We start from the raw sequence: 57,671 nt of genomic DNA, 5'->3' as shown, positions 1-57,671 counted from the left end.
ATTTACTACGGAATATTTAATGAAAAATTATGGTATTGCTTTTGTTGCTCTCGTCATTGGCACCCATTTATTTTTTCGATCTGTAACGGTCTATTTATTAAGATTATCACAAAAAAATAAGTCGCGTTATTACAGAGGAACTAGAATAATTGAAACATCTCGCTTACTGTTTCGTATAAGAGGGAATGCACGTACCTTTACAGTCATTGCATTGTTGAGTTCTGCAACGATCTGTTTCTTAGGTGCAACTTACAGTGGGTATTACAGCAACGAAAAAAGAGCTGAGGAAGTTGTTCCGTTCAGCTATTCGCATTTGTCAAAAGGTCCAGAATTTGATTCGCAGGTGGAGAGAATAATAAAAGCAGATCATCGACATCCAATAAAAGCCCAACTAGACATACCCGTCATTCAGGTAAAAGGAATACTCTCATTTCAACTGGATTATGACATAAATCCTGTGCAATTAATCTCAGAAAGTACATTTAATAAAGCAGCGAATGCTTTAAATAAGGATGAAACAGTCTTACTATCAAGAAATCAAGCAGCAGTAATCCAGCCAAGGTTTACTGAATATACGAAGTCGGTTTTTAAAGGAGAAAATATAACGATTCAATTGCCTCAAGGAAGCAGCGAACTGCCATTTGTTCATATGGTTGAAAGTAATGTGCTACCTTTCGATTATCCCGATTTCTTTCTCGTAGTCAGTAACGAAATGTTTGCTGAGATAGCCAAAAAAGAGGCTCCATTAACTTATAAAGTATATGAAGTGGAAAATGAAGTAACGGCACAAGCCACATCAAAGAAAGTAAATAAACTGGTTGGAAACGATTTTCAAGTTTCTTCATCATTTTATACGGAGTATAAGCAAGGTAAAGAAGGAAACGCAATTACTCTTTTTATTTTTGGATTTTTGGGGCTTGTATTTTTAGCGGCAAGTGGAAGTATCATTTATTTCAAACAGTTAACAGAAGCGAATGAGGCGAAAGGACAGTATGAAATCCTTAGAAAAATCGGTGTCAATAAAAAGGATATACGTAAATCAATCAAAAGGCAGTCATTATTTGTGTTTGGATTGCCACTAACCGTAGGAATATTGCACAGTTGTGTGGCATTGTACTTTACTAGCAACTTTATTTCTAATCTCATTGGAATCAATCTTATCTTCCCTATTCTAATGGCTATAGTCTTCTTTGTTATCATCTATGCAGTCTATTACGTATTAACTGTTAATACGTACAATCGCATTGTAAACAAATAAGAGCGAAACATCTCTCGAATGTTCGGTTCGGGGGGTGTTTTGTCATGTATTCCTTTGTTAAAAAAATCCTCATTACTCTGGAATCTAGACCGATTATATTATTGAAGATCAAATTGAACATCCTTAAATCTTCTAACAACCAAAAATGATAACTCCTATACAAAATGTATCGCCAATAGAAACACAATTCAGTCTGTAATATCAGAAATGATGCCATATTCTTTCATTAATTTATTTTGATTCATCACCACATTTTGTGATTTAACCCAAAAAATAAGGAAAACACTCACGAATTCCTGGCAATAATGTTAGCGTCACTTAACATAACAGGAGGTTCTAAAGTGTTTTCCGTATCACTAGATTTGCCAGAATTTGAAGTTGTTAAACAAGTGTTTCTTGAAGATTGCAATTTGTTACATGTTGAGAAAAATACTACAGAAGATCGCTGTTCTTACTGCGGTTTTTTTTCTAGTCATGTCCATGACTGGCGGACAAGAAAGGTTCGTGACTTGTCCGTATTAGGTAAGCCCCTTTTCTTATTTGTCAGAGTGTATAGATACCGTTGTCACAACTGTAATGAGGTATTTTCACAAACATTTGAATCTATCAGTCCTAATAAGCATCAGACCAATCGGTACAGAGAATATCTGTACGAAATGTGCATTGGCTCTACTATCCAAGAAGTGAGTCGAAAGGAAAAAATACCTTATACAACCGTTGAAAGAATATTTTATTCCGTTGCTAAAGAAAAAGAGAAGGAGCATTTAGAAACTCTTGAAAGTGTTTTAGAAAACAATGAATTAATCCTTAGCCTTGATGAGATCGCTGTCCGAAAGGGTCACCGATATGAAACAGTTCTTATGGATACCCAATCCGGGAGTGTGCTTGGTATGGAACATCAACGGAGTTATAGTTCAACTCAGATCTTACTTGCCAAGAAGATTCTGTCTGATAAATGCGTTCATACCGTTGTTATGGATATGTCGGATCCCTTCCATAAAGCTGTTAAATCTATATTCCCAGAGGCCTGTATCGTCATTGATAAATATCATGTGGTGCAAAAGGTGACACATGCACTTGACCAAGTTAGAAAGAAAACTCCTGGACTAAAAAAGGGACGGTTTAAACTCTTGAAAGGTCCTGAAAAGTTAACGGCTAATGAAAAACAACAATTAAACGAGATGCTCAAAGAGCATTCAGAATTGTCATATGCCTATTTTCTAAAAGAACTCTTTAGAGAAATATACCAAGTGAATGACTATGATACAGCTGATTCACTCTTAGAAGAATGGATTCAACTCGCATGGAGCAGCCCATTTCCTTCATTTCATCAAGTTGCCAAGACGATAGAAAATTGGAAGGCACAAATTTTACAATATTTTCTTACACCTTTTACGAATGGCCGGATTGAAGGTACAAACCATAAGATTAAGAACATCAAAAGACGTGCTTTTGGCTTCAGAAACCTTGAAAGATTTCGACTACGTGTATTTTTGGAATGTACAGGTAAAACTTATAAAAATCAGGTTGCTTAACCATGCCCTTCATCAGCTTTCCGCATTGTAGTGGCTAGAATGGAAGCCGTCAAGGAAAGCGCTTGACCACTTCCATTCTACCCACTTAGTGGTCTGCAAGCTGACAAAGGAGCTACTCTAGATTGAGTATCAATCTCGCTAACTTATTGCCGGAATTGTGTGAACATCACAGAATATGGTAATGAGACCATTATTTTAATTTTTTATATCATACTATAAGAGTTGATACTTCCTAAAAACCCTTTAAAATCAATGATATTGCTCTATACCTGGCACCGTGAAAGTAGAGCTATAATAAAAAATAAGCTTCCCGCTGAGCAATGTGCGGGAAGCTTGTTTTTTGTTATTGAAGCATGAATCTCTCAAGCTGAAGCGGCTCAATATACTCACCTTGCTTGTAGGCGCGCATATTTCCGCCGGAAATTTCATCAATTAATACAATTTGCCCATCCTTCAAACGGCCAAATTCAAACTTAATGTCATACAGTTCTATTTCTTTCTTCGCCAGCTCGTCCTTCACGACCCCGGCAATCGTTTGTGTTAATTCCTTTAATTCCTTGTATTCATTCTTAGAAAGAATACCCAGCATATCAAGCGCATCCTCAGAAATAGGCGGATCCTGGCGCTCGTCATCCTTCAGTGTAACCTCCACGAAAGCATCAAGCGGCTGCCCTTCTTCCGCATACTTGCCATAACGGCGCAGGAAACTGCCTACAGCACGGTAACGACAAATAACCTCTACCCCTTCACCAAATACCTCTGCCGGCTTCACCGTCATAGTTGCTTCTTCGATGTCTGCATCCACGTAATGAGTCGGAATATTAGCTTCCTTCAGCTTCTCAAAGAAAAATTTCGTTAATTTAAGACCGGCGCGGCCCGCTCCTTCAATCGTTAATCCAACCGTATTAGCTCCCGGGTCAAAGACGCCGTCTTCCCCTGTCACATCATCTTTGAATTTCAATAAATAATTTCCATCTTCTAGCTCATATACATTTTTTGTTTTGCCCGTGTAAATAAGTTTCATCTGAATCAGTCCTTCAATCATTTTTTCAACTATTTTATTATGCATGATTTTTTTCGAAAAATTAATAAAAATATTATTTTTTTGTTCTCTCCATAAAAATAACAACTTGCTTTGCTTAGCAAGTTGTCTTTACTGAATTACTGTATAGGCCTTCAGCAGCTCTTTTCTCTTTGCTTCATCTATATTCTTCAGGCTTTTCACCAATTTGGTCAAAGCATGGTGGAAACCTTGCGGACTGCCATCACATATAGTTAATGCCGGCCACCCCTGTGTTTCGGCCCCTTCATTCAAGAAATGAAGCAAATGCTTGTAATCTGTGTGACAAAGAAATTGCCCGCTCTCATCACAGGCCTCACCAAGATAATGGCATTTAATGGCCCTCAATAATTCAAACTGGTCGTAATATTGTTTAAACTCCTGTTCATCAAACGCCAGCCTTGTCTCGATAAATACTTTCTTCACGTACGGATAAGTGAAGAGCATTTCGGGAGAGGCGACATCCGTCTTCTCTTCAGATACCAGCTTAAACAGAATATCAAGCTGCGGATGCGAGGAAGCATAGGATAAGAAGGAAATATCCTGCCGGTGAGGATCCTGCACTCTTGGCTTTGTAAATAGTTTATTTAACAGGACATAATTTCCCTTCATGACTGCCCCAACACCTATACTGTAAAAAACAATGTGAAGAGGCAGGTCTTGAATAAACAGCAGGTAGTCATCCCCGATATGATGCTTAGAGCCCGTCAGCCGCTCAGCCGTTTGCAAAAGCAGTCTCTCCTGATCAGTTGTTTTAACATAATAGGCTAGCAGGGCGGACGACAGAGCAAGCGACCAGGTTTTCTCGGCTGTGACTTGTACTTCCGTTCGTATGGATTCGACCGGCGCTCTTTGTGCATAGTACCGATTGCTCAGATGAGCTACAACACTCCTCGTCTGCTCAGTTACAATTTCCCTCAGTTCAATATCCCGTTCATTTTGAATGTACCGCTGCAGCCGTTTCATCTTTACCTGCGTATTCTCCATACTCTCCCGCTTGATCTTGGCCGCATGAATGACATTCTCATACAGCTCAGTAAAAAAATGATCCGCTCCCTTAGAGTCAATGATTTTGCTGGCATCCCGGTAGCTGATCAGCTCCTCCGCATAAGGAGTAAGCGGCTCGGCAAAAGCATGCCAGTACCAGGAATAGCGCCGCCCTTTAACGGACTTAATCAGCTCACGAAGAGCGGTATCCCATTCAGCAGACCACCCCGATACAATCATGCCATACTCATCAAACACACGACGCAGCAGCTGGGCAAGCGGCACCGTAAAGTTATCCAGCTCATCCGTTACATTTTTAAAGCGGGTATCCCGGTAATCTCCGTTCACCTTGAGCACCGTGCATTCCGCATGAGCAAGCGGCTTCATTCCTTCAATGTCTGTATCATGATACAGCGTCTGATACTGTACATTATGCTCGTCAAGCGAATGTTCCAAGAGACGGTCAAAGTTTGTCGTCACAATCACCTTAACATAGCCCCGCTGGACAAGCTTGGCGATCGCATGATGAGCATCCGTAGGGATTTTCTGCTTCTGTTCTGCTTCTTCAATGGTCGGTTCGAAAAACTCTTTTAATAATCCTTGACGTTCAGACGGAGTTTTCGCAAGCAAGGCAATCACCTCATTATACAGGGGAGGCTTGCCATATTTCTTCTCATACCAGCTGATCGGGTCACTTTCACTTTCCCCGTTCATCTGCATAATCCGCCGACAGAACTCCCTCAAAATGCCTCTGCCGGTAGGGATGCCTGCCGAATACGAAATACCCGATCCTAAAAGCAGCGCATACACACCTTTATTCGCTTCCATGGAAAATGCTAATGAGGTCAGCTGTTCATTCATCCTGTACCACCTTTCCAGACAAGCATCATTGTTCACTCTTTAAGCATATCAAATATCATATACCTTTTCCCCTGGCTATTCGGTTTCAATCTGCTTCTATATGTATATATATGGAACATGCTCTTCTCCCATACAGCTGGTTTTATTTTTCCATCTTCCTCCACCCTCTATGCTAAAATAAAAGCAAGATTAATAAAGGAGCTGTCTATTTATGAAGCAAACGTTAATTGACAGATTTACTTCCTATGTAAAAGTGAACACCCAATCGAATGAAAACAGCGATACAACCCCTTCAACTCCGGGACAATGGACATTACTGCGCATGCTGGAGGAAGAGTTAAACCGCATCGGCATGCAGGAGGTTACAGTTGATGAAAATGGTTATTTAATGGCGACCTTGCCGTCCAATACGGACAAGGAGGTGCCCGTTATCGGCTTCCTGGCACACGTAGATACGGCGACGGATTTCACCGGAGAAAACGTCAAACCACAGGTTGTTGAAAGCTATGACGGAAAAGATATTGTGTTGAATCAATCGCTATCAATTGCCCTGTCTCCAAATGATTTCCCTGAACTTGCGGGCTACAAGGGCCATACGCTTGTCACAACAGACGGGACGACCCTGCTTGGCGCTGATAATAAGGCAGGCATTACAGAAATCATGACCGCGATGGAATATTTAATTCAGCACCCTGAAATCAAGCACGGCACCATTCGAATCGCCTTCACCCCCGACGAAGAAATCGGCAGAGGTCCCCACAAATTCGATGTACAGGCTTTTCATGCTGCTTATGCCTATACGATTGATGGCGGTCCTCTCGGCGAACTGCAATACGAAAGCTTTAATGCAGCGGCAGCGAAGGTTACGTGCTACGGAAAAAACGTGCACCCTGGTTCAGCGAAAAACAAAATGATCCATTCTTCGAAAATCGCCATGGAGCTGCATGAAAAGCTCCCTGCTGAAGAAGCACCTGAATTCACAGAAGGATATGAAGGGTTCTATCATCTAATTTCTATGAGCGGGGACGTAGAAAAAACTGAATTGAACTACATTATAAGAGATCACGATAAGGAAAAGTTTGCCGGCCGCAAGCAGCTGCTGACTACTATTGTGAAAGAGCTTCAAGAGAAATATGGAGAAGAGCGGGTCCAGCTGGAGATGAATGATCAATACTACAATATGAGAGAGAAGATCGAGCCAGTGCGAGAGGTCGTAGATATTGCCTACGAGGCGATGAAGAAGCTTCATATTGAACCGATCGTCGAGCCGATCCGCGGCGGCACAGACGGCTCTCAGCTGTCCTACATGGGCTTGCCGACACCAAATATCTTCACAGGCGGCGAGAACTTTCACGGACGATTTGAATACATCTCTGTCGATGTGATGGAGCAGGCTGTAAAGGTCATCGTCGAAATCGCGAAGCTGTTTGAAGAAAAAGCTTCCTAAGCGGTCCTTAACTTTAGAATCCGGATCTATCACCGGTTTCTCCCTCTTCCATATTATTGTATAATGGGACAAACAATGTAAATGGGGTGCTGTTAATGACAGAATTCATTACGGTTGTCATGATCTTTTCAATCCCGCTCGTTGCGATTGTCACGTCTCACCTCCGCAAACAAATGCGGATCAAGCACGAGATCATCAAGGATGAAATCGAGCTCGAAAAGCTCAAGCAAAAAAATTATGTCCTCGAAACAGAGAAGCTTCGCCTCGAAATGAAGCAAATGGAGTTAAACATGCTGGAGCAACAGCCTAGGCACATGGAGCAAGACCTCGCTTAAAAAGCAGGCTTGCTCTTTTTTTAAAACAAAATTCTGCTTTATCTCTTAAAGGGAAATGAGGAATCACTAAGGCTAGACAACCTGAAGTTTTCATTTAGCTCCCCGCTAAATCTATAGACTTTTTTATGACTCTAACATATTATGACATCTCTATACTTATTAGTGCGCCTTCCCTCCACTACACGTCTAATTTTCCAGTGAACTTTAAGGCTTTCAATGCGAGTAAGAGATGAAAATTCTCCTCGGCATCACGCAGGCTGCATTGTAAGATGGAGGTGATTTTACTTATCCGGTAACGAAGTCCGCTAATGGATAAGCCTATGTCTTCGGAAGTCTGTTCATGGTTTCCGCCATTCAGCAGAAAAACATATAACGTCTTCAAAAGCTCTATTTTTTTCTCATCCCCTTCGCCATAGAGAGGTCCTAGTGTAGACTTGGCCAGTTTCTCTAACTCTTTTTCATGGTAATCATTGGCTAGCAAGCCGACAATACCGAGTGATTCAAAAGTAACGACCGGCAGGTTCCTAGAGGCGATTCGTGAAGCGGTCAGCGCTTCCTTATACGCTTCTGCTGATTGAATAATATTATCGCTTTTCAGACTGATTCCTACTTGAAAATCAACTTGGCCGTCAATAGATTCAAGTTTGTTCAGAAGGGCCCAACATAGATCTGTGACCGCCTGTTCCCCTTGTTCAGGCTCTGTGATTAACACAATAATACTAGAACAACGCTGGCCAATTAATGTGTCAACCTTTTCATTTCTAAAGTAAGTGGATGTCTCTTTCAACACAATGTCGTGAAAAGCAAGCTCTCTTTCTGTATTATGTTCCGGCAATTTATACTGTACGACACATATATAGTAAGGCTTCGATAAATCAAGAGAAATAAAGCCTGCGCGCTTTAATATATCTTTCTTCTCATCATATTTCTTATTTAGAATTTCCTCTAAAAAGCGCCCCTTCATTCGTTCGGCCTCTTCGAATTTAGTTTTTTCATTCAAGAGTACCAGCGAACAAACAGATGATAGTTTTTCAATGAACATAGAAACAATTTGAGAATTTATCAGCTTCCTTTCCTCAAAGAAGAAAGAACAATAGGCAACGATCTCCCCTTGCAAAGACACAGGCTTAACCAGGCGTGTCCCCGCTTTTGTCTCGATTGCTTTTGTTTTATAAATAGACTGTTTACTCCAATCCGTATCTTGCATTTCCTGCTTGAGGCGCTCCTGCGAGAGGCCTTCGTATGCGAGTGGTTCATGGTAGGAGTTTTCAATTAATACTGGTATACCTGTCTGCTCGTACATAACGCGAACAATGGAATCAAGGTGATTCCCTTTCACAATTTCCTCAGTCAGCATTTCATGGACAGCTGTTACTTTTGCAAGGTTATTCTTCTCTTCTATTAGATGCTGATGAGTATGCTCAAGCTCCTGTAATATAGGAAGTTCCTCAAAGTAGCTAAGCTGTTCATCTGCAGCATCTCCCCACTCTGATACTAACCGGCCCACCCACTGACATTCCTCTGCTCCTGCTCCTGCACATGCTGTTTCCTTAAAGATAACTGTCTCTCCGATCAGCTTTGAAATATAGCCGCTTGCATAACCAGTCAGCGTATAACAAATAGGGTGATCCGATAAGCCAAAGTTCTTTACATGCTCAACTGCTTCATAAGAGTATTTCCATGTGCCCTCCATATAAAAGTGTGTTACTTTGGAGCCTTCTTCCGTAATATCCAAGCTCCTTAATGACGCCTGAACGTGCCCCTTTAGAGAATGAACTACCGGTCCATAGCTAACCTTCTCCTTTAAGGAGCTAGACGGCTCCGGGGGTGCCTGCTCTGCATCCTGCCTTCCAAGATTCCAGCCGTAGCGAAAAAGAAAAGCTCTCATTCGTTCGATTCCTATGTTCTTAATCAAGTCTTTTCTTAGCGTACCAAAAGCCTCTGCTGGAATAAGAAGCGACCGAACCTCATCTGTGTATACCAATCCTTCCCGGCAAGTCAAATTTAGTGTTTGTACGAGAGACTGTGTTGTCTCCATCATTCTCCCACCTTTGTACTTTCTTTTTCAGCGGACTGCCACAAAACTCTACTATTTATCTTATATTTACAGAAAGCGCTTTCTATATTTTACATAATAATTGAAAATTCCAACTTTTTCACCCTGCAACCACTCTAACTGACATTTAAGGAATAACAGCCAGTCAGCCGCTCGGCATGTCACCTAGCGGCTATGGGTAAATCTATAAAATAGAGAGAACAGTTTTAAAGAGACCCTTATGGAAACTGGTATAAGGAACGCTCTAAAGAGCAATATAGAAACCAGCAGAGATAATTCTCATTATTTTAGTTGCATTATAAGAAGCTAAAGTAACATGACATAGTCTTTATTGAACAAAGGTGATCGTGACATCTTCCTCTGGGAAGGTTTTACAAGCTAGGACGATTCCGTCTCTTCGCTCCAGATCATCCAAAGCTGTTTTTGAACAGAGCCCTAGTTGAAATTTTCCACTTTCTACTTTTACTTTACACATGCCGCAGCCACCCCTTGTGCAGGCATATGAAATATTCACCTTCTGACTTAACGCCGCTTGTAGCAATGAATGACCAGGAAGTGACTGAACAGTAACTTTTTCAGCAGCAGACAATTTCATTTTTTCTCCCACCTTTTGAGGAAATTGACAAGGCAAACAGATAATCGGCCGGTTTCCCGCAAATTTATGCACCTTGTTGCTGTACTTATTTCAGCGCAATACAAATATTTTTGGCCTCGCTGAAGAACTCAAGGCTGTGATGGCCTCCTTCGCGGCCAATTCCACTTTTCTTAAAGCCTCCAAAAGGAGCTCGCAAATCACGGACGAACCAGCAGTTAACCCAGATAGTTCCCGCCCGGACATCATGTGAGACTCGATGGGCACGCTGTAAGTTATCTGTCCAAATAACACCGTTTAACCCATATTCGGTGCTGTTAGCAATCTCTAAGGCTTCTTCCTCCATATCGAATGGGATCAGCGTGACTACGGGCCCAAAGATTTCTTCTTGGCAAATACGCGCTTGAGGGTTTTCTTGGATGAAGATCGTGGGCTCCAAATAATATCCTTTGTTTAAATATTCAGGCAAATCAGGGCGTTTTCCGCCATAAACAAGTTCAGAGTCTTCCTCCTCAGCAATACCGAGATAGCTTGTTACCTTTTGATAATGCTCTTCACTTACAACAGGTCCCATGTTCGTTTGCGTATCTTGCGGATCTCCGACTTTTAATTCCGAAGCCGCCTTCTTAAAGCGCTCTACAAACTCCGAGAATATAGAACGTTGAACGAGAATTCGAGAGCCCGCCAGGCAGACTTGTCCTGAATTCATAAAAGCAGCTTGGATAGAAGTAGGTACAGCTTTATCAAGATTTGCATCTTCAAATATGATATTCGCGGCTTTGCCTCCAAGCTCGAATGATACTTTCTTCAATGAATCAGCACCATTTTTCATGATTGCCTTGCCTGTCGATGTTTCACCTGTAAACGAAATTAAATCTACTTCCGGATGTGTCGTCATGAACTCTCCTGCTGAGTTTGGCCCAAATCCTTGCACAACATTTACTACTCCGTCTGGAATACCGGCTTCTTTCGCTATTTCACCGAGAAGCGAAACAGTCAGTGGTGTGACCTCTGCAGGCTTGATCACAGCTGTGTTTCCTGTAGCAAGGCAAGGGCCCAGCTTCCATGTTGTTAGCATAAACGGCAGGTTCCAGGGTGTAATAAGAGCGGCTACACCAACAGGTTCATAACGCGTATAATTTAAATATTCTTCTCCCATCGGATACACTTCCCCGCCTTGCTGCTCCATGAAATCCGCAAAGAATTTTAAATTATGGGCAGCTCGCGGAATTTCTTTTTCTAGAGCCACCGGGTAAGGCTTTCCGACGTCCAGTGCTTCTAAACGTGCAAGTTCCTCTTTGCGTTCAATAATAATTTCTGCCATGCGGCGGATTTTACTTGACCGTTCTGCTGGAGACATTGTACGCCATGGTCCCTCTTCAAATGCGCGACGGGCCGCCCGGCAAGCCCGGTCCACGTCTTCCTTTGTGGCTTCGTGTACCTGGGCAATGACTTCTTGTGTGGCTGGGTTTTTCACTTCAAAAGTTGATCCATTGCTGGATTCTACATACTCCCCATCAATATAAAGCTTTACCTCTCTTACCTTAACTTTTGTATTCGTCATGACCTTACCCCCTTTGCTTCTTGTTCATTTCTTCTTTTTACAGACTCACCGGCAATTCCCCAATGCTCTGGCGGCATCTCATTAATCATTACTCGAACGTTTTGTACGGGGCTTTCAAGAATGTCTGCTACCTTATCTGTCACCTCACGAATAAGCCGCTCCTTTTTTTCAGGTGTTCTTCCTTCGATAATATTTATTTGGATGAAAGGCACAGCATATCACTCCTCTTCTATTCTTTAAACGAGATGTCTAATGATCCGATACCATCAAACTGTACAGAAAAATGATCGCCTGCATGTATTTCAACCGCACCGGCAAGCGCGCCAGAAAGAACCACATCTCCCGGTTTAATCGATTGGCCGCTCCTAGAAAGCTCATTCGCCATCCATGCTATGGCTCTTGCCGGATGTCCCATAACCGCAGCCCCGGTACTTGTTGATTCAATTTGACTGTTTTTCTTGAACACCATCCCCATGAGGCGCAAATCAATATCTTCCAGGCGATAAAGCTTTTCGCTCATGATATAGCGGGAAGAAGAGGAGTTATCTGCTACCACGTCTGCCAAGGTAAAATTAAAATTACGGTAGCGACTATCAATAACCTCCATAGCTGGCGCAATATAAGCGGTAGCATCAAGAATATCCGCTGTATTGATAGACGGTCCGCTGACCTCTTTATTAAAAATGAAAGCAATTTCTGGCTCGATCTTAGCGTGAATAAAAGGAGCAATAGACACTTCTTGTCCTTCCATCAACTGCATATCCTCAAGCAAAACACCATATGTAGGCTCATGTACACCCATCATCTCTTGCTTAGCTTTACTCGTGAGCCCAAGCTTGTATCCTGATCTTCTTGTCTGGTGTTTTTCCACCTTTAACTCAACTAATCTCTTCTGAATCTCATAGGCAAGCCCTAAGTCAAGCTCTGGATAAAGCTCAGTGAATTTGTCGACTTCCTTACCTTCTGCCTCTGCCTGAAACAGCTCGTAGGCAATATAATCAACCAGCTCAGTTATCACCATTTCAGTTCGCCCCTTCTCTCTATACTAGCGCTTTGTTTCTCTTAGAAATGTCCGCAGCCACCTCATAAATCAAATCTTCCTGCCCGCCGACTGCCTGCATTTTTCCAAGTTCAATTAAAATACTGCGCTCATCCACACCAAATTTCTTCGCTGCATCATGAGTATGAAGTAAAAAGCTTGAATACACGCCCGAATATCCCATAATCAGACTAGAACCCGTAATCTCTTGAGGACGAGGCATAATCTTCGCCACTACATCATTCGCAACATCCATTACTTTATATAAATCGATACCTGTTTGATAGCCGAGGCGCTCAAACACTGCAGCCATTACTTCTGTTTGCGTATTCCCGCTTCCAGCTCCTAAGCAGCGGAGGCTTCCATCAACGTAAGCGGCTCCAGCCTCTACCGCAGCGATTGTATTGGCCATAGCAAGCGACAAGTTGTTGTGTCCATGAAAACCTACCTTACATGAAAGATGATCTTTTAGTGCGGACACTCGCTCTTTCACTTCATGGGGCATTAAAGCACCAGCTGAATCGGTTACATAGACAACTTCTGCTCCATAGCTTTCAAATAACTTCGCCTGCTCGATTAGCTTGTCAACCGGTGCCATATGAGCCATCATTAAGAAACCAATTGTTTTTAAACCTAGATTTCTTCCAAGCTCTATTTGCTGGCGGGCCACATCGGCTTCCGTTACATGAGTCGCTACGCGAACCATTTTCGCCCCTGCCTTTACAGCATCCTCCAAGTCTTCTTTCACGCCAATACCTGGAAGCAACAACACGGATACTTCCGCCTGCTCACATTCGTCCACTGCTGCCTCAATCAACTTCATCTCATCCACTGCCGATAACCCGTATTGTAGAGATGACCCGCCAAGGCCGTCTCCGTGTGATACCTCAAAGTAACGAACGCCTGCTTGGTCTAGGCCTCTTGCTACCTGTCTGACCTGCTCTTCAGTAAAGGAATGTTTTACCGCATGACTGCCGTCGCGCAGTGTTACATCTAAAATGTTAAAGCTTCGTTTCCCCATTTTATCCCTCCTTATCTGGATGCTATCGCTGTTAATTGCCTCGTCATCTCATTCCCTACTTTTGCTGCTGCGGCCGTCATAATATCTAGATTGCCAGAGTAAGGCGGGAAGAAATCCCCTGCTCCTTCTACCTCAATAAAAACAGACACCTTTGTCCCATCAAACTGCGGAGCGCTGCGCAGCCGATAGCCTGGCACATAATTTTGTACTTCCTTCACCATATCTTCTATAGAAGCAAGAATTTCCGCTTCCTTTCCTTCCTCTGCTACAAGTACATGAACGGTGTCACGCATAATAATTGGAGGGTCCGCAGGATTTAAGATAATGATCGCTTTTCCTTTTTCAGCTCCCCCAACCTCTTCAATTGCTCTCGCCGTTGTCCGGGTAAATTCATCAATATTGGCTCTCGTACCCGGTCCTGCACTTTTACTGGAGACAGTTGCTACAATTTCTGCATACTTCACCGGCGCCGCGCGGTGAATAGCATGAACGATCGGGATAGTTGCCTGCCCCCCGCACGTAACCATATTGACGTTTGGCTCGGATAAATGCTGATCTAAATTAACCGGTGGCACAACAAATGGGCCGATCGCTGCTGGCGTTAAATCAATCACCTTTTTGCCAATTGCCGTCAACTGATCATGATGGTATTTGTGAGCACCTGCTGTCGTAGCATCAAACACAATATCCACAAGCTCTGGCTGCTTCATCAACCCTTCAATGCCATCTGTGATAACATGGTATCCGCGCTCTTTAGCCCGCTTTAGCCCTTCTGAAGAAGGATCGATGCCGACCATTACATTCATTTCTAACTGATCACTCCGCTCAAGCTTATACATTAAATCTGTTCCAATATTCCCTGAACCTATAATACCCGCCTTGTACTTCGTCATTTTGCCGCCTCCTATTCACCAAATGCTGCTGACACTGAGCCAATGTGAGCAAATTCTGCAGTAAATGTTTCACCAGCGGCAACAGGGACCGCCTTAGATAAAGCTCCGGAAAGTATGACTTCACCTGCATAAAGAGAAATGCCGTACCTGCTAAGCGCATTCGCAAGCCATGCTACTGCTCGCACCGGATTTCCCATTACCGCTGCCCCAGCTGCCGAATCAAAACAGACCCCATTCTTATAGACATTCATTCCTATACAGGATAGATCAAGGTTATCGAGCTTTGTTGGCTTTCCTCCAATGATTGCTCGCGCGGAGGAACCATTATCAGCTACCGTATCTTCAAAGCGGATATTCCAGTCTTTAATACGGCTGTCTATGACTTCAATAGCCGGGACTACGTAATCTGTTGCTTCAATGACCTCGAATGCCGTAACATTGGGTCCTTTGAGGTCTTTCTTTAACACAAAAGCGATTTCAAACTCTAACTTGGGCTGAAGAAATTCTTTGAGAGAAATCGTCTCGCCGTCCAAATGCATCATGCTATCTAGCAGATGTCCGTAGTCAGGTTCCTCTACATTGAACATAGCTTGCATGACTTTACTCGTTAAGCCGATTTTTTTGCCTACAATAACGGCCCCATTTCTCACCTTTTGTTGAATTTGTTCCAGCTGAATATGGTAGGCTTCATCAACAGTTATCTTCTTATAACTGTCTGTTAAAGGGGCAATCGGCTGCTTTGTTCTTTCTGCTTCTAGTAAACTAAGTGCTGATTCCTTAACATTCATTTCATATTCCCCCTACGTAAGTGCCTTAGAGAATGATTCCACCAGCTCACGACGATGATAGAAAATTCCTGTGCCAATCTTATCTTCAGTCCAAGTGATTGTAGGAAAATCAGAATAAGATACATACCCGCTCGCAAATGCCTCATTTCGATTACCAGATGGGTCAAAAAAGTAAACCGTTTGACCGCGTGTCACTCCATGGCGTGTTGGTGTCACTTCCACAGGCACCTCGTTTTTCGTTAAAATATCTGCTGCCTTCAGTACCTCATACCAGTTATCCACGTAAAACCCAGCATGATGGAACTTCGCATCCGGCCCCTTAACAAATGCCACATCGTGCGCTTTATTCGTTGCTGATAAAAAGCTGCCAATCATAACCTCTCCATCTACGGTGACGATCTTCTCTGTTTGATGAAAATCGAGAACTTCTGTAAAGAAGCGTGTAACCGCCTCAATATCATCTCCAGTCAGCAAGGTGTGATCAAGACGATGCGGTGCTATGCCTCTTAACCCATCTGGCCATGGATGCGGATTAATAATTCCTGTGCCTGTGCCGACTTGTTCAATCTCCGTATACAACTCCATTTGATGGCCGGTCGGAATTTCAAACCTTACAGCCTGTCCCTCAGCTAATCTCGTTCCGTATGGAATACGTGTAAGCTTGCAGCCAAATTGTTCGATTCTATGCTCTAGTTTCTCTAATTCGTAAATATCTCTCACTTTAAAGCCCATATGATCCATGCCAGCAGAATCAGATTTTTGCAGAATAATACTATGATGATCGTATTCGTCCCAAGCTTTTAAATATACCCGGTCTCCATCACGGCCTGTTTCTTCCAGTCCGATAATGTCTGTATAATAATTAACAGATTCTTCAAGATCCATTACCCGCAATTCCAAACGCCCGATACGCATAATTCCGCTCATTGTCCATCCCCCTCATATTAGCTAGATTGCTTTATCTGCTAAAAGGCTAAGTGCCGCTTCACAACAAGCCTGGTCCTCCTCTACTGATCCGCCGCTTACACCAATCCCGCCAGCAACCTGGCCATCACAGCGAACAGGATAACCGCCTCCGAAAACAGTCAGCCGTTTCGTATGCACAATGCCTGTTTTTAAGGAAGGCTGATCTTTGATCAAGTCATACCATTCATGGGTGGGAAGACCAAATGCAGCAGCCGTGTAAGCTTTGTCCTGAGCAATATTAATACTTAACAAAGGCGCATGATCCATACGAGAAAAAGCCACTAGGTTTCCTCCCGCATCTACAATTGCAGCATTTATGGCTATACCAAGCTCCCTTGCTTTTTCTTTCGCAGCTCTTACCATCTGTTCGGCAAGCTCACTTGAAATTGTTTTTTGTTCAATGAATGTCGTCATGTTTGTCACTCTCCTGTTTAACCAGTCGAAAGCGCTTTCTCACTTGCATAATAATACCGGCTGGACAATCCTTTAGATAGACAACGCTTCCATTCAACCGTTACGTACCTATACCGCGAAACCTCTCTTTTATTAAGGCTTGGCAAATAGATAAGGCCCGGCTCTTCCGTTACAATTACTTCTGCCTGCTTATAATCAAACCGGCTTTTTATCCTTACTTCATACACACCCGGTGCCGGCAGCAAATAGTAGGGCTCAACCTGGACAGCAGCCGTGTGCTTTTTCAATAGCATTTGCCCTTTTATAGAGTAGTACTCTCCTAGATACGTAGGGATCTTATCCATTTCCCCCGCACGGATTGTTTTTCTGATCAGCGTTGAGCTGATCTTTTCATTATCTGCTGCTATTTTTTCTATTTGTGTCACTTCAAGGAGGCCACCTGAATCTTCTTTCATCCGCTTCATATTCCCTGCGCCACGACAGCCGTAAGTAAAATCAAATCCAGCAACAGCATGTATAGCACCGAGCCCTAACAAATATTTCTGTACAAACTGTTCTGGGGAAAGAGCAGAAAAGCTCGAATTAAACTCCACAATATACGCTATATCTACGCCTAGTTCTTTGAAAATTCTCTGTTTCTCTTTGACCGGCATCAAGTAGTCGACCTGTTGCGAGCCATTGGTCAGCACCTCCTTCGGATGGGGGAAAAAGCTCATCACTGCCAGCGATACGCCCTTTTCCCTAGCTACATTCCTTGCTGCTTGAATGACCTGCTGATGCCCCTTGTGAACGCCGTCGAAAAAACCAAGGGCGATGACACACAGCCCTGCCTGCTGCTGATAACGCTGAAGGTTTTCTGGATTTAAGTAGACTGTTTTCAAGTAGGCCGCCTCCTTTAGTTAAATAGCGCTTACTTCTTCTTCCTCGAGAGACCGGTATCTTCCGCTGTAGAAAATGAGCGGATTAGCTTCTGTTAAATGAATATTTGTCACTCTGCCAATAAACAGCGTATGGTCACCCTCTACATGTTCACTTGATACTTCACACGTAATTTGTGCTGCCGCACCTTCTATTACTGGATAATCACCAAGCCTGGAGAATGGTACTTCCTTTCCCTCTTCTATTTGTCCAGCAAAAATCATTGACAATTCTTTTTGATCAGCGGCTAAAATATTCACAGCAAACTTTTGACTCTTTTTAATTCGCTCTAGCATTTGAGCTTTCTCTCCAATTGATATCACTACAAGCTTTGGATCAAGTGACACAGACATAAAAGCATTTGCTGTCATTCCGTACACTTCTTCCTCCACCTCGGTTGTAATGACCGTTACACCGGTAGCGAATTTACCCATCGCTTGACGAAATTGATAATCCTCCATCATGTCTCCTCCTCTTGAATAGATAGATTCAATTACTTTACTTCCACCTTTTCTGATGTCTCTTCCTGCCAAGCCGGATTTGTCCATCCGTGCAAGTCATAATCAGCCAGAGCGGTGTTAACAAACGATTTCAAGTTGTCTGATGCACCTACCGCATCTGCATGCTTCAGCGCCTCTAACCGAATGTTTTCGTGATTGCCTGCATAGTTTACTTCATACAATTCATGACGTCCGCCAAACTCTGTTCCAATAGCATCCCAAATCATTTTCATCAGTTTCACACGGTCTTCTGCGTTGATTCCGGACCCTCGGTAATATTTGTCTAAATATGGACGAAGATCATCATTTAGAAAATCATTCGCACTTGATGGCAGCTGGATTAACCCTCCTGCAACGACCTGTTCGAAAATGTTCTTTACACGTACCCAGGTCATCGGTGCCAGCACTCGATAAGAATTAGCGTAGAATCCATTTGGAATGGCTACACCATTTTGGCCAAACTCCGGCTCAGTAGCCATCGCGGTCGATAGTCCCCAGAACATGTTACGAAGAGCAAGCACCTCACCGATATTAGCCTGAACTCCTCTAAATTGCTTTGTACCGGCCGCCTCAGTCGCTTTTAGTAACAGGCCCGCCATAAAATCAAGCTTAACAGCAAAGCGAGTACAGCCGTGGAACGTAAAGCGGTTTACAAATCCTGTTTCCATAAGAAAACCATTTGTAATATCAGTATTTTTATAAGCAAGTACGTCTTCCCATGGAATAAATACATTATCAAGCACAATAACAGCGTCATTTTCATCAAAGCGGCTAGAAAGCGGATAATCGTAAGGGGAACCGGTTACAGACGCTTGTAACTCGTAAGACTGCCGGCTGATCATTTTTACACCAGGTGCATTCATCGGTACAAAGAAAATTAGGGCGTGGCTTTGGTCACCATCTCCTAAATCAGTCGGTCCATAGTTGGAAACGAAATTATAATGAGTGAGAGCAGCAGCAGTTCCTACCATTTTAGCTCCACTGACGATGATACCGTTATCCCGTTCATCAACTGCCCGGACGAATACGTCTTTATTTTCGTGGAGCGGTTTTGAGCGATCGACCTGAGGATTGATAATAGTGTGATTAATAAAAGGAACATCTTTCGTTGCTTTTTTGTACCAGGCTTTTGCATTTCCTTCGAAACCTTGGTAATATTCAGATAAAGCATCTAATTGTCCAGTAAAAGATGCTTTATAATCAGGGGTGCGTCCCATAAATCCATAACTCAATTTAGCCCATTGAGCGATCGCATCCCTTGATTCTAATAAGTCCCGCGCACTATTTGGAGTTCTAAAAAACTTATGTGTGCGGTCACCATACTCTGTTTCAGCCGTTAATACTTTCCCCATCTCTGGATCATGCAGCGCGTCATACATTCTTGCGATGGACCGGGCTGAGTTTCTATATGCCGGGTGCTTAGTTACGTCGTTAATTTTCTCACCGTTTAGATAGACTTCTCTTCCATCTTTTAAGCTTTCCAAGTATTGTTGACCAGTTAGCATTATCTTCACTCCTTTTTGTAAACCCTTACATTTTTGATATTAAGAACTATCAATTAAATAATTCTTAACTTTATCTTACTGACGATTTATCCACTAAACAACAACGGCAACTGTTAGAAAAAACAGAAAATTCTAACATAAAATGTTAGATTTGAGCGAAGTAAAAGATTCTTACAGAGACTACGCTTCTTCATGAATCATGTAAGAGAATGTACAGCTATCAGTACATGGTGCTGAACATTCATATCATTGTCTCAAAAAAGCTAAACGGCCTTAGCTCTCTCAAATGCAGAGCTAAGGCCGTTTCAATTATTTTTGTTATTTCTACTGTCTACTTGACGGAAGGCAGTTCACTCCTGAACGGAGGGTTTTTCATTTACTATACTTGCCTCTCCCAGTGACGATGCTCAGCAATTGCGTTAATAAAGGATGTGCCAAATGTATCCCAATCACTCTTGTCCTTGTTAATGACAATGCCAGGATCTGATCCAGCTTGAATGCCTGCCGTAATCAGCAGCTCGGCGCCTTTGCCTGCCGCACCGATTGTTTTAAAGTGCTTGAAGGCGTCCTTCAGAAACTCCACGGCTTTGTTATTCTTCTTCAGCTGCTCGACACTCTTTTCACCGCATGCTACGTACAGAGCATCGAATAAAACAGATTCAGCCGTTAAGAAGGAATGCTTCACTTCCTGCTGCTCTCCATTTACGCCTGTAATCATGCCTAAGTGACCACTGATGACTTCCGCATGAACACCCGCCTGCTTGAACGCCTGCATAATTGGTTCAATCGTGCTGTCGTCATAGCCATCAGCTGCCAAAATACCAACTTTACGGGTAGCTGCGCTTTTTATCTTGTTTTGCTCCTGGCTGACGGCTGGAGAAGATAACGTAACTGTAGACGCTTTGATATCCTTCGGCACTTCCGCTCCGATGCCGGCTGCAATGCGGGCCGCCAGCTGCTCGTCTACATTAGCAAAGACGTTCACGACCTGCTGTCTAATATTCTTGTCTTGAACCTTTCCTAATTCAAAATGGAAAGCTTCAACGATATGCTGCTTCTCTACATCCGTCATGCTGTTCCAGAAAAGCTTCGCCTGTGAATAATGATCCTTGAAGCTATCGCTGCGCTGGCGCACTTTTCTGCCTTCGACCTTCTCCTGGTAATGGGCATAGCCTCCCTGCTCCTCAGGCACAGGGTGCGGATCATTTCCTCGTAACCCGTTTTTATGGTAGCTAACCTTTCCTTTATCAATATTCATTTGGTGATAGCCATCACGCTGATGGTTACGGACAGGTGAAACAGAGCGGTTAATCGGAATTTGATGGAAGTTTGGACCGCCTAAACGGATCAGCTGTGTATCTGTGTAAGAGAACAAGCGTCCCTGTAAAAGCGGGTCATTAGAGAAGTCAATGCCCGGCACGACATGACCTGGATGAAAAGCGGCCTGCTCTGTTTCCGCAAATACATTATCCTGGTTGCGGTTCAGCGTCATCTTACCGATCAACTTCACCGGCACCATCTCTTCCGGCCAAATCTTCGTCGGATCTAAGATGTCAAAATCAAACTTGAACTCACCTTCCTCCTCAATGATTTGCACACCAAGCTCAAATTCTGGATAGTCACCCATTTCGATCGCTTCCCATAAATCACGACGATGGAAGTCAGGGTCACGGCCTGCGAGCTCATGAGCTTCATCCCATACAAAGGAATGAACACCGAGTACGGGCTTCCAGTGAAACTTCACAAAACGTGCTTTGCCCTGTTCATTGATAAAGCGGAAGGTGTGCACGCCGAAGCCCTCCATCATCCGGTAGCTTCTCGGGATCGCCCGGTCAGACATATTCCACATAATCATATGGGCAGATTCTGTGTTATTCGCAACAAAATCCCAGAATGTGTCATGGGCAGTAGACGCCTGCGGCATTTCATTGTGAGGTTCAGGTTTAAAGGAATGAACGAGATCCGGGAACTTGATCGCATCTTGAATGAAAAAAATCGGTATATTATTTCCGACGAGGTCGTATACGCCCTCTTCTGTATAAAACTTCGTCGCAAAACCGCGTACATCGCGTACGGAATCCGCTGACCCGCGGGAGCCAGCTACTGTTGAAAAACGAACGAAGACGGGTGTTTTTACAGACGGATCCTGCAAGAACTTGGCTTTTGTATACTCCGCCATCGGCTCATATACCTGAAAATAGCCGTGGGCGCCAAAGCCTCGTGCATGAACGACTCTTTCAGGGATCCGTTCATGGTCGAAATGCGTCATTTTCTCGCGGAAATGGAAGTCCTCCATTAAGGTTGGTCCGCGTTCACCGGCTTTTAAGGAGTGTTCATCCTCTGACACGGGCAACCCCTGGTTTGTGGTCAGCTTCGCTCCCTCATGCTCCACGCGGAACTGCTCCAATTGCTCGTCCTTCTTGCTTGAGAAGGTCCCCTTTTGGTTTGGATCTTTTTGCATGCAACCATCCTTTCTTTTATCAATGAGCTCTTGATGAATGTCTAATTATGTAGTAATTCTCCACTGATCTTTCTACCCTTTTAGGCATGGTTTAAACAAAATTCCTGCAATATAAAAAATGCCTGCTTTAGCCCCATAAAGAGGCCAAAGCAGGCTTCATTCTTCTATTAGTCAACTTCCCGTTGGTTCTATATGATCTCCACTCTCCTTTTTGCTTTCCTGCTGCCCTTGCCGGAGCTGAATGAACCTTACGGAGATCGCACTGATGATTCCGACAGCAACGACATACATCGTCAAGAAGAATGGGTCTCCATTATTATAATTTAAGAGTGTGGTAGCGATCATTGGTGTTAATCCGCTAGCGAAGATACCTGAGAATTGATACACAAATGACATGCCCGTGTATCTCACCTTGGCATCAAACAACTCAGCAAATAAAGCAGCTTCCGGACCATAGACGGCCGCATAGAAAATGCCAAATGGAATGATAATAGATAGCCAGATGACGGTAATGTTGCCGCCGCTTTGCGACATCAGCCAGAAAGCCGGCAAAGCAGAAAAACCAGTGATGAGGCTGCCGATCCAATAGGTACGTGTTCTTCCGATACGGTCCGATACATAGCCAAAAAATGGGATAAAGAAACACATAATGAATGCAGCAATCGACACACCAAGCAAAGCATCCGTTCGGGAAATGTTCAAATTCGCCGTCAAGTAAGTAATCGAGAAGACACCCATGACATTGAAGAATACACCGTCAATGTATCTTGCCCCCATACCGGCAAGAACGTTTTTTGTGTTGTTGTGCCACATTTCCTTGATCGGAATTTTAGACTCCTTCTTCGTCTCCTTCACTTCCTTAAACTCAGGTGATTCCGTTACGTTTAAACGGATCCACATACCTAAGAAAATTAATGCTGCACTAAGACCGAAGGCGACCCGCCATCCCCAAGCCATAAATTGCGCTTCCGTTAAAGTAAAGGAAAGGAGACCAACAACGCCGGAAGCTAACAGGAGGCCTATAGACAAACCAATTTGCGGAAAGCTGGCATAGAATCCTTTCCTTGAGGCCGGAGCATGCTCGTAAGCCATAAGAACGGCCCCACCCCATTCTCCACCTAAGCCAATGCCTTGCATGATGCGCATGAGAAGCAATAGAACAGGTGCCCAAACGCCAATCTGTTCATAACTTGGAATAAAGGCGATCAAAAATGTGCTTCCCCCCATAATGGACAGCGTTAAAATCAGCATGCTCTTCCTGCCCACTTTATCCCCGAAGTGTCCAAAGATCACTCCTCCGACCGGCCGAGCAATAAAGCCGACAGCAAATGTGGCATATGCCAGTAAGGTAGAGACAAAAGGATCATCGCTTGGAAAATATAAATGGTTAAACACAATGCCCGCGACCACTCCGTAAAGGAAAAAGTCATACCACTCAATAGTTGAACCGATCAGACTCGCACCAACGACCCGCTTCAGCATCCTTCCTTCTGCTTTGCTCATTGTCTTCCCACCTCGTTTTAGATTTGACTACTCTTCACCTTTCTCGGCCGGTTCCATTTACTCCTGTTTTAGTAAGCGCTTTCAAATTCCAAATAAAACGATTATTTCATCGTTGCTCCGACACTTTTTTCATCCACTGTCGTCAGCTTTTCGGCCAGCATATGAAAAATTACTTGGATATCATGTTCATTAGGCACCTTCCGATTTGTAAGAATCCCATTTCCGGATAAGGCATCAGCTGTAAGGGCAGGAATTTCTTCGACTAGCTGTTCCGGTTGAATATACTTTCGAGCGTCCTTCCAAATGCTAAAGGCTTCATTATATCTATCAATCCTTCGAATAGCGCTTTTCGCCAGCTCTTCTGTCGATAAGGATGAAGGCTCTCCTAAAGCAACCGCGATATCCGCATAACGTTCCTTGCACGATTCAACACCAAATCTTAAAACAAACGGAAGCAGCATCGCTACGCTTAGTCCATGAGGGATATGAAAACGGGCGCCAAGAGGTCTTCCAGCAGCATGTGCTAGGTTGGTAGATGCATTCGAAAAAGCAACCCCTGCATAGCAGCTAGCAAGTATTAATTCTTTTCGCGCTTCTTTATCCTTTCCATCCTTCATTATCTTTGGCAGGGCACGGCCTATTTCATGAATAGCTTTCAATGCAAATAGATCTGTCATTGAGGAAGCCCGGTTAGATACATAGGCTTCAATCGCATGAGTAAGGGCGTCCAGTCCAGTATAGGCGGTAAAATGGACCGGCAAGCTAAGCGTGAGATCAGGGTCCAACACTGCTGCATCAGGAATAAGATTTGGGTGGCTTGGATTCATTTTCACGTTCGTTTCCAGGTTCGTGATCACCATGATTTTTGTTGCTTCTGATCCTGTTCCCGCCGTTGTCGGGACAGCAAGCAGAGGCAGCCGGTCCAGCTTTCGCTGGCGGGCAATTTCGTCCCACTTTATCTCGTTATTTGCTCCGAATACAGCTGCTGCTTTGGCTAAGTCAATTGCACTTCCCCCGCCAATCGCTATGACACCATCCGCTTCAAACGTTTGCAGCTGCTTCACTGCCTCTTCTACGTTTCTTGTTGTTGGTTCACCGACATAATCGCTAAATAAGGTGCTTTCAATTCCGCTTTTTCGCAGGACACGAACTACCTTCTCATGTAAATTGATCGGAGGATTTGCCAGAAAAGAATCCATTACTACTAATACTCGTTTACTGCCTTGTGCAGCCATCAGCTCATCTAATTTGTTTAAAGCACCACTTTCAATGACAATATGTCTCGGCAAATCAAGAACAGGCATGATCCATCTCTCCTTTTTTTAAAATCAACCTTACATGCCATACTATATACAAGATTGGTGCCAAATTTAAAATATTGACAATTATCAGATTATTTGATAAAAACATGAGTAATGGTGTTATTTAAACACCAAATCGGTGCTGAAATAACTCCAAAGGAGAGTATGCAAATGGACACCACCTCAAGCAAGTTAATAGAACGCATACAAAGCTTAGAAGAGATGAACGAACAGCTGCGGACGATTATTAACTTCTCTTCTGACGGACTTTATGTTGTCGATCCACAAGGTGTCACACTAGAGGTAAATACAGCCTATGAAGAGATGACCGGCATTTCCCGCGAAGAAGTCGTCGGCAAGAATATTAGAGATTTAGTATTCGTTGAATACTTTGACCGTTCTGCTGCCTATATGGCTCTTCAATCCAAAAAAACAACGACGATTATGCAAAGAATTAAAAAGCGTAAATATTTCGTAGCGACCGCTACACCTGTATTGGATGATGACCAAAAAGTAAAAATGGTCGTCACCAGCGTTCGTGATTTAACCTATTTGAACCATCTTCAAAACCAGATTAAAAAGGCAGAGCAAAAAGAGACAACCCCTTCACCTATTACTTCTGCCAGCCAGCCGGAAGAGGCTCCTTTTGTATTTAATAGTGCCGAAATGAGAAGCTTAGCTGAGAAAGCCAAGCAGATTGCTGCTTTTCCTACTCCCGTTTTAATCACCGGACCATCCGGAACCGGAAAGGAAGTACTCGCGAGCTACATTCACCATCACAGCCCGCAAAACAAGCACTCCTTTGTGAAGGTCAATTGCGCCGCTATTCCAGCCGAATTGTTTGAGTCAGAGCTGTTTGGCTACAGCAACGGGGCCTTTACCGGTGCAAAAAAAGAAGGGAAGCCCGGCCTCTTTGAACAAGCGAATCATGGCACTCTTTTACTCGACGAAATAGGTGAACTCCCTTTGCCCATGCAGGCGAAATTGCTGCGCGTGCTCCAGGACCAGGCTGTTACCCGCATAGGAGATACCAAGCCTAGACAACTATCATTCCGGCTGATTTGTTCTACAAACCAAGATTTAAAAACACTCGTTCACCACAAACAATTCCGCGAAGACCTATGGTATCGGATTAATGTTATACATTTGCCGATTCAGCCGCTTTCTAAGCGAAAAGGAGATATTGCCCCGCTCATTGATTATTACATGCATCACTTTTGCCAGCAGTACGGCTTACGAAAGCACTTATCTTCCAGTGCAAAAGAAGTTCTAACTCATTACCCATGGCCTGGAAATATTCGTGAGCTAAAGAATGTCATTGAGTTTCTTGTCGTCTCTACTTCATCCGATTCCATCACATCAAGAGACCTTCCCGACCATATGAAAGACAAAAGCCAAGTCGATGCCGCCGTTTTAAGGCAGAAAGAAGCCCCTTCTGCTACGAATAATTTAAATTTGAAAGAAGCGCTCACTTTATTTGAATCACAGCAAATTTTGCGTGCTCTGCACGCCTCTACCAGCCTGCGCTCAGCCGCTAAATTGCTCGGAATTGACCATTCCAATTTAATTCGGAGGATGAAGAGGCTCGGTATGACGTACCGACGGCCGAAAGACAACTGACACTTTCTATCATTGACGTCCCAATATTGTTTCTATCTTTTTGATTTTTTCCCGTCTTTCCTTGCGTGCCTCCATCGCCTGGTCAACCGTCACAGCCGTAAACCGGCAAGTGGATTGTGGCCTTGATTGAGCGATTAGGTCTAAATCTTGGCTGATGACGGTGCCAATAGTGACAAATCCTCCTCCAGTGGTGGCATCATTATGCAAAACGATCAGTTCTTCTTCATTCGGCAGCATAATCGATCCGATCGGATAGGCGAAGTCCACTACATTCGAAAAGCTTTCTCCCGCACCGAACGGCGGACGCTGTTCGGTAAAGGATACTTTTCCGCCTGTATAGCGGTAAGCGACACGATTGGATTCAACTGATACTTTCCACTCTGAATTTAGGAATGCCTTCAACCCTTCATCGCTCACTAAGTAGCCTGTTAATCCGAGTGTTACACGCAGCTCCTGGAATGAATCAAATGACGGGGTATACTCTAAAGGAAGGGACTTTCCAGCCTGCTTTGCTGCTCCAGGGAGCGGCTCGTTAATTTCCAGGCAATCCCCTTTTTCAAGCTTCCTGCCTTGAAAACCTCCAATTTTGCTTGCTTCATAGGTAGATTTGCTTCCAAACACATCCCTTACTTGAATACCGCCTGAAACACAAAGATAGCTTTTCACTCCTTTCCGGCATTCCTGAATCGTCAAAACGTCCCCTTCCTTCACTGTAAAAGCCTCCCAAAACGGGATGGGCTGCTGATTTAAATAAGCTTTCATCGGTGCGCCCGTTAAAGCTGCGACAGTATTCTTTTTAAATTGCATGACTCCTCCTATAAGAGTCATTTCAAGCGCCGCAAATTCAACGGGATTTCCGACAAGCATATTTCCGATCATGAAAGAGTACTTGTCCGCTGCCCCCGATGGCGGAACGCCTAAGTGATACTTCCCTAATCTTCCCATATCTTGCACCGTTGTCCACAAACCCGGTTTTTTTATCTCGATCATCCGAGCCCTCCTATTAACCCATGAATATACTCTTTTCCTTTTTTAATATACTCAAGAGGCGATAAATTGACTTCCTTTATGCGGTAACGATAGGCTCCACTTTTCACCTCATCTCGAATCCTTAAATATTCTGATTCATCTATCGGTCTATACTTCCATACGTCTCCCGGCCTTGCTAAAAATAAGCTGTCTTTCAAATCGGTTAGCCGGTTCGATAAATCAAACACCGGAACAGCCGACATTCCTATAAGCTGATAGCTGCCCGGTCCCTGAACCGGATAAATCACATTAAACGCACCTCCGATTCCAACGCTCCTTTCGGGTGTATCCGTTCTCGGGCTTTTATATTTAGGTGATTGAATAATTTCACTAGGTGTCGCCCCTAACGGAAAATGCCACGCGGTTCCGGGCAAAAAGCCAACCATTGTAATTAAATAAGGTGTACTTGAATGGCTCTCAATAAAAGCTGCCTTATCTGTAAAACCGTTTAATTTCATCACATACTCAAAATTAGACAGCTCAGGCTCCTGGTGGCGGTCTTTAAAGCGCTGGGAATACTCCCTCGTAATAGGGTCATCATACCAAACAGGAATTTCCACAGCACGAATCGATAGGCTTAGCCTTGTCGGATCACTTTTGTTAAAGTCAATCTCTCTTATGTAATCAACGAGATCCTTTCCCGATATGAGCTCCGGATTATAACGAATTAGATAGGAGGCGTTGGATGACACGATGTCAATAATCCCTGGAATATTTCTCTTTCTTAACTCCGCCGTTACGGCCAAAGCTTTAAAATTACTTTCTACTTTCATATCACGGGTTATTTCCGCATAAATGTATTCGTCTCCTACATAATTGAACGTGGTTTCAGGCAGATTAAACAATCTCGTTGTCTCCTATTCCTTTAGTTTCTTCATTCTCCGGCTGATGGTCGCCGGGCTTACTCCCAGCACCTCTGACACTTTGGCAGCTGTTCCGTATTTTCTTATACCTTGCAGAATCAACTGCGTTTCCAGCTTCTCTACTGCTTCCTTTAATGGCATTAACTCGAGGGTGAATGGCGCATTCTCCCTTTTTTGTTCATCACCATAAAGACATTTAATCACGTCTTCACGGTGAATCCACTCCTCTTCACTGATTACTATGAGTCTTTCAATAATATTTTGGAGCTCGCGCACATTTCCTGGCCAATCATACGCTTCAAGCACATCAATTGCCTCAGGTGTAAAGCTTTTCTCTATCTCATATATTTGCTTAAATTTTTCCAGAAAGAAGATAGATAAAGTAAATATATCTTCCTTTCTTTCCCGGAGCGGCGGAATACAAAGAGGAATGACATTCAGCCGATAATACAAGTCCTCCCTGAACTCTCCCATTTGTACCATTCTCTTTAAATCTTTATTAGTGGCGGCAATAATTCGTACATCTACAGGAATGGTTTTTGTGCCGCCAATTCTCGTTATCTCCCGTTCTTGTAAAACACGCAGCAGTTTTACCTGCATGTTTAGAGGAAGCTCTCCCACTTCATCAAGAAAAATCGTACCGTTATGAGCTGTCTCAAAAAAACCTATTTTTCCATTCCTGTCTGCCCCGGTAAAAGCTCCTCTTTCATAGCCAAATAATTCACTTTCAATTAACTGCTCTGGGATAGCTCCGCAATTGACTCGGATGAGAGGCTGATCCTTACGCGTGCTTAGCGAATGAATTTTATGGGCAAACACTTCTTTTCCTACCCCTGATTCTCCTTCCAGAAGAACCGTTGAATTCATCTCAGCCACTCGTGCCAGCGTGCCGAGAAGACTCTCTATTTTCGGTGAGCGGTAAATAAGCTGCTGTCCTTGCAGACTCGCTGAAGCAAACCTATCCGCAATAGTTGTTTTAGAAGAATCTTTCTTATAAAGATGGCCATTCTGCTCTTCTGAAACGTCTTTTGACAAGATGACTACTTTTTCTAATTCTCCCTCGTAATAAACAGGAGTTGCCACTGACCATATTTTTCTATTTCCAGCCGATTCCTGAATGGCTTTTACCTCTTTCTTCCGCTTCACACACAGTTCAAATATGTTCGGCTGAAAAATATTTTTGCTTGTAAATTCACTTATGTACCGTCCGATAATTTTTTCAGGCTGGTCTACTCTCCAAAACTTCTTTAAAAAAAGGCCGGCTACCCTCAATATTCTTCCTTCTTTATCGATTACAAGGATTTGCTCTTGAGAGGAGGCATATACGGCCTGCAAATCGGAATATAACTGGCGGACGAATTCCAATTCCTGCACAGCGCCTTCAAATTCTTCACGCAAGAAAAACATATGCGCCAGACCTGAGACTTTCCCATCTGTTTTAATCGGGTAAAAGTTTCCGCTCATTTGCTTGAAATTAAGCCCGCTATTTACATTCATAAGGGTTTCTCCAGACATGACGCGCGCTATATCTTTATCTGCCGTCAGCAGTGTTCTGTAATTTCTATTCAGCAAAAAGGAGCTGGGCATTCCTAAAATTCTTTCTGCCGTTTCGTTCATAAATTCAATTTCATAATGAACATTTGTTTTAATAATTCCGATTCCTGATCCATGCAGCAATTGATTCATCTGCTTAAGCTGCAATTCATTAATTCGGTCCTTTGCTTCCTTCACCGTTATATATCCTGAAGCTCGTTTATGAATGTCTTCTCCTATAACGACGGAAATGTTATGCGAGAACTCTACCGAGGATAATTGAGATACTTTTAACATATCTGTTTTATAGGCGACTGGCTCGTTAAGTTTTCCCGCTTGTGCCGCCTGCTCCATTAAGGAGTAGATAGTGCAATAGCCGGAAAGCGCAGACCCCTGTTTAATAAAAGCCGTATCCGTTTTATGCTCAACTAACTGGTGAATCACTTCTTTTAAAGTACTTTCCTCGCCAACGACGACAGTGATTGGTCTAAGGATATCCTTCCAAATAATCACGCTATCCCTCCCAACACAAAATAACTGCTATAAGACGAGTATAATACTTTTGATGGACTATTTTAAATTTTCTTTATATATTATTGATACTTCTTTTCTCTTTCGCCTGTTCATAAGCGGCAGGGGTATCAATATCGAATACAACTCCTTCATCTTGAACACGTATATACCGATGAGTTTGGATGGTCTTTAGGAGAGGTTTTGCCCCTTCATCACCTTGTAAACGATGAAAAAACCCCTTCTCTGCGAGGCCAAAAAAGACGGGGTGGCCTGCTCTTCCTTCGTAATCAGGACGAAGTACAAAAGGCTCACTGTAAGCAGTGAGCATAGTCCGGCCGGTTTCATAAATAGAATGAACAGTTTCCTTCGTTATGAACGGAAGGTCACCAAGGAACACCATGACGTTCATGTCGTTCGGAGCAAGATGATCCAGGCCAAGCTTCAAAGACGAGCTCTGCCCTAGTTGGTAATCTTTATTTATCACCCACTGAAACCGGTCGTCGTCAATATGGATGGCTTCCTGAACGGCATCAGCTTGACAGCCGATCACAGCAATCACTTTAGAAAAGTTTTCTTCTAAAACCCGCTGGATCACATGCTCTAAAATAGGGCGCCCTGCAAGGGGCAGGAGTTGTTTTAATGTTCCCATTCGGGAAGAGCGGCCTGCAGCAAGAATAACAGCACATATATTTGTCTCCATCTACTTAGCCACCTGGTGAATATGCTCAGCGCCCTGTAAAAACCCGCCTTTATGCCCGGTTTTAACAGCAATGATTTCAGCCAGAATGCTGATCGCAATTTCTTCAGGCGTTACCGCTCCAATATCCAGGCCGATGGGACTGTACATTTTAGCGAGCTGTTCTTCTTCAAACTCTACGCCCTCTCCCTCTATCGCCTCCATCATACGTATGCGCCGTGAACGCGGCCCCAAGACCCCAACATAAGGGGCAGATGAACGTAAAACAAATTTCAAGGTCTCCTGATCCCTCTCTAAATGGTGGTTCATGACCACTACGTAAGTGCGGCTGCTAATATGGACTTTTTCCTTAAACTTCACCGAATCGGCGATCACTCTATGGGCTTCTGGAAACCTTTCTTCGTTATTGTAGGCCGGCCGCGGATCCACAACAATGGTCCTCATCCCTAAAGAAGCGCCATGCTTTGCCACAGGGATTGCATCATGTCCAGCTCCAAAAATCAGTAATGTAGAAGGAGGCACGTACACATCCATAAATATATCTGCCTCTTGGCCAGCCTCATCTATGAGCGTAACCGATTCAGATTTTGGATTGAGCTCATGAAGCTTACGAACAGCTATTTCCTCCGCCTGTTTATCTAAGGATAGGTCGCCAAGTGTCCCGACGGATTGACCCTCTTTTGAAAAAAAGATACGCCCTGCTTTATTGCTTTCTCCCTCCTGCAAAGCAGTGGCCAATACACCTTCCTGTTCGTTCTCCACACAATCGAGCCAGGCATCAAAAGGTAATGTGCGAGACATTTGCATCCCCCCTTCTTCTGTCCTTGCCCAAATATTTGCCAGGCACTGGTTCAATATAAATATCTACTGTACCGGGGCATCCGAGTCCAAGCCCCCAAACAACATCCTCATCCATCGCATACGTTTTTAAGACCGGTGTTCCTGATTCCATTACCTGCTTCGCCACCTCCGCCACATCTCTTTCCAGGCAGCCTCCGGAGATCATTCCGGTTAGCACTTCATTTTCGTCAATCAGCATTTTTGCCCCTTCACGGCGGTAGGCCGAACCGCGGACACGTACCACTGTCGCCAAGGCCGCCTTTCGCCCCTCTTCTCTTGCCTGTTCAACAGCTTTCGCTACTAAAGCTTGTTCTGTCATTCCCCTTACCTCCGAATAGAAATTTGTTTGGCTAACTGCCGGAAAGCTTCCGGGCTTTGAGCTTCCGTAAATATATCGATATAGGGAAGTGCTTTTTTCATCCCTTGGGCTTCTGGCTTATAATCAGGCATGCTCAAGAGAGGATTCAGCCAAACTACAGCGGATGAACGTCTCTTCAGCTCACTCATCGCCCACTGCAAGTGAGATATATCTCCTGTGTCCAGTCCATCACTCGCAATCATGACAACGGTGTCTCTCCGAAGCAGCCGTGGTCCGTACTGATCCACGAACGAAGATAGCGATTCGCCAATCCGCGTTCCTCCGCCCCACTCGCTTCCCTGCACAATAAGCGTCGGCAGTTTGCCATCTCTTCCTTCTCCTATCTGCTCTGTCACTTTTCTAAGCCGAGTTGAAAAAGTAAAAACTTCCACGCGGCGGGTATGCTTCGCCAGGGCATAGGCAAACTGCAGAAACTTCCCTCGATAAGCTTCCATTGACCGACTGCCGTCGCACAATAAAACAAACGACGCCTTTTCTTTCGTGCGCCCCGTTAAAACCCGCTTTATCGGAAGCCCACCTGTTTGCAGACTGCGCCGCATCGTTCTTCTTCCATGAAGCACGGTGCCTTTTTTATTTATACTAAGCCTGCGAGATTGCTTGATTTCTATATTTTTAATAAACACCTTTGCCGATGCTTCCATGCTTTCTAACTGACTAGGAGAAATAGGAGCCGTAAGCTGAGCCTGATTCCCGCCTGCCCTCGCAGCCAGCCAGTTAAGAGCTTTTCCTAATGAATCTTTTACAGGTTCTTTTTCTGCTGCTAAAGCAGCGGCTTCTTCTCCAGGGGACTCTCTCCCTTTTCCTCCCCCTTGCCTCGCAGCAGCTTTTTCTCTCTGACCTCGAGCGGTCTGCCTTTCCTGATCTGCTTTAACCGGATGCTGGCCAGCCTGCTTCCCTTCCTTCCTCAAATCCTTAAGAAAAGCCGGGTCTTCTCTTTCCTGCTCAAGCTTAAAAAACTGATAAAACCATTGGTCAAATACAGCCTGTTCTTCCTTACTCGAGCAGAGTATCGTTTTCAGCACTAAATGGAATTGCTCCTGATTAGACATATCTATCGATTGCAAGGCAACAAGGGTATCCTCCTCTTCCTTGAAACCTATTAAAAATCCGTTTTGCCGTAAGCAACGGCAAAATGCAACGACATATTCAGGTAAATGACTCAATAGGCACACCTGCCTGCTGGATGATTTTATAGATTCAACAACGTTCCTTCTTCAATTTCACGACTGACTGTTTCCCAATCCTCTTTATCCTTAATGAAACAACCGAGTGTTTCATAGATAGCTTCCTTGTTAAGCTCCTTCTGATGCATGTGAATCAGTGCTTCTGCCCAATCGATGCTCTCTGCTACTCCAGGTACCTTGGAGAGCGGCATACTCCGAACCTCTTTCATTAGCCGAGCAATTTGATCTGCCAGTTGTTTGTCTATCCCTGGCAGACGGGCTTGAAGGATGGCTGTCTCTTTTTCAAAGTCCGGGTAGTCAACCCATTGATACAAGCAGCGCCTCCTAAGCGCATCACTCAGTTCACGCGTACGATTGGATGTCAATATAACATATGGTCGGTGCTTCGCTTTAATCGTTCCAAGCTCAGGGATAGTAATTTGATACTCAGCAAGGGCCTCCAGCAAGAAAGCTTCAAACTCTTCATCCGCCCTATCTACCTCATCAATCAGGAGTACAGGTGAAGCATCCTCTTCTCGTAGCGCCTGGAGCAATGGACGTGACAGGAGGAACGGCTCGCTGAAAATAGAAGCCTCTTTTTCAGAAAGGGAGGACCCGCTGTTTTCAGTCATTTGGATATGAAGAATTTGTTTTGCATAATTCCATTCATATAAAGCGTTAGCAGCGTCCAGCCCCTCGTAACATTGCAGCCGGATGAAGCGTGTATTTAAGGATTGGGCCAGCACTTTAGCGATTTCCGTTTTACCGACTCCAGCCGGTCCTTCAATAAGCAATGGTTTTTGTAATGTGCGGACAAGATGGAGCGCTGTTACAATTGGCCGGTCGGTAATATAACCGTTTTGCCGAAAAACTTCCTCGATTGATGTCATGCCTGTGTTAATGAACCTCACCTCTTTCTATTTCCTTTCTGCAAAGAGAAGGAAGAAAATCCAGGGGACTGCTCATCAGCGAACAAGTCCCCTTTTTACTAGATTAATTTGCTAGGAGGATAGAACGGAGTGCTCTCTCTGTATACACCTTGCATAAGTGCTCCCGGTACTCTGAAGAAGTAAAAAAGTCGTTCCCCATTTCTCCTTCCTCAGCTGCAAGCCTGGATGCTTCCTGAATCATTGCTTCAGAAGGCGTCTGTCCTAAGAGCGTCTGTTCTACGGACTCAGCACGATAAGCTATATCCCCGACACCCGTGATGCCAATACGGACAAAATCAATGACCCCGCTTTCATCTACTCCCGCTATGGCAGCCACTCCTACAACCGGATAGCCGGAAGCCGGATGAAAGTATTTTAAGTAGACTGATCTCGTATGTCTCGGAGGAATCGCAAAAGAAACGGCCGTAACAATGCTGTTTTCAGGCATCATCGTAATCAGCGGTCCCACGATAAATTGATCAACCGGCATCGTTTCCTCACCGTCTTCTCCCTGGATGATCACCTGGGCATCCAAAGCAAAGGCAGCTGCCGGCAAATCAGCCGCTGGATCCGCATGAGCGATATTTCCTCCGATGGTCCCACGGTTTCTTACTTGCAAGTCACCAATTTGACGCACCGTGTCGGCAAGAAGGGGAATATGCTCTTTAATAACTGGATCATTAGATGCTGCATGATGAGTCGTCAAGGCACCCACAACTATTCGGTCTCCCTCCTTGCGTACCTCTTTTAGCTGGCTGATCCGGCTGATGTCAATGAGTACGCCAGGCTCCGTTAATCTAAACTTCATAAGAGGAAGCAGGCTGTGTCCGCCAGCAATCAGCTTTCCTTCGCCATTGCTTTCCTGCTGCAGACGAATCGCTTGCTCAACCGATTCAGCATGAATGTAATCAAACTTAACAGGTATCAATCAATTCCCCTCCCCATCTTGGATCGCACGCCATACTTTTTCAGAAGTCAGCGGCATTTCAATATCTTTTACGTTATATGGCTTCAGTGCGTCCATCACTGCATTCATCACAGCGGCAATCGAAGCTGTTGTGCCCGTTTCACCGACCCCTTTTGCACCGAGCGGGTTAACGGGTGATGGCGTTTCAGTGAAAGCTGACTCAATACGAGGGAAAAATCTTGCTTTCGGCAGCGCATAATCCATTAAGGTACCTGATAAAAGCTGCCCGTCTTTGCTGTAAACTGCTCCTTCCCAAAGAGCTTGGCCTACTCCCTGAGCAATGCCTCCATGCACCTGGCCTTCTGCTGTCAGCGGATTAATCACGCGCCCTACATCATCCACGCACACGTATCGCTTCAATTCGATTTCGCCTGTATCTTTGTCAATCTCCACAACTGCTGCATGTGTACCGAATGGATAAACAAAGTTTTCCGGCTTGAAAAATGATTGTGCTTCTAGAGAAGGTTCCATGCCCTCCGGTAAATTCCACGCCATATTGGCTGACTTTGCGATCTCCTGGAATGTACGCTGCTGTCCGGGAACACCTTTTACTTGGAACTTACCATTTTCAAATACGATGTCTTCTTCAGAAGCTTCCAGCTCATGGGCAGCGATTTTCTTCGCCTTCTCAACAACACGATCAGCTGCAATTGATACTGCTGCTCCTCCGACTGCCGTTGAACGAGAACCGTACGTCCCCCACCCCATAGAAATAGATTTTGTATCGCTAAAGACTAGTTCAATATCATCCATAGGGATACCGAGCTTTTCCGCTACTACCTGGCCAAAAGTTGTAGCATGGCCCTGGCCATGAGGGGACGTGCCGCAGTATACGGTTACTTTGCCAGATGGATGAACACGCACGGTAGAGTTTTCCCAAACCCCTCCTTGGAATCCAATTGCACCGGCAACCTCAGACGGTCCGAACCCGCACAGCTCTACATATGTAGAAAAGCCAATGCCGATGAGTTTGCCTTGCTTGCTTAATTCTCTCTGCTTCTGACGCAGCTCTTCATAATTAAGTGTCTCCAAAGCTTTCTCTAAAGGCTTCTCGTAATCTCCACTGTCATATAATAGCCCTTGAGCATTCGTATAAGGGAATGCTTCCTTGCGGACAAAATTCTTTCTTCGCAGCTCGATAGGATCCATGCCGATTTCTCTTGCATACAGGTCGATAATCCGCTCGATTTGATAGGTCGCTTCAGGCTTTCCGGCCCCCCTGTATGCATCTGTCGGAGTTGTATTTGTGTAAACGCCAAATGTTTCACAGGAAGCGTGTGGGATATCGTAGGCGCCTGTGATCATCAGGCCAAAATCGATCGTGGCCACCCCAGGTCCCATTGTCGATAAATAGGCGCCTAAATTCGCGGTATTTTTTACGCGAATGGCCAGCAGCGTACCGTCGCGTTTGCCGGCGAGCTCCACATCAATAATTTCATCGCGCCCGGCATTAGAAGCTGTAAAATGCTCGCTGCGCTGTTCAATCCATTTTACTGGTCTTTTTAAATCACGCGCTGCATAACCAACTAAGGCTTCATCCGGATATACGCCGATCTTCCCTCCAAATCCGCCACCCATGTCAGGAGCAATTACTCTTAGCTTCGCTTCAGAGATTCCGAGCACGTCCGACAACACCATACGGTGAATATGAGGGTTTTGAGAAGTACACCAAAGAGTTAACTCTCCGCTGCCCGCATCGTATTGCCCAATCGCTGCCCGTGTCTCAAGCGGACTAGGGAATACGCGCTGAACGTAAAAGCTCTCACGGACAACCACCTCCGCATCATTAATAATCTCATCAGCTACCTCTCCGGCCTTCCAATGCAAAGCGATATTGTTCTCAATGTCACCATGAACAAGCGGTACACCTTCTTGCATCGCTTCTTTCTGATGAACGACAGCCGGAAGCACTTCGTATTCTACCTCGATTAGATCAAGAGCATCTCGCGCCACGTAACGATCCTCAGCAATAATGAGAGCTACCCCATCTCCAACATAGCGCACATAATCGATAGCCAACGGATATTGAGGCGCTTCTTTTAAATTAGCATCAGGCACGAGCCAGGAGCTCGGAACGGGACCAATTTTTCCTTCAAGGTCTTTTCCTGTATAAACGGCAACGACACCCTGCGATTTTAACGCCTCTTCTGCGTGGATCTTCTTAATTTTTGCGTGAGCATGAGGACTGCGTAAAATAACAGCATGAAGCATGCCCGGCAATTGAATGTCATCTGAGAAACGTCCGTTTCCTGTCAAGAGACGTGGATCTTCCTTTCTCTTTAGGGAAGCACCAATTACATTAGCCATTGTGAGTTCCCTCCCTCACTAAATTCGCTACGAGCGTTTCTTCTTTTTGCTCCTCTGCTTCAGCCATTAATTTGGCTGCCTTTTGAACGGCGCTTACGATAAATTGATAGCCTGTACAACGGCAAATGACCCCTTCCATCCCTTCACGGATTTCCTCTTCACTTGGATTTGGGTTCTCCTTTAATAGTCCTAGCATCGCCATGATCACTCCAGGTGTACAATAGCCGCATTGAAGGCCATGCTCCTCCCAGAAGCTTTGCTGCATAGGATGAAGATGTTCAATAGACCCTAAGCCTTCGACCGTTGTAATTTCTGATCCTTCTGCTTGCACAGCAAGCATTGTGCAGGACTTCACAGCTTCTCCATTTACCATGATGGAGCAAGCACCGCATTGGCTCGTATCGCAGCCGATATGCGTACCAGTCAGCCCAAGATCATCTCGTAGATAGTGAACTAACAACTTCCGGGGTTCGACTGCCGCACTTCTTTCTTGCCCGTTAACTACTACCGTTACTTCCCGATCTTCAATTGCCATCTACACTGCACCCCCTAAAAATAATTGAAAGGTTAAAGCTTAGCCATTTCTTTTGTTTCTTTTTCAATATCTTTGAAAAATTGTCCCAGGATCACCTTTGCCACACCACTCATGACTCTTTGACCAGCGGCTGCTAAAACGCCAGTCACCTTTACCTCTGCACGGCAAATAAGCGTTGTGCCAGCTTCAGTTTCTTCTAAAACCATGTCCGCCTTTGCATCAATTTCCCCTGGCTTTCCTTTTCCAATAACGAGAAGGCGGTATGATTCTGGTTCTTTGATATCTACTTGGCGAACATCACCAGTAAATACTCCTTTCACGGGACCGATGTTAATACCAAGCTCTGACTTATACGTATGAGGTGCTATTTCTTCAAATGATTTACAGCCAGGCAGCGAACGGCGAAGTGACTCTTTATCCTGGAGGGTCTTCCATAAAAGCTCCTGTGACACTCCTTTAAACGTGTAAGATGATTCGATGTTCAAGTTAAGCGCTCCTTCCATTGCTATTTTTATCGTTACAGGTGCACAAACGCTCACGATGTTGACACTACTTTATAATATTGCAAATATTGTGCCATCTTTTGCTCGTTTACAAATTAACTCAAATTCCCATTATCCCTAGCCTGTTCCTGATAAAAATGAAACCGCTGATTGAAGGCACCTGCTGTTTCTTTCAATTTTGAAATCTATTCTTTCATTTGTGAAAATATTCAGTTATTTTTCGTCCCAAATGAAAATCAAATGATTTTCGCGCCTTAAAACACCCCTTATCAGCCCCCAATGTAAGACATCTCTATTTTTGCTCTTTTATCCCGATCTGTCTGCAGCAGCCGCTCATCTGAATAACGGTCGTGACGATTTCTCCAAATCTCTCCGATTTCTTTTATCATTTCCTCATCGTCTGCTCCTGAGCGCAGCAGTGTCCGCAAATCATGGCCCTTAACGGCGAACAAGCACATATATAGATGGCCATCTGCCGAAAGACGAGCTCTCGTACACGAGGAACAAAATGAATCGGTTACAGAAGAAATCACGCCTATTTCTCCACCGCCTTCTTTATATCTATAGCGAGAAGCTACCTCCCCATAGTAATTGCTCTTAACCGGTTCAAGCGGGAACTTTTCATCAATGATTCGGATGATCTCTTTCTTCGACACGACTCTTTCTAAATTCCAGCCGTTATGATTGCCGACATCCATGAATTCGATGAATCTTAGGATATGGGGAGTGTTCCGAAAATAACGAGCCATCGGGACGATATCCTGTTCATTGACACCCTTCTGAACAACCATATTTACTTTTACCTGAATATCTAAAGCGGCTGCCAGTTCAATTCCTTCCAGTACATCCTCCACGCTGTAAGACCGGCTGTTCAGCCGGTGAAATACCTCATTATCCAGCGTATCAAGACTTACGTTAATCCGTTCCAGCCCTGCCTCTTTTAAGGCTTGAGCGTGTTTTCTCAGGAGTGATCCGTTAGTTGTAAGAGCCACGTCTCTTATGCCGTCTATCTTTTTTAAGGAAAAGATCAGCTTAGACAAATCTTTCCTCATCAGCGGCTCTCCGCCGGTGATACGGACTTTTTTAACTCCAAACGATGCCATGAGTGAAACGAGTCTTTCAATTTCCTCAAAGCTTAAGATTTCTTTCTTAGATAAGAACATGTAATCATGCCCAAATATTTCCTCAGGCATACAATAGCGACATCTGAAATTGCATCGGTCGGTAACTGATATTCGTAAATCCTGAAGGGGTCGGTTAAATTGATCATGCAATGAGCGATTTACCATTTGAATCCTCTCTTTTCTATAGGAATTTTAATTTATGAATCATTTATTAAAGGTAGACAGAATAGTCTGAACTTTGTTTTTAGAAGGTTGCCAGTTTATACATTCTGTTCTATGATGAGAAAAATACTGCTAGATTCAATTGATAGGGAGGGACATTTGTAATGGACAGCCGCTACTCGAGACAAATGCTCGTATCATCCATCGGTAAAGAAGGCCAGGAAAAGCTTAGCCAGTCGTCTGTTCTCATTATCGGCGGCGGTGCTCTTGGCAGCCATACAGCTGAAATGTGTGCCCGCATGGGAATTTCCCGTATTACGATTTTAGATCGCGACTATGTCGATTTAAGCAACCTGCAAAGACAAACATTATTTACCGAGGAAGATGTACATAACAAAGAAGCAAAAGCTTACGCGCTCGAAAAACACTTAAAACAGATTAACTCTTCCATCCATATAGAAGGGGTAGTTGCAGATGTAAATAAGCAAGTGCTGGAACAGTACATACATGGGGCCGATATCGTTCTTGATTGTACAGATAACTTTGATATAAGATTTTTGCTCAATGAGGCATGTATTTTTTACAATAAAAAATGGATTTTTGCTTCCTGTGCTGGAACTTACGGAAATGTCGTACCCATCTCCCCCGGAGAAAGCGCCTGTTTGGATTGTTTATTCATTAAGACTCCTTTCTTCAACGGAGCAAGCTGCGATCTAATCGGCGTGCAGACCACCCTCATTCCTCTTGTGACAAGCATCCAGTGCTCGATTATGGTAAAAATGCTGATTGAACAGGAACAGTTTGATGATTATTATTTTTACCAGCTGGATTCTTGGAAATTGGAAATGAATAAATTCAAGGTGCACCGCCACGCTAAGTGCCCGGCATGCGTTGAGAAAAAGTTTAAGTATTTAAATAAATCCTATACAGATGAGGCAGTCAGGCTGTGCGGCCGAGAAACTGTTCAATTCCGAACGCCTCTTCTTGAAGAAGAAGATTTCCAGCAATTCACCAACTATTTAGGTGACCGCGCGATCAGCTATAAGAAAAATAAATTTATTATTTCTTTTAAATACAAAGACCACCCATTTATCCTGTTTAAGGATGGTCGGCTGCTGATTCACGAGGTACCGGACATAAAAGAAGCGAAGCAGCTGTACTATCAGCTGTTTAGTTAGCTGTCTCCTGTTATGCTCACCGGGATATGCCTTAAAAGAAATCCTCCACCTTTTCTGAGAATGGACTGATCTCATTTACGAAAAGGTGAAGGAGCTTCCTTTTTTAATGAAATATAACAGTAAGCACGGCTGGAGAATAGCGGTCATTCCCTTATGAAATGGCCGCTTTTTCCGCCTTTTTTCTCGATAAGCATCGTTTGAGAAATGACCATTTCTTTATCAACAGCTTTACACATATCATAAACAGTAAGAGCAGCTACTGAACAGGCAGTGAGCGCCTCCATTTCTACTCCGGTTTGTCCCTTTACTGCTACTTCTGCTGTGATCATCAAGGTATCTTTCCCATTATCGGCAAAAGACAAATCCACCTTGGTGATCATCAGCGGATGGCACATGGGAATCAGTTCGTGGGTTTTCTTGGCAGCCATAATGCCGGCTACTTGAGCAACAGCTAGCACATCGCCCTTTTTTACCTTTTGATTTAAAATTAAAGACAGCGTTTCTTCTTTCATTTGAATGGTTGTTTGAGCTATAGCCGTCCGTTTCGTTTCACTTTTTTCCGTGACGTCCACCATGTGGGCTCTGTTTTCTTCGTTGAAATGAGTTAATTTCTGGTCCATCTTTTAGCCTCCGCTTACCGGGGGGATGACAGCGATTTCTTTTCCAGTATCAAAGTAGTCCTCGTCCGCCTTGAACTCCATATCCACTGCAATCATGCAATTTGGAAGATCATGGGCAATTACTGGATAACGCTGGGCCAGTCCCTCTTTAATTTGCTGAATCGTTTCTCTCGGTGATACTTCGACTGTATCCTTGTCGAATCCGAGCTTTTCTTCTAGAAAAGCGAAGAATTTAACGGTTACCGTCATCGCGAATTCCTCCCCATCTAATTTTGTCCTCATCAAATTCTTTTTTCCAAATCGGTACGCGCTTTTTCAACTCTTCAATAATGTAACGAGATCCCTCATACGACTCGTTACGATGCGGAGTGGATACGCCAACCAAAACAGCAATATCACTAATATCCAGTCTCCCTAGCCGGTGAACTACAACAACGTCAGCATTATATTTTTCTTCGACACTTTTAGCCAGCTTCTCTAACTCTTTTACTGCCATTTCTTCATAGGCGTAATATTCGATCGAAGAAGTCTTGACTGTACCGGTAAGATCTCGAATTGTACCGATGAATAAATTATTTCCCCCATGATGGGGATTCAGCAGCTTTTGAAAATACCCATTCACATCAATGGGTTCCGTTTGCAGCTTGACCTCAATCACGTCGTTCCCCCCTTAGTCATTATCTCCTTATCATAACATCCATACATCTACATAATCACCTTGTCTCTTTCCTTCTTCTCCACCGGGAATCTTAACAAAACAGGTGGTTTGATGAAGATTGCCGAGTGAGCTGGACTGGTCGCTGCCGACAGGGGTCACGCACAGCTGCCCGCTCTCATTAAAAGAATGCTGTGCCCTCAAAATACGATCAAAAGCATTTTCTTTCAAATAATCTGTTTGCAGGACGGCTGTTGCTCGCCTTTCAACCTGCTGGCATTGCATTAGATGTCTAATATAAGGCTTAATAAATAAATGAAAGCCGATGAAACAAGCCCCAGGATTTCCCGACAACGCCATCAGCAAAGTATCTCCTGCCCAGGCGGCGCTTGTGGGACTTCCCGGCCGCATTTGAATTTTATTGAAAAGCAATTGATGACCTTCTACTACTTCAGCCATAAAATCGAAATCGCCGACCGATACGCCTCCGGTTGTCACAATAATATCTGCTTCTTGTGCCAAGGAAGACAACGTCTTTTCGATGCTGCCCTTCTGATCAGGAAGCTGCCCGGAGTAAATAAGTTCTCCGTTATGTTCTCGTACCAATTGTTCCAAAAGAGGACGGTTACTATCATATATCTTTCCATCTTGTATCGGCTCGCCCAGCGACAGCAGCTCGGTACCTGTTGACAGCACCGCCACTTTCGGCTTCCGGAAAACCGGAACCGTTTCTATTCCGAATGCGCGAAGCAGGCTGATCGTTCCTGCGTTCACTTCGTCGCCCTTTTCTAAAATCGTGTCACCCGTAAAGAAATCAGAGCCGATAGGATTAATATTGTCTGTGGCATGTGTACGCAAAATGACCACCTCGTCCTGCTCTTTCGATGGTTCCGTATACTCCAGCATAATGACTTTGCCGGCATCATCAGGCACTTTGGCGCCAGTCATAATACGGACAGCCTGATTCCTTTCAAGGTTTCCGGAAAACACTTCCCCACATGGCAGTTCCCCGACTACTTTAATGCTTTTCGGAAAACCTTCATCATCTTCCTTGCGAATGGCATACCCGTCATACATGGATCTTCGGAAAGACGGAATCGACAAAGGGGCATATATATCACGAGAAATCACATAATTCAGACTGTTATCGACATGAATATGGATTTCTCCCAGGTCCTTCTTGCTTTCTAGAAGCTTATTAAAAGCCTCTTCTATTTTAATCGCTTGTCTTGCTTTAATCAACGTTACCACCTCAGCAGCAGATTGTTTACATCTAGAAAAAGAGCTGAAGTTAAGTCAGCTCTCTTTCAGATACAAATTATTCATCTTTTATTTGATCACATGCTTAGTAGGAGAAATTTGCACGTCAGCCGCCCTTAAAGCATGGACGATCGCTTTCGCCAGATTTGGTGCTCCAGGCGTATCTCCATGGATGCAAATGGTTTCCGCTTCAATAGATACGTCCTTCCCATCGTGAGTAACAACTCGTCCTTCCTTCACCATACGGACAACCCGCTGGGCCATTGCCTCGTAATCTTTGATTTCTGCTCCTTTTCTTGTTAACACAATGGATCCGCTTTCCGTATGCTCACGGTCGGAGTAGGCTTCCTTTGCTACTGGAACCCCCATTTTAACAGCTTCTTCGTATACTTCAGAGCGGTTAAAAGCGAACACAATCATATTGGGGTCTGCTTCATGAACCGCCTCAAGAATAGCGCGTGCCAGCTGCCTGTCTTCCATCGCTTTCATAAAGAGCGCACCGTGCGGCTTGCAATGCTGAACCTGTGCACCGATGGCCCGACTGAACTCACGCAAAGCACCTAGCTGGTAAGTAACGTAATCTTTCACTTCTGAGGGCGTACAGATCATGTAGCGGCGTCCAAAGCCTAAGAGATCCGGAAAAGCAGGATGAGCCCCAATAGCAACATCGTATTGCTGAGCAAGTTCTACGGTTTTCCTCATCACATGCGGATCACCGCCATGGAAACCGCAGGCGATGTTAGCCGACGTAATATACTGCATCATTTCTTCATCGTTTCCCAGCTCGTAAAGACCAAAGCTTTCTCCCATATCACAGTTTAAATCTACTTTATGCACCCGTTTCACCTCTCAAGCTGTACTTTCTTTTTTTCTAGGAACTGCGTTGTATAATCACCGCTGATAAACTCATCATTTTTCATAATGTCCTCTAACAGGGTCAGATTCGTCTTGAGTCCTTGAACATCCATTTGAGCAAGCGCCCGCTCCATTTTCTTAATGGCTTCATCACGACTAGTGCCGTGAACGATAATCTTGCCGATCATTGGATCATAAAACGGAGTTACATCGTTGCCTTCTTGTACGCCAAAATCCAGCCTTACCTCTTTTTGAGGTAACGTAAGCTTCGTTAAATGACCTGGGGACGGAAAGAATGTGTTTGGATCTTCCGCATAAAGACGGCATTCAATCGCATGACCTGACTTATGAATCTCGTGCTGCTGAAGCGGCAGTTCCTCTCCAGCGGCAATTCTTAATTGCCATTCCACTAGGTCAAGTCCTGTAATTTCTTCCGTTACAGGATGCTCTACCTGTAAGCGGGTGTTCATTTCAAGGAAATAGAAATTTTTATGCTCATCAAAAATAAATTCCATTGTACCGACATTCGTGTAGCCAATCTCTTTCACTCCACGGACAGCGGCTGCTAGCAGCTGTTCTCTAAGAGCCTCATCAAGGAAAGGAGATGGACTTTCTTCCACCACTTTTTGATTGCGGCGCTGCACGGAACATTCTCTCTCAAACAAATGAACGATATTTCCAAAACGATCGGCTGCTACCTGTACTTCAATGTGCCTTGGATGCGAGATCCATTTTTCTAAAAAGACGGCCCCGTCATTAAAGAATGATTCCGCCTTTTGAATAGTCGAATCAAAGGCTTTTTGCAGCTCTTCACGGCTATGGACAAGCTGCATACCGATACCGCCGCCCCCCGCGCTTGCTTTCAACATAAGCGGATAGCCCAGCTCCTCTGCCACAGCTAACGCTTCCTCTATTGAGCTCAGACGGCCGACAGAACCCGGCACAACAGGCACACCGGCTTTTTTCATTTGCTCTCTTGCTTCTAGCTTGCTGCCCATCGTCTCCATCACCTTGGCAGATGGACCGATAAAGACAATATTCTCTTGCTCACAGCGCCCGGCAAATACCGGGTTTTCGGACAAAAATCCATATCCTGGATGAATAGCATCTGCTCCCGTTTCTTTCGCAGCCTGAATAATCTTTTCGATATCAAGATAGCTCTTTTTTGCTTGTGCAGGGCCAATGCAAACAGCCTCGGTTGCTTCACTTACAAACGGCGCCTGGGCATCTGCTTCTGAATAAACAGCAACCGTTTCAATGTTGAGCTGCTGGCATGTCCGAATAATCCTTCTAGCAATCTCTCCCCTATTGGCAACTAGTACTTTATTAAAATATGCCATACGCTTCCTCCATTAATTGTAATTAGCTCTCTGCCACAATCACAGCAATCTCTTGACCTGCATCTAATACATCCTCTTCATTCACTAAGAACTTTTCAAGAACTCCTGCTGCTTCTGCCTTGATTTCATAGAAATTTTTCATTACCTCGACTAAGCCGATCACATCGCCTTCTTTGACTGCGTCACCTTCTTTTACATACACGTCCTTATCCGGTGATGGTTTGCGGTAGAAAACTCCTGGAATAGGTGATAATACTTTTTTAGCTGCTCCTGTCATTGGTTAGTCCCCCTATAATTGAAATAATTGCTGTTTCAGTTTTTCAATTTTCTGTTTATTTTCTTTTCTTGCCTGCAGTGCCTCTTCAATATCGACCGCAACAAAACGCACTTTTTCATTGGTTTTTATTTGTGCCATTTTATCTAAATCGGTGCTGATGATTGTACCAACCGTGGCATAACCGCCCCCTGTTACCGCATCATTTAATAGGGCAATCGGCTCTACGCCGTCCGGCACTTGAATAGAGCCGATCGGGTAGCCAAGGTCTACGACATTTGAAGGGTTGCTGCCTGCTCCAAAAGGCTGCTCACGTTCCACGAAATTCAGACGCTCCCCTTTAAATCGGTAGCCGACACGGTTGGCTTCTGTTGTCACTGTCCAGTCAATCGAGAAGAAGCGCTGTTTGCTTTCTTCTGTTAACCGGTAACTGCACAGCCCTACGATAACACGTATTTCATTCACTTTTGAAAATGACGGAATAAATTCCGACTGCACCCGTGTGCCGACTGGTACTTGGTGTTTAGATTGATTACCAATGTTTAATTCATCGCCTTGCTCAAGCGGCCGGCCCTCTAAACCGCCGATACCGCATAATGTATAAGTAGAACGCGATCCCATGATAAGAGGTACATCAATCCCTCCTGCCACAGCTAAGTAAACACGGGCCCCCTGCTTTACAAAGTCAAATGACAGTTCGTCACCGGCTTTTACGGAGAGCGTTTCCCACATTGGTACTGGCTGGCCGTTTATTTTCGGAGGTATCTCTCCACCCGTTAACGCAATGATGGCATCTTCCTGAAATTGAAGAACAGGTCCCATGTAAGTGATTTCTAGCGCAGCGGCATTTTCATCATTGCCCACAAGCAAGTTCCCTACGGTCAATGAGTATTTATCCATCGCTCCTGACGGAGGCATTCCGACCTCGTAATAGCCGATTCGCCCATTGTCTTGTACAGTTGTCTGCAAGCCCGGACTCATTACTTTTATCATACGTACAACCTCCCTAATACATCGTCTGAGAATGCTTTTGGATCTTCCAGCACTTGTTTAGGTGTAAATGTAATCTCCCTTGTTAAATAACGGAACGTTCCGTCTTCTACTTGTTGCTGGATGGATTGAAACTCTTCCATTGTAATGCTCCGGTATCTAAAGATGTCTCCTTGCCTTGGGAAGGTGATAGAGTCTTTAAAGTCATGCAGACTCTGCTCTTTCTGGTAAATTGGAGCGGCGGCGGTGCCAAACAGCTGGTATCCCCCTGCCCCCTGCACTGGATAAATAACAGCAAATGCCCCGCCGAATCCAAACGCTCGTTCAGGAGTATATGTACGCGGCCGGACATACTTCGGTACTTCGATCTGCTTTTCTTGAGGGACCATTTGGTAGCACCATGGAAGCCCGGGAACAAAACCAATCATCGATACAAGGTAAGGGTAGTCAGTGATGGCTTTAATTAGTTCTTCTTTCGAACCAAACCCATTAATTCGAGCCGCGTACTCTAAATCAGTAGATGTCGGATCCTGATGACGGTCTCTAAAACGCATCAGCGCTTCGTTTGTCCACGGATCGTCAAAAAGGATAGGCACATCCACCATTCTTGAAGTGATCTCAAAGTCATCAACGGATACCGTTTGCTCCAATTCTTTCAATTTTGAAATCAGCTCATCGGGATGAATGTCTTCTGGATTAAAACGAACCATATAGGAAGCATTGGAAGGGCAAATATCCAATAGTCCCTTTACCTTCTCTTCTCTTAACTTTTTTGTGATAGCCATTGCTTGAAAGTTCACTTCTAAACTCATTGATTCAGATAGTTCCACAAAAATAAATTCGTCGCCGCCATATTCATAACGAGTCAACACGCTTCACCTCACTCAGTAATCTTTCTTTCGCAGTTATAAATGCAATATGCGTGCCAAACGATAATAATCGTTCAACTATTTTGATTTATCTGTATTTACAGATTTTTTCTCTCTTCAAACAAAAATAATCTTTCAAATATGAAATAGTTCCTTTCATATTTGAAAGATTATTGAATAGTTTATATCTTTAGTCATTAACTAAGAAAATAGATTCTTTGGGAGCATGAACAAACCACCCTTCCCCTTGTTCGGCCTGCAATACGGACCATTCTATCGAAGACAGCCGTGCCTCTAGCATATGACCCTGGCAATTAACCTGAACAATCACAAAGGTGATACCTTCCTGCACACTTTTTACTTGGCAAGGAAAGGTATTTTGCGTACCCCCTTTTCTTTTACTTAGTTTCACGTGATGAGAGTGAATGCAGGCAAGCAGATTCCCCTTATTTAGAGGCTTTTTGCAGCGGGCAACTAGGTAAATGTCATTCTCCGACTTTAGCTTTACTTCTTCTTTCATTTCCTCTGCTGCTTCAACCCGAATAAAGTTTTTGCAGCCGGCCATTTGAGCGACCGTACGATTTACCGGTTCATTTACTATCTCTTCTTTTATTCCCAGCTGGGCGATCTTCCCCTGCTCGTACACTAACAGCCGGCTGCACAGCTTGTACGCTTCCTCTAAGTTATGAGTGATATATAAAACAGTGCCTTCATAATTAGCCTGGATTCTATCCATTAAATCCCGCTCCAATTGATCTTTGATGTAAGGGTCCAGTGCAGAGAACGGTTCATCCAGCAGAAGCAGCTCTGGCTCGGTTATGAGAGTCCTCGCTAGCGCCACCCGTTGTTGCTGGCCGCCTGACAGCTCACTTGGGTAACAGTGTTCCACCCCTTTCAAGCCCATTCTCTCAATCATTTCATATACCAGCCGTTTACGATCTGGCACGCGTGGAATGCCAAAAGCAATATTCTTCTCAACCGTTAAATGTGGAAACAGCGCATAATTCTGAAAAACATAACCGATTTTTCTCGCTTGGGGGGATAAATTGATCTGTTGCTCAGAGTCAAATAAAATCCGCCCATTTAACGTAATACGACCCGAAGAAGGTGTTTGCAACCCCGCGATACATTGCAGAGTCATACTTTTGCCACTGCCGGACGGTCCGATGATTCCGAATATTTCATTCTCCGCTGAAAAAGAGGACGAGAGAGTGAAGGAATGAAGAGGCTTTTCTATTTGTACATCAAGCACGTCTGTTTCGTCCTTTCCCCATTTTTTTCTCCAATCGGTTTAAGCTAAACAAGCAAACTACCGCTACCGCTGTCATAATAAATACAAGCACATTTGTCAGCTCTTTATTCCCTGCCTGCAAGGCGTCGTAAATCGCAATCGGCATCGTAGTCGTGTAGTTTGGGATGCTGCCGGACACCATCAACGTCGTACCAAAATCCCCTAGCGCTCTGGCAAAGGTTAAGATAATGCCGGAGAGCATGCCCCGCCAGGCAAGCGGGATGATAATGGAAAAAATAATATTGATATTAGAGCGGCCAAGGAGCTTGGCTGCATTAATCATATCTTTATCTATCTCCGAGAAAGCTGCACGCGCGGACTTAATAAAAAAGGGAGCTGAGACAACCGAAGCAGCAACTACTGCTCCTGCCGGCGTGAAAACAAGCATGATATTCAACTGTTCCTCTAAGAACACACCTAACGCGCTGTTGCGTCCAAGCAACACGAGCAGATAATAGCCGAGCACTGTCGGCGGGAGTACAATCGGGAGCGTAAGAAGCGTGTCGGCTACATCCGCCAGTCTGCTCGTCGAACGGCTTAAGTAATAGGCAACTGGCAAGCCGACCGCCATGCCGATTACTGTAGCAAGACTCGCTACCTGCAGCGACAGAAACAGCGGAAACAGGTTAATGCCGTTTTCCACTATTGAGAGCTCCCCGGTACGTGAAATCCGTAGCTTTGTAATAGACGCTGTCCTTCCTCACCCGTTACATATTCCACAAAGGACCGAGCCAGCTCTTCCTGCTTTGTCCCTTCTACAATGGCCATCGCTTGGCGGATCGGCTCATGCAGCTGCGGATCCACCGGCACACCTTGCACTTCCTCTGTCACAATAGAGCGGGATACGATGCCGGCTTCTGCGTTGCCCGTCGCTACCAATGCAAGCGTGTCGGCTACTGATTTTCCATAGATCAGCTTATCCTTTACTTTTTCCCATAAGCCTGCCCGCTCCAATGCCTGCTTCGCGGCCATTCCGTAAGGTGCATGCTCAGGATTGGCAATAGCGATCTTTTTAACCTCTGAATTTGCTAAATCCTCTATGCTTGTTAGCGATACCGAGGAACCCTTCGAAGAAACGACGCTGAGCTCACCTTCTGAGTACATCACTTGTGTATCAGGAACCAGCTTTCCCTTCTGTTCAAGCTCCTCTATAAAACTGACATTAGCCGCCGCAAATACATCATATGGCGCTCCATTATCGATTTGCTGAGCCAGTGTTCCCGTAGAACTGAAGGTGATTTCTACATTGCGACCCGTTTGTTCTTCAAAATGCTTCTCCATCTCTTTGAAAGCGAACTGCAGGTCAGAAGCAGCCGCAATTGTAAGCGCCTGGCTTTCTCCTTCTTCCGCATCCCTTTCATTGGCGAACGTACATGCACTTAAGAAAACAATAGCTGTACAAACAGCTGCCAGCCAGCCTCTTTTTCTCATTAGCCTCTCCCCTATTTCTCCTATGTAACTATATTTATTCCATCATATATTTTTTCGCTGAAGACAAGCAACCACAACTTACCCATAACAAAAAAACCCATGAGAATGAGTTATTCATTCCATGGGTATCATGCAGAGATTACAAGTTGCAGAGATTTTTTCTTTTTTAATTTTACACCACAGCCACAAAGACTGCTGTGCTTCAGCTGTTTAATTTCCTGATGACACTTCAAGCATGTCTTCATATCATTCACCTCTATATTTAATAGTACACGTTTCTCAAATGATAATTTTTTATCTAATTATGATTAATTTCTCTTTCTTTTTTCTCAATTGTAATTACTAATTGAAAATTCATTTGCCCAACATACTGTGACTACTGTCCAAACAGCGGTTGGGCAAATGTAGTTTCATACTCAGCATGTCATGAACAAATGATGGAAAATTGCAGACTTTTTCAGCAGCGACTGGGTGGAGATATCAGCAGTTATCCTTCTACTGATTCATATTTGCGCTCTTGCGCATAAGAAAGGGCATCTGCAAGGGAGTAAAAGCATAACTCAATGTGTTTGTTTCCTTTGTCTGCTCTCACTAAACAAACTTGATCCTTTACCTTTTCAATGATTCTCTTTTCCATACAATCCACTCCTTCAGCGTAGTATCTATAATAAAGGCATCCTAGAGTCAAACTCTAGGATCCCTGTATTCTTGCCTACTCGATTGCATTCTTCCTCTTACGCTTGCTGCGGAACAGGAAGACCAAGACCTTCTGCGATACGAGTGCCGTATTCTGGGTCTGCCTTAAGGAAATGGCTGATTTGGCGAAGCTTAATTTCTTCTTTTGTCACAGGTTTCATCGCATTAACGATGTTTTCTACCAATCTGGCGCGCTCTTCCTCGCTCATTAATCGATACAAGTCGCCTGCTTGTGTATAGTGATCATCCGAATTGTAGCGATGTGTACCTGCTTGTCCGTTTACATCAAACGGTGTCACATTTGCTTCTGGTGCTTCTTTTGGTCCCCCGAAGCTATTCGGCTCATAATATACGGAGCTGCCGCCGTTGCTATCAGAACGCATTTGGCCATCACGCTGATAGTTCTGTACCGGGTTCTTTGGCGAATTGATTGGAAGCAGATTATGATTCGCACCAACCCGGTAACGATGAGCATCTGAATAAGCAAATAAACGTCCTTGAAGCATTTTGTCAGGCGAAGCCTCAATGCCCGGTACAAAATTGCCTGGAGAGAAAGTTGCCTGCTCTACTTCAGCAAAGTAGTTTTCAGGGTTGCGGTTAAGCACCATTTTGCCGACTTCGATTAATGGGTAATCTTTCTGCGACCATACCTTTGTGACATCAAACGGATCCCACTTATAAGTATTCGCGTCTTCAATCGGCATAATTTGCACATATAATGTCCATGAAGGATGGTCTCCACGGTCAATGGCATTAAATAAATCTTCTGTATGGTAATCAGGGTTCTCGCCTGCTAGCTTTTCAGCTAATTTCACATCAAGGTTTTTTACACCTTGGTCTGTTCTAAAGTGATATTTCACCCACACCGCTTCACCTTTGTCGTTCACCCATTTGAAAGTATGGCTTCCGTAACCGTGCATATGCCGCAGTGTAGCCGGAATGCCGCGGTCAGACATCAGGATAGTTACTTGGTGAAGTGACTCCGGTGACAGTGACCAGAAATCCCAAACAGCTGTAGGGTTCTTTAAGTGTGTCTGCGGATCACGCTTTTGTGTATGAATGAAATCCGGGAACTTAATCGCGTCTCTAATGAAGAACACAGGTGTGTTATTTCCGACGATGTCGTAGTTTCCTTCATCTGTATAAAACTTCACCGCAAAGCCGCGCGGATCGCGCACCGTATCGGCTGAACCAAGCTCGCCTGCTACTGTTGAAAAGCGAGTAAACAACGGTGTGCGTTTCCCAGCCTCGGATAAAAAGTCCGCTTTTGTATATTTAGATATTTCATTGTTAGTTACCTCAAAGTAACCATGAGCACCAGCGCCCTTTGCATGAACAACACGTTCAGGTACACGTTCGCGGTTAAAGTGAGCCAGCTTTTCAAGTAAGTGTACATCTTGAATTAATGTAGGACCGCGTTGTCCAGCTGTTTGTGAATTTTGATTATCTCCTACCGGGGCCCCCCAGCTAGTTGTCAATTTATTGTTAATCAAGGTTATCACCTCATTGATTTATTTAGAATCTGTTGATATTTATATAATACCATCTATAAAACAAAAATCAATACTAAATTATAATTATTTTAAATAAAGAATGACTATCTTTAATGATTGCTCATTTTTTATGTATGACGAAATAAGAGTGCTCATACAGTAGAAACATTGATGTGAAAAGCGCCTCAAAAGGATGGAGATTTCTAAACTATGAAACTTTGAGTATATTGGTTGACTTTCGTTCTCAAAATATAGATGATAAACACGTAAGTAATTTTTAGAAAACATTGAATTTTCACTTTAAGGGGGAGTCGCAATGATCTACGCTAATCCAGGACAAGAAGGATCGAAGGTTACCTTTAAGAAACGTTACGACAATTTCATTAATGGAGAATGGAAAGCCCCTGTCGGCGGCCAGTATTTTGAAAATGTGACACCGGTGACTGGAGAAGTTTTTTGTGAAGTTGCCCGCTCGCAGGCGGAGGATATTGAACTGGCGCTGGATGCTGCTCATGCGGCAAAAGACGCCTGGGGAAAGACGTCTCCAGCTGAACGGGCGAATATCTTGAATAAAATCGCTGACCGCATGGAAGAGAATTTAGAAACACTAGCGGTGGCAGAAACATGGGATAACGGAAAAGCCGTGCGTGAGACGCTGAATGCGGACCTGCCGCTGGCGATTGACCACTTCCGCTACTTTGCTGGTGCGATCCGTGCCCAGGAAGGCTCACTGAGCCAAATTGACGAAGATACAGTTGCGTACCATTTCCATGAGCCGCTCGGTGTAGTCGGCCAGATTATTCCTTGGAACTTCCCGCTTCTTATGGGCGTCTGGAAGCTCGCTCCTGCGCTTGCCGCGGGCAACTGTGTCGTGCTGAAGCCAGCAGAACAGACACCGGCTTCTATTCTAGTCTTCATCGACCTCGTGAAAGACCTGCTGCCGCCAGGTGTCGTGAACATTGTTAACGGCTTTGGCCTTGAAGCAGGGAAGCCGCTCGCTTCTAACAAGCGCATCGCTAAGATCGCCTTTACCGGTGAAACGACAACAGGCCGCCTGATCATGCAGTACGCTTCCCAAAACCTGATCCCTGTGACACTGGAGCTGGGCGGCAAATCACCGAACATTTTCTTCGATGATGTTATGGAAAAAGACGATGCTTTCTTAAGCAAAGCGATTGAAGGCTTTGTCATGTTCGCGCTGAACCAGGGAGAAATTTGTACATGCCCTTCCCGCGCGCTTGTGCATGAGAGCATCTATGACGAATTCATTGAGCGAGCAATTGCACGCGTGAAAGAGATTAAGACGGGTAACCCGCTAGATACAGACACGATGATGGGCGCCCAAGCCTCCAACGAGCAAATGGAGAAGATTCTTTCCTACATTGATATCGGTAACCAGGAGGGTGCAGAGTGCCTGGTCGGCGGCGGCAGAAATATGATTGCCGGCTTTGAGAACGGCTACTATGTGCAGCCGACGATCTTTAAAGGCAGCAACAACATGCGCATCTTCCAAGAGGAAATCTTTGGTCCGGTGCTGTCTGTCACTACCTTTAAAGAAGAGGAAGAGGCATTGAACATGGCGAATGATACGCTGTACGGCCTGGGCGCTGGTGTATGGTCCCGCCATGCCAACCGCGCATACCGATTCGGCCGCGGCATCCAGGCTGGGCGTGTATGGACAAACTGTTATCACCAGTACCCGGCTCACGCAGCCTTTGGCGGCTATAAAATGTCCGGTATCGGCCGCGAGAACCATCTAATGATGCTCGATCATTACCAGCAGACAAAGAACCTGCTTGTCAGCTACAGTGAAGACCCGCTTGGATTCTTTTAATGAAGAAAGGGGGTAACCTGTATGGTTGCACGCGTAACTGCTACTCCTGCCGCTATTGAGTTAATGGAGAAACTGAAGGAAAAGCACGGCCCGCTTATGTTTCACCAGTCGGGAGGCTGCTGTGACGGCAGCTCACCGATGTGCTATCCGAGGGGTGAATTTCTGACTGGCGACAGTGATGTCTTGCTCGGCGAAATCGGTGACTCACCTTTTTATATCAGTGAGGCGCAATATGAGTATTGGAAGCATACGCAGCTAATCATTGACGTCGTCGACGGCCGAGGGGGCATGTTTTCGCTTGAAGGTCCCGAGGGCAAGCGCTTTTTAACGAGATCACGCGTGTTTACTCCTGAAGAAAGAGAAGAACTGAGTATATAGATCTCTTCAAAGACCGGCCTCAGCGCCGGTCTTTTTTAGTCAGCTTTTTCACTCGCTGTTAATCAGTATATACAACCCTTCAATATTTCCTTATAATGTACACATATAAAAAGAATATTCAAACATATTGACATCGAAAGAGGAGATACGAAATGAGCCAGCGCCCATTAACAGCAAAAACAATAACAACAGATATAAAATTTCCTGTATCCTTTGAGGAGTGGGAGCAAAAAGCTGCTTCCTGTATGCCGGCAGGAGGCTATGGGTACGCCAGTACCGGTGCTGGCGGCGGCGAGACAGGAAGAAGAAATGAAGAGGCCTTTGCCAAATGGGCAATTGTGCCTCGTATGCTAAGCGACGTCTCAAACCTTGACACGAGCATTACTTTGTTCGGCCGAACTTATCCTCACCCATTCTTGCTTGCCCCGATTGGCATGCAGAAGCTCTCCCACGAAGAAGGTGAGCTGGCTTCTGCACGGGCCGCCGAAGCAATGAATGTTCCTTTTATCTTGAGCACAGTAGCCAGCCATTCCATTGAAGAGGTGGCAGCGGCTGCTCCAAACGGCTCCAAATGGTTTCAGCTTTATTGGTCTAATAATGAAGAAGTCACTTTCAGCATGGTCGAGAGGGCGGAGAAGGCCGGTTACGAAGCAATTGTTGTGACGGTAGATACCATCATAAGCGGTTTCCGTGAAACAGATATCCGCAGTGAGTTCTCTCCACTGGCTAAAGGTGTCGGCAAAGCCAACTATGAAACGGACCCAGCCTTTATGAGGTCTCTTGCGAAGCACAATGAGGAAGCGATTGTGGAAGCCTTGTTAGAGAATATTGCTACCCCTTCCCTTCACTGGAACCATATTGCCAAGCTGAAAGAGAGAACTAATTTACCTGTTCTTCTGAAAGGCATCCTCCATCCAGATGATGCGCGAACAGCGATCGAATACGGTGTGGACGGGCTGATTGTCTCAAATCACGGAGGGCGCCAGTTAGATGGAGTAATTGCTTCAATTGATGCTCTTCCGGCAGTAGCAGAGGCCGTACAAAAGCAGGTCCCTATTCTATTAGACAGCGGTGTCCGCCGCGGCATTGATGCCGTAAAGGCACTAGCCCTTGGAGCAGATGCTGTCATGATCGGCCGACCGTTTCTTTACGGTTTAGCCGCTTATGGACAGCAAGGAGTGGAAAAAGTGCTTGAACGTTTTATTGAAGAAACACGCATCTCGCTTTCCCTTGCTGGCATTGCCAAATTGCCGGATGCTGGACGGCTAAAAATGGTCAGAGATTAATAGCTTCAAGAGAGGACTTTCTTCTGTCCTCTCTTTTTTAAATTTTTAAGAGAAGATTTACATGTATTTAACAGCCTCTCTACAGTCTCTTTATATAATAAACCGTGTTGTCATGCTGAAGCAGGATAGAGGAGGGTTTATTGTGAGTAATGAGATGAACAGACGGAAGTTTATTAAAATCGGGGGAATGAGTACGGTCGCACTAACACTTGCCTCCACCGGCGTTCCCGTTGATTTATTCAATGAAACAGAGGTTTCTGCCCGAAAACTGGACAAAGCCAAGCTGAAGTTCAATCCTGACGGGAAATTTAAAATTATGCAATTTAACGACACACAGGATGATGAGCGCATTGACCGACGCACAATTGAGCTGATGGAAAAAGTGCTGGATAGCGAAAAACCAGACTTTGTGGTCCTAAATGGTGATAATATCTCAAGCGGCTGTGAGACACCTCTTGAGATGAAGCAAGCGATGAATAATATTGCCCAGCCGATGGAGCAGCGAGGCATTAAGTGGGCGGTAACTTTCGGCAATCACGATGAAGATTCCACCCCGAAAAGCGGACTAGATGAAGAGGATATGCTACGCGTGTACATGTCCTACCCTCACAACATGAATCAGCCGGGAGAAAAAGGACTGACTGGCACAGGAAATATGAATTTACTGATCAATGACTCAAAAAATAAAAAACCAGTCTTCAACCTTTGGCTGCTGGATAGCGGAAGATACGCTCCGGAAACGATTGCGGGGCAAGACTTTGAAGGGTATCCTACATGGGATTGGCTGCGCTTTAACCAAGTGCGCTGATATTATGATCAATCAAAGGAAATAGAAAAGAGGTTCGGGCGAAAAATCCCTTCACTTCTATTCATACATATTCCTCTGTGGGAACACCGCTATATGTGGTTTGCAAGCGTGGATGAACGATCAGAAAGCCGTCATGAACTGGCTGTTAAAAAACGGCTCTATAATATTTGTTGGGGTTTAAACAAAATTTTGTGTGCATAAAAAAACACGCAAACTCCTCATTCTTTTATACTTGAATTGTCGAG

The 57,671-nt window shown here is 44.5% G+C and carries 55 protein-coding genes (1 of these 55 running past the window's edge); 10 read left to right on the top strand and 45 right to left on the bottom strand.

What is annotated here, in order from left to right; genetic code table 11:
* Together QY97_RS08045 and QY97_RS08040 are read left to right on the top strand one after the other, a co-directional pair.
* On the top strand, nucleotides 1-1,258 hold the 3' portion of the coding sequence (locus QY97_RS08045; protein ID WP_018705606.1) for an ABC transporter permease. It extends 668 nt beyond the left edge of the window; only the last 1,258 of its 1,926 coding nucleotides appear in the window; its start codon lies beyond the left edge, outside the window; it ends in the stop codon at nucleotides 1,256-1,258.
* Between the two features lie 341 nt (nucleotides 1,259-1,599).
* A complete protein-coding gene (locus tag QY97_RS08040) occupies nucleotides 1,600-2,793 on the top strand; it encodes an ISL3 family transposase (RefSeq protein ID WP_039237222.1) in 1,194 nt (397 codons plus the stop codon).
* A gap of 343 nt (nucleotides 2,794-3,136) precedes the next feature.
* Here the strand turns inward: QY97_RS08040 and QY97_RS08035 are convergent, their stop codons facing one another.
* Both QY97_RS08035 and QY97_RS08030 read right to left on the bottom strand, forming a co-directional pair.
* Nucleotides 3,137-3,817, bottom strand: coding sequence for a phosphoribosylaminoimidazolesuccinocarboxamide synthase (locus tag QY97_RS08035; protein WP_039237271.1), 681 nt, complete (start codon nucleotides 3,815-3,817; stop codon nucleotides 3,137-3,139).
* Nucleotides 3,818-3,946: 129 nt separating this feature from the next.
* Entirely contained in the window at nucleotides 3,947-5,701 is a 1,755-nt protein-coding gene (locus QY97_RS08030; RefSeq protein ID WP_039237220.1) for an SIR2 family protein, read from the bottom strand.
* A 211-nt stretch (nucleotides 5,702-5,912) separates the two neighbouring features.
* On the opposite strand from QY97_RS08030, the gene pepT reads away from it, so the two are divergent.
* Both pepT and QY97_RS08020 read left to right on the top strand, forming a co-directional pair.
* Nucleotides 5,913-7,148: a peptidase T gene (gene pepT, locus QY97_RS08025; protein WP_039237218.1), complete on the top strand. Its 1,236-nt coding sequence runs from the start codon at nucleotides 5,913-5,915 to the stop codon at nucleotides 7,146-7,148.
* Nucleotides 7,149-7,243: 95 nt separating this feature from the next.
* The gene (locus QY97_RS08020) at nucleotides 7,244-7,483 is read left to right on the top strand and encodes a PH domain-containing protein (RefSeq protein WP_039237216.1); all 240 of its coding nucleotides are present in this window, start codon (nucleotides 7,244-7,246) and stop codon (nucleotides 7,481-7,483) included.
* A gap of 178 nt (nucleotides 7,484-7,661) precedes the next feature.
* Here the strand turns inward: QY97_RS08020 and QY97_RS08015 are convergent, their stop codons facing one another.
* From QY97_RS08015 to QY97_RS07940, 16 genes are all read right to left on the bottom strand, one after another.
* On the bottom strand, nucleotides 7,662-9,521 hold the full coding sequence (locus tag QY97_RS08015; RefSeq protein ID WP_039237214.1) for a XylR N-terminal domain-containing protein: 1,860 nt from the start codon (nucleotides 9,519-9,521) through the stop codon (nucleotides 7,662-7,664).
* 346 nt (nucleotides 9,522-9,867) lie between these two features.
* On the bottom strand, nucleotides 9,868-10,134 hold the full coding sequence (locus QY97_RS08010; RefSeq protein ID WP_046128697.1) for a 2Fe-2S iron-sulfur cluster-binding protein: 267 nt from the start codon (nucleotides 10,132-10,134) through the stop codon (nucleotides 9,868-9,870).
* Nucleotides 10,135-10,219: 85 nt separating this feature from the next.
* Nucleotides 10,220-11,695 carry an aldehyde dehydrogenase gene (locus tag QY97_RS08005; RefSeq protein ID WP_039237212.1) on the bottom strand — a complete coding sequence of 492 codons (1,476 nt, stop codon included), beginning with the start codon at nucleotides 11,693-11,695 and terminating at the stop codon, nucleotides 10,220-10,222.
* Complete coding sequence (locus QY97_RS08000) at nucleotides 11,692-11,907, bottom strand: 4-oxalocrotonate tautomerase (protein WP_039237210.1); 216 nt, start codon at nucleotides 11,905-11,907, stop codon at nucleotides 11,692-11,694. The genes QY97_RS08005 and QY97_RS08000 overlap by 4 nt, the downstream gene beginning before the upstream one ends.
* A gap of 17 nt (nucleotides 11,908-11,924) precedes the next feature.
* Nucleotides 11,925-12,716, bottom strand: a complete 792-nt coding sequence (locus QY97_RS07995; RefSeq protein ID WP_039237208.1) for a 2-keto-4-pentenoate hydratase — start codon at nucleotides 12,714-12,716, stop codon at nucleotides 11,925-11,927.
* Between the two features lie 19 nt (nucleotides 12,717-12,735).
* The gene (dmpG, locus tag QY97_RS07990) at nucleotides 12,736-13,755 is read right to left on the bottom strand and encodes a 4-hydroxy-2-oxovalerate aldolase (RefSeq protein ID WP_039237206.1); all 1,020 of its coding nucleotides are present in this window, start codon (nucleotides 13,753-13,755) and stop codon (nucleotides 12,736-12,738) included.
* A gap of 11 nt (nucleotides 13,756-13,766) precedes the next feature.
* Nucleotides 13,767-14,648 (bottom strand): acetaldehyde dehydrogenase (acetylating), encoded by an 882-nt coding sequence (locus tag QY97_RS07985; protein WP_039237204.1) that lies wholly within the window; start codon nucleotides 14,646-14,648, stop codon nucleotides 13,767-13,769.
* Nucleotides 14,649-14,659: 11 nt separating this feature from the next.
* On the bottom strand, nucleotides 14,660-15,436 hold the full coding sequence (locus tag QY97_RS07980; protein ID WP_039237202.1) for a 2-keto-4-pentenoate hydratase: 777 nt from the start codon (nucleotides 15,434-15,436) through the stop codon (nucleotides 14,660-14,662).
* A 12-nt stretch (nucleotides 15,437-15,448) separates the two neighbouring features.
* Nucleotides 15,449-16,363, bottom strand: coding sequence for a catechol 2,3-dioxygenase (locus QY97_RS07975; protein WP_039237200.1), 915 nt, complete (start codon nucleotides 16,361-16,363; stop codon nucleotides 15,449-15,451).
* Nucleotides 16,364-16,384: 21 nt separating this feature from the next.
* Nucleotides 16,385-16,816, bottom strand: coding sequence for a GlcG/HbpS family heme-binding protein (locus QY97_RS07970; protein ID WP_082090165.1), 432 nt, complete (start codon nucleotides 16,814-16,816; stop codon nucleotides 16,385-16,387).
* Nucleotides 16,817-16,833: 17 nt separating this feature from the next.
* The gene (locus tag QY97_RS07965) at nucleotides 16,834-17,697 is read right to left on the bottom strand and encodes an FAD synthetase family protein (RefSeq protein WP_039237196.1); all 864 of its coding nucleotides are present in this window, start codon (nucleotides 17,695-17,697) and stop codon (nucleotides 16,834-16,836) included.
* Nucleotides 17,698-17,715: 18 nt separating this feature from the next.
* Nucleotides 17,716-18,195 (bottom strand): flavin reductase family protein, encoded by a 480-nt coding sequence (locus QY97_RS07960; protein WP_039237194.1) that lies wholly within the window; start codon nucleotides 18,193-18,195, stop codon nucleotides 17,716-17,718.
* 32 nt (nucleotides 18,196-18,227) lie between these two features.
* Nucleotides 18,228-19,739: a 4-hydroxyphenylacetate 3-hydroxylase family protein gene (locus QY97_RS07955; RefSeq protein WP_039237191.1), complete on the bottom strand. Its 1,512-nt coding sequence runs from the start codon at nucleotides 19,737-19,739 to the stop codon at nucleotides 18,228-18,230.
* A gap of 379 nt (nucleotides 19,740-20,118) precedes the next feature.
* Nucleotides 20,119-22,200, bottom strand: coding sequence for a catalase (locus QY97_RS07950; RefSeq protein WP_039237189.1), 2,082 nt, complete (start codon nucleotides 22,198-22,200; stop codon nucleotides 20,119-20,121).
* A gap of 171 nt (nucleotides 22,201-22,371) precedes the next feature.
* Nucleotides 22,372-23,703: an MFS transporter gene (locus tag QY97_RS07945; protein ID WP_039237187.1), complete on the bottom strand. Its 1,332-nt coding sequence runs from the start codon at nucleotides 23,701-23,703 to the stop codon at nucleotides 22,372-22,374.
* A 101-nt stretch (nucleotides 23,704-23,804) separates the two neighbouring features.
* Complete coding sequence (locus QY97_RS07940; protein ID WP_039237186.1) at nucleotides 23,805-25,007, bottom strand: iron-containing alcohol dehydrogenase; 1,203 nt, start codon at nucleotides 25,005-25,007, stop codon at nucleotides 23,805-23,807.
* Between the two features lie 168 nt (nucleotides 25,008-25,175).
* Here QY97_RS07940 and QY97_RS07935 point away from each other — a divergent pair, with 168 nt between their 5' ends.
* Nucleotides 25,176-26,624, top strand: coding sequence for a sigma-54 interaction domain-containing protein (locus QY97_RS07935; protein ID WP_046128696.1), 1,449 nt, complete (start codon nucleotides 25,176-25,178; stop codon nucleotides 26,622-26,624).
* 9 nt (nucleotides 26,625-26,633) lie between these two features.
* On the opposite strand, the gene QY97_RS07930 is transcribed toward QY97_RS07935, so the two are convergent.
* From QY97_RS07930 to moaA, 13 genes are all read right to left on the bottom strand, one after another.
* Entirely contained in the window at nucleotides 26,634-27,614 is a 981-nt protein-coding gene (locus tag QY97_RS07930; protein WP_039237184.1) for a 5-oxoprolinase subunit C family protein, read from the bottom strand.
* Entirely contained in the window at nucleotides 27,611-28,498 is an 888-nt protein-coding gene (locus QY97_RS07925; protein ID WP_039237182.1) for a 5-oxoprolinase subunit B family protein, read from the bottom strand. The genes QY97_RS07930 and QY97_RS07925 overlap by 4 nt, the downstream gene beginning before the upstream one ends.
* Nucleotides 28,499-28,510: 12 nt before the next feature.
* Nucleotides 28,511-30,562, bottom strand: a complete 2,052-nt coding sequence (locus tag QY97_RS07920) for a sigma 54-interacting transcriptional regulator (protein WP_039237180.1) — start codon at nucleotides 30,560-30,562, stop codon at nucleotides 28,511-28,513.
* A gap of 73 nt (nucleotides 30,563-30,635) precedes the next feature.
* A complete protein-coding gene (locus tag QY97_RS07915; protein ID WP_039237178.1) occupies nucleotides 30,636-31,262 on the bottom strand; it encodes a nucleotidyltransferase family protein in 627 nt (208 codons plus the stop codon).
* Nucleotides 31,263-32,060 carry an XdhC family protein gene (locus QY97_RS07910; protein WP_232506266.1) on the bottom strand — a complete coding sequence of 266 codons (798 nt, stop codon included), beginning with the start codon at nucleotides 32,058-32,060 and terminating at the stop codon, nucleotides 31,263-31,265.
* A complete protein-coding gene (locus QY97_RS20825) occupies nucleotides 32,038-32,418 on the bottom strand; it encodes an XdhC family protein (protein ID WP_232506264.1) in 381 nt (126 codons plus the stop codon). The genes QY97_RS07910 and QY97_RS20825 overlap by 23 nt, the downstream gene beginning before the upstream one ends.
* Nucleotides 32,419-32,423: 5 nt before the next feature.
* Nucleotides 32,424-33,641 carry a vWA domain-containing protein gene (locus QY97_RS19530; RefSeq protein WP_157761888.1) on the bottom strand — a complete coding sequence of 406 codons (1,218 nt, stop codon included), beginning with the start codon at nucleotides 33,639-33,641 and terminating at the stop codon, nucleotides 32,424-32,426.
* A gap of 26 nt (nucleotides 33,642-33,667) precedes the next feature.
* Nucleotides 33,668-34,552, bottom strand: coding sequence for an AAA family ATPase (locus QY97_RS07900; RefSeq protein ID WP_232506262.1), 885 nt, complete (start codon nucleotides 34,550-34,552; stop codon nucleotides 33,668-33,670).
* 82 nt (nucleotides 34,553-34,634) lie between these two features.
* The gene (locus QY97_RS07895) at nucleotides 34,635-35,498 is read right to left on the bottom strand and encodes an FAD binding domain-containing protein (protein WP_039237177.1); all 864 of its coding nucleotides are present in this window, start codon (nucleotides 35,496-35,498) and stop codon (nucleotides 34,635-34,637) included.
* Complete coding sequence (locus tag QY97_RS07890) at nucleotides 35,499-37,844, bottom strand: xanthine dehydrogenase family protein molybdopterin-binding subunit (protein WP_039237175.1); 2,346 nt, start codon at nucleotides 37,842-37,844, stop codon at nucleotides 35,499-35,501. It lies immediately after the preceding gene.
* The gene (locus tag QY97_RS07885; RefSeq protein WP_046128695.1) at nucleotides 37,837-38,379 is read right to left on the bottom strand and encodes a (2Fe-2S)-binding protein; all 543 of its coding nucleotides are present in this window, start codon (nucleotides 38,377-38,379) and stop codon (nucleotides 37,837-37,839) included. Before QY97_RS07885 ends, QY97_RS07890 begins: the two co-directional genes overlap by 8 nt.
* A gap of 32 nt (nucleotides 38,380-38,411) precedes the next feature.
* Nucleotides 38,412-38,864: a CoxG family protein gene (locus QY97_RS07880; protein WP_039237173.1), complete on the bottom strand. Its 453-nt coding sequence runs from the start codon at nucleotides 38,862-38,864 to the stop codon at nucleotides 38,412-38,414.
* A 287-nt stretch (nucleotides 38,865-39,151) separates the two neighbouring features.
* A complete protein-coding gene (moaA, locus tag QY97_RS07875; RefSeq protein ID WP_039237171.1) occupies nucleotides 39,152-40,171 on the bottom strand; it encodes a GTP 3',8-cyclase MoaA in 1,020 nt (339 codons plus the stop codon).
* A 161-nt stretch (nucleotides 40,172-40,332) separates the two neighbouring features.
* On the opposite strand from moaA, the gene QY97_RS07870 reads away from it, so the two are divergent.
* The gene (locus QY97_RS07870) at nucleotides 40,333-41,346 is read left to right on the top strand and encodes a ThiF family adenylyltransferase (protein WP_039237169.1); all 1,014 of its coding nucleotides are present in this window, start codon (nucleotides 40,333-40,335) and stop codon (nucleotides 41,344-41,346) included.
* 143 nt (nucleotides 41,347-41,489) lie between these two features.
* Here the strand turns inward: QY97_RS07870 and moaC are convergent, their stop codons facing one another.
* The 14 genes from moaC to katA all read right to left on the bottom strand — a co-directional run bounded on the left by moaC (nucleotide 41,490) and on the right by katA (nucleotide 53,120).
* Nucleotides 41,490-41,966 (bottom strand): cyclic pyranopterin monophosphate synthase MoaC, encoded by a 477-nt coding sequence (gene moaC, locus QY97_RS07865; RefSeq protein WP_039237167.1) that lies wholly within the window; start codon nucleotides 41,964-41,966, stop codon nucleotides 41,490-41,492.
* Nucleotides 41,967-41,969: 3 nt separating this feature from the next.
* Nucleotides 41,970-42,215, bottom strand: a complete 246-nt coding sequence (gene moaD, locus QY97_RS07860; RefSeq protein ID WP_039237165.1) for a molybdopterin converting factor subunit 1 — start codon at nucleotides 42,213-42,215, stop codon at nucleotides 41,970-41,972.
* Complete coding sequence (locus tag QY97_RS07855) at nucleotides 42,199-42,624, bottom strand: molybdenum cofactor biosynthesis protein MoaE (RefSeq protein ID WP_039237163.1); 426 nt, start codon at nucleotides 42,622-42,624, stop codon at nucleotides 42,199-42,201. The genes moaD and QY97_RS07855 overlap by 17 nt, the downstream gene beginning before the upstream one ends.
* A gap of 30 nt (nucleotides 42,625-42,654) precedes the next feature.
* Nucleotides 42,655-43,863, bottom strand: a complete 1,209-nt coding sequence (locus tag QY97_RS07850; protein WP_039237161.1) for a molybdopterin molybdotransferase MoeA — start codon at nucleotides 43,861-43,863, stop codon at nucleotides 42,655-42,657.
* Nucleotides 43,864-43,950: 87 nt separating this feature from the next.
* A complete protein-coding gene (locus QY97_RS07845; protein ID WP_083965838.1) occupies nucleotides 43,951-44,718 on the bottom strand; it encodes a LamB/YcsF family protein in 768 nt (255 codons plus the stop codon).
* A 5-nt stretch (nucleotides 44,719-44,723) separates the two neighbouring features.
* The gene (locus tag QY97_RS07840) at nucleotides 44,724-46,076 is read right to left on the bottom strand and encodes an acetyl-CoA carboxylase biotin carboxylase subunit (protein ID WP_039237159.1); all 1,353 of its coding nucleotides are present in this window, start codon (nucleotides 46,074-46,076) and stop codon (nucleotides 44,724-44,726) included.
* A 22-nt stretch (nucleotides 46,077-46,098) separates the two neighbouring features.
* A complete protein-coding gene (locus QY97_RS07835; RefSeq protein ID WP_039237158.1) occupies nucleotides 46,099-46,353 on the bottom strand; it encodes an acetyl-CoA carboxylase in 255 nt (84 codons plus the stop codon).
* Nucleotides 46,354-46,365: 12 nt separating this feature from the next.
* Nucleotides 46,366-47,343, bottom strand: a complete 978-nt coding sequence (locus QY97_RS07830) for a 5-oxoprolinase subunit C family protein (protein WP_039237156.1) — start codon at nucleotides 47,341-47,343, stop codon at nucleotides 46,366-46,368.
* A complete protein-coding gene (locus tag QY97_RS07825; RefSeq protein WP_046128424.1) occupies nucleotides 47,340-48,209 on the bottom strand; it encodes a 5-oxoprolinase subunit B family protein in 870 nt (289 codons plus the stop codon). Before QY97_RS07825 ends, QY97_RS07830 begins: the two co-directional genes overlap by 4 nt.
* Before the next feature lie 190 nt (nucleotides 48,210-48,399).
* Nucleotides 48,400-49,461 (bottom strand): sulfate/molybdate ABC transporter ATP-binding protein, encoded by a 1,062-nt coding sequence (locus QY97_RS07820; RefSeq protein ID WP_039237152.1) that lies wholly within the window; start codon nucleotides 49,459-49,461, stop codon nucleotides 48,400-48,402.
* The gene (gene modB / locus QY97_RS07815) at nucleotides 49,454-50,146 is read right to left on the bottom strand and encodes a molybdate ABC transporter permease subunit (RefSeq protein WP_408606256.1); all 693 of its coding nucleotides are present in this window, start codon (nucleotides 50,144-50,146) and stop codon (nucleotides 49,454-49,456) included. Before modB ends, QY97_RS07820 begins: the two co-directional genes overlap by 8 nt.
* The gene (modA, locus tag QY97_RS07810) at nucleotides 50,143-50,931 is read right to left on the bottom strand and encodes a molybdate ABC transporter substrate-binding protein (RefSeq protein ID WP_039237148.1); all 789 of its coding nucleotides are present in this window, start codon (nucleotides 50,929-50,931) and stop codon (nucleotides 50,143-50,145) included. The genes modB and modA overlap by 4 nt, the downstream gene beginning before the upstream one ends.
* Before the next feature lie 487 nt (nucleotides 50,932-51,418).
* Nucleotides 51,419-51,568 carry a hypothetical protein gene (locus tag QY97_RS20405; protein WP_156994504.1) on the bottom strand — a complete coding sequence of 50 codons (150 nt, stop codon included), beginning with the start codon at nucleotides 51,566-51,568 and terminating at the stop codon, nucleotides 51,419-51,421.
* A gap of 97 nt (nucleotides 51,569-51,665) precedes the next feature.
* Nucleotides 51,666-53,120 (bottom strand): catalase KatA, encoded by a 1,455-nt coding sequence (katA, locus tag QY97_RS07805; RefSeq protein ID WP_039237146.1) that lies wholly within the window; start codon nucleotides 53,118-53,120, stop codon nucleotides 51,666-51,668.
* 316 nt (nucleotides 53,121-53,436) lie between these two features.
* On the opposite strand from katA, the gene adh reads away from it, so the two are divergent.
* The 4 genes from adh to QY97_RS07785 all read left to right on the top strand — a co-directional run bounded on the left by adh (nucleotide 53,437) and on the right by QY97_RS07785 (nucleotide 57,426).
* On the top strand, nucleotides 53,437-54,954 hold the full coding sequence (gene adh, locus QY97_RS07800) for an aldehyde dehydrogenase (RefSeq protein ID WP_039237145.1): 1,518 nt from the start codon (nucleotides 53,437-53,439) through the stop codon (nucleotides 54,952-54,954).
* Nucleotides 54,955-54,975: 21 nt separating this feature from the next.
* A complete protein-coding gene (locus QY97_RS07795) occupies nucleotides 54,976-55,332 on the top strand; it encodes a DUF779 domain-containing protein (RefSeq protein ID WP_039237143.1) in 357 nt (118 codons plus the stop codon).
* 152 nt (nucleotides 55,333-55,484) lie between these two features.
* A complete protein-coding gene (locus tag QY97_RS07790) occupies nucleotides 55,485-56,618 on the top strand; it encodes an alpha-hydroxy-acid oxidizing protein (RefSeq protein ID WP_046128694.1) in 1,134 nt (377 codons plus the stop codon).
* 142 nt (nucleotides 56,619-56,760) lie between these two features.
* Nucleotides 56,761-57,426: a metallophosphoesterase gene (locus tag QY97_RS07785; protein WP_232506259.1), complete on the top strand. Its 666-nt coding sequence runs from the start codon at nucleotides 56,761-56,763 to the stop codon at nucleotides 57,424-57,426.
* Nucleotides 57,427-57,671: the final 245 nt, after the last annotated feature.

The organism is Bacillus thermotolerans (assembly GCF_000812025.2).
GTDB classification, from domain to species: Bacteria; Bacillota; Bacilli; order Bacillales; family Domibacillaceae; genus Quasibacillus; species Quasibacillus thermotolerans.
The sequence above is the reverse complement of the archived record's forward strand: the minus strand, read 5'-3'. Positions and strand labels throughout refer to the sequence as shown.

Bases quoted from the DNA above. Each gene is read 5' to 3' on its own strand.
- QY97_RS08035 (WP_039237271.1), bottom strand. From the start codon at position 3,817: ATGAAACTTATTTACACGGGCAAAACAAAAAATGTATATGAGCTAGAA.
- QY97_RS08030 (WP_039237220.1), bottom strand. From the start codon at position 5,701: ATGAATGAACAGCTGACCTCATTAGCATTTTCCATGGAAGCGAATAAA.
- pepT (WP_039237218.1), top strand. From the start codon at position 5,913: ATGAAGCAAACGTTAATTGACAGATTTACTTCCTATGTAAAAGTGAAC.
- QY97_RS08020 (WP_039237216.1), top strand. From the start codon at position 7,244: ATGACAGAATTCATTACGGTTGTCATGATCTTTTCAATCCCGCTCGTT.
- QY97_RS08015 (WP_039237214.1), bottom strand. From the start codon at position 9,521: ATGGAGACAACACAGTCTCTCGTACAAACACTAAATTTGACTTGCCGG.
- QY97_RS08010 (WP_046128697.1), bottom strand. From the start codon at position 10,134: ATGAAATTGTCTGCTGCTGAAAAAGTTACTGTTCAGTCACTTCCTGGT.
- QY97_RS08005 (WP_039237212.1), bottom strand. From the start codon at position 11,695: ATGACGAATACAAAAGTTAAGGTAAGAGAGGTAAAGCTTTATATTGAT.
- QY97_RS07995 (WP_039237208.1), bottom strand. From the start codon at position 12,716: ATGGTGATAACTGAGCTGGTTGATTATATTGCCTACGAGCTGTTTCAG.
- dmpG (WP_039237206.1), bottom strand. From the start codon at position 13,755: ATGGGGAAACGAAGCTTTAACATTTTAGATGTAACACTGCGCGACGGC.
- QY97_RS07985 (WP_039237204.1), bottom strand. From the start codon at position 14,648: ATGACGAAGTACAAGGCGGGTATTATAGGTTCAGGGAATATTGGAACA.
- QY97_RS07980 (WP_039237202.1), bottom strand. From the start codon at position 15,436: ATGAATGTTAAGGAATCAGCACTTAGTTTACTAGAAGCAGAAAGAACA.
- QY97_RS07975 (WP_039237200.1), bottom strand. From the start codon at position 16,363: ATGAGCGGAATTATGCGTATCGGGCGTTTGGAATTGCGGGTAATGGAT.
- QY97_RS07970 (WP_082090165.1), bottom strand. From the start codon at position 16,816: ATGACGACATTCATTGAACAAAAAACAATTTCAAGTGAGCTTGCCGAA.
- QY97_RS07960 (WP_039237194.1), bottom strand. From the start codon at position 18,195: ATGGAGGATTATCAATTTCGTCAAGCGATGGGTAAATTCGCTACCGGT.
- QY97_RS07955 (WP_039237191.1), bottom strand. From the start codon at position 19,739: ATGCTAACTGGTCAACAATACTTGGAAAGCTTAAAAGATGGAAGAGAA.
- QY97_RS07950 (WP_039237189.1), bottom strand. From the start codon at position 22,200: ATGCAAAAAGATCCAAACCAAAAGGGGACCTTCTCAAGCAAGAAGGAC.
- QY97_RS07945 (WP_039237187.1), bottom strand. From the start codon at position 23,703: ATGAGCAAAGCAGAAGGAAGGATGCTGAAGCGGGTCGTTGGTGCGAGT.
- QY97_RS07940 (WP_039237186.1), bottom strand. From the start codon at position 25,007: ATGCCTGTTCTTGATTTGCCGAGACATATTGTCATTGAAAGTGGTGCT.
- QY97_RS07935 (WP_046128696.1), top strand. From the start codon at position 25,176: ATGGACACCACCTCAAGCAAGTTAATAGAACGCATACAAAGCTTAGAA.
- QY97_RS07930 (WP_039237184.1), bottom strand. From the start codon at position 27,614: ATGATCGAGATAAAAAAACCGGGTTTGTGGACAACGGTGCAAGATATG.
- QY97_RS07915 (WP_039237178.1), bottom strand. From the start codon at position 31,262: ATGGAGACAAATATATGTGCTGTTATTCTTGCTGCAGGCCGCTCTTCC.
- QY97_RS07910 (WP_232506266.1), bottom strand. From the start codon at position 32,060: ATGTCTCGCACATTACCTTTTGATGCCTGGCTCGATTGTGTGGAGAAC.
- QY97_RS20825 (WP_232506264.1), bottom strand. From the start codon at position 32,418: ATGACAGAACAAGCTTTAGTAGCGAAAGCTGTTGAACAGGCAAGAGAA.
- QY97_RS07890 (WP_039237175.1), bottom strand. From the start codon at position 37,844: ATGGCTAATGTAATTGGTGCTTCCCTAAAGAGAAAGGAAGATCCACGT.
- QY97_RS07885 (WP_046128695.1), bottom strand. From the start codon at position 38,379: ATGGCAATTGAAGATCGGGAAGTAACGGTAGTAGTTAACGGGCAAGAA.
- moaA (WP_039237171.1), bottom strand. From the start codon at position 40,171: ATGGTAAATCGCTCATTGCATGATCAATTTAACCGACCCCTTCAGGAT.
- QY97_RS07870 (WP_039237169.1), top strand. From the start codon at position 40,333: ATGGACAGCCGCTACTCGAGACAAATGCTCGTATCATCCATCGGTAAA.
- moaC (WP_039237167.1), bottom strand. From the start codon at position 41,966: ATGGACCAGAAATTAACTCATTTCAACGAAGAAAACAGAGCCCACATG.
- moaD (WP_039237165.1), bottom strand. From the start codon at position 42,215: ATGACGGTAACCGTTAAATTCTTCGCTTTTCTAGAAGAAAAGCTCGGA.
- QY97_RS07840 (WP_039237159.1), bottom strand. From the start codon at position 46,076: ATGGCATATTTTAATAAAGTACTAGTTGCCAATAGGGGAGAGATTGCT.
- QY97_RS07835 (WP_039237158.1), bottom strand. From the start codon at position 46,353: ATGACAGGAGCAGCTAAAAAAGTATTATCACCTATTCCAGGAGTTTTC.
- QY97_RS07830 (WP_039237156.1), bottom strand. From the start codon at position 47,343: ATGATAAAAGTAATGAGTCCGGGCTTGCAGACAACTGTACAAGACAAT.
- modA (WP_039237148.1), bottom strand. From the start codon at position 50,931: ATGAGAAAAAGAGGCTGGCTGGCAGCTGTTTGTACAGCTATTGTTTTC.
- QY97_RS20405 (WP_156994504.1), bottom strand. From the start codon at position 51,568: ATGGAAAAGAGAATCATTGAAAAGGTAAAGGATCAAGTTTGTTTAGTG.
- adh (WP_039237145.1), top strand. From the start codon at position 53,437: ATGATCTACGCTAATCCAGGACAAGAAGGATCGAAGGTTACCTTTAAG.
- QY97_RS07795 (WP_039237143.1), top strand. From the start codon at position 54,976: ATGGTTGCACGCGTAACTGCTACTCCTGCCGCTATTGAGTTAATGGAG.
- QY97_RS07790 (WP_046128694.1), top strand. From the start codon at position 55,485: ATGAGCCAGCGCCCATTAACAGCAAAAACAATAACAACAGATATAAAA.